Here is a 55,808-nt window from a genome sequence, read left to right as displayed (position 1 = left end):
CGGTATAATGGCCGGCCTGATACAGCGTTACAGGTCAGTAGCTCAATTGGCAGAGCGACGGTCTCCAAAACCGTAGGTTGGGGGTTCGATTCCCTCCTGACCTGCCATTTCACTTCGGTGTGATGGCTTTCTTCTTACAGGATCCTCCTCGATGACCCCCAAAACTGAAGCCCAAGAATCGCGTTTTGATCTGTTCAAGTGGCTGGCTGTAGTGGCTTTGGTGGTTGTTGGTGTTGTGGGTAATCAATATTACTCCGCCTCTCCAATCCTGTATCGCGTTCTCGCACTTCTCGTTCTGGCTGCTGTCGCGGGCTTTGTAGCTCTGCAGACTGCGAAGGGCAAGTCGTTCTTTGCGTTGGCGAAGGAAGCTCGTACCGAGATTCGTAAAGTCGTGTGGCCGACCCGCCAGGAAACCACCCAGACCACGCTGATTGTCGTGGCTGTCGTGCTGGTTATGGCACTGCTGCTGTGGGGGCTCGATTCCCTGCTCGGCTGGGCGGTCTCCTTGATCGTTGGCTAAAGGTGTCCCGTGGCTAAGCGTTGGTATGTTGTGCATGCTTACTCGGGTTACGAGAAGCATGTAATGCGCTCTCTGATCGAGCGCGTCAAGCTGGCTGGCATGGAAGACGGTTTCGGCGAGATCTTGGTCCCGACCGAAGAAGTCGTCGAAATGCGCAACGGCCAGAAGCGCAAGAGTGAGCGTAAGTTCTTCCCTGGCTATGTATTGGTCCAGATGGAGATGAACGAAGGGACTTGGCACTTGGTCAAGGATACCCCTCGCGTTATGGGCTTTATTGGCGGTACTGCTGACAAGCCTGCGCCGATTACCGATAAAGAAGCTGAGGCCATCCTGCGTCGCGTTGCCGACGGCAGCGATAAGCCGAAGCCCAAGACGCTGTTCGAGCCAGGTGAAGTGGTTCGAGTCATTGATGGTCCGTTCGCTGACTTCAATGGTAGTGTCGAAGAGGTTAACTACGAAAAGAGCCGCCTGCAGGTTGCAGTGCTCATTTTCGGTCGCTCTACTCCGGTGGAGCTCGAGTTCAGCCAGGTCGAGAAGGTCTAGGCGGACGAAGCATCCCATACCCCGCAGCCCTGTGTGCTGCGGGGTTTTGTCGTCACTGGGATAAAACGCAAGTCATCCGGGGAGCCATCAGGCGTTCGTACCCGATTTTGGAGTAGCTCATGGCTAAGAAGATTCAGGCTTACATCAAGCTGCAAGTTAAGGCCGGCCAGGCCAACCCAAGCCCACCCGTTGGTCCAGCTCTGGGTCAACATGGTGTGAACATCATGGAATTCTGCAAGGCCTTCAACGCCCGTACCCAGGGTCAAGAAGCCGGCCTGCCGACTCCAGTGATCATCACTGTCTACAGCGACCGTAGCTTCACCTTCGAGACCAAGAGCACCCCTGCCTCGGTTCTGCTGAAGAAAGCTGCTGGCCTGACCAGTGGTTCGGCTCGCCCGAACACCGTTAAAGTCGGTACCGTTACCCGTGCTCAGCTGGAAGACATCGCCAAAGCTAAACAGGCTGATCTGACTGCCGCTGACCTGGACGCTGCTGTACGCACCATCGCTGGCTCTGCCCGCAGCATGGGCCTGAACGTGGAGGGTGTGTAATGGCTAAGCTGACCAAACGTCAAAAGGCAATCGCCGAGAAAATCGAAGCAGGCAAGGCCTACAACTTCGAAGAAGCGGCAACTCTGCTGGCCTCGCTGCCCGCTGCCAAGTTCGTCGAGTCCTACGACATCGCCGTTAACCTCGGTGTTGATCCGCGTAAATCCGACCAGGTCGTACGTAGCGCTACCGTGCTGCCACACGGCACTGGCAAGACCGTTCGCGTTGCCGTCTTCACCCAGGGCCCAGCTGCTGAAGCTGCTCTGGCTGCCGGCGCTGATCGCGTAGGTATGGACGATCTGGCTGCTGAAATGAAAGGCGGCGACCTGAACTATGACGTCGTTATCGCATCGCCTGATGCCATGCGCGTTGTAGGTCAGCTGGGTCAGGTTCTGGGTCCTCGCGGCCTGATGCCTAACCCGAAAGTTGGTACCGTGACCCCGGACGTAGCCACTGCCGTGAAAAACGCCAAGGCTGGTCAGGTTCGCTACCGTACCGACAAAAACGGTATTATCCACACCTCCGTTGGCAAGATCGGCTTTGAAGCTGACAAGCTGAAGGAAAACGTTGAAGCCCTGATCGCTGACCTGAAGCGTATCAAGCCGGCTTCCTCGAAAGGTATCTACGTTAAGCGCGTTACCCTGAGCACCACCATGGGCCCAGGTCTGGTCATCGATCAGAGCTCGCTGAACGTGTAAGAACATGGCGGTGCGACCAGTCGCGCCGCCAGCAAAAATTGGGGTCCCTGCCTGGCGGGGGCTATCCAAGACCGTAGGCGGCGTAAGCCTTAAAATATCAGCCCACGCAGATGGTGCTCCCGATTCGTTACCGAATCAGACACCAAAACGACATCCGGCTTCGGCCAGATGAAACGGTAAAAACCAGGAGTAAACCCGTGGCAATTAAACTCGAAGACAAGAAGGCCATCGTCGCTGAAGTCAACGAGGCTGCCAAAGTCGCTCTGTCCGCTGTCGTGGCTGATGCCCGTGGTGTGACTGTAAGCGCAATGACCGGACTCCGTAAAGAGGCCCGCGAAGCTGGCGTATACGTGCGTGTAGTGCGTAACACCCTGCTCAAGCGCGCTGTTGAAGGCACCGAATTTTCGATCCTCAACGACGCGTTCAAAGGCCCGACCCTGATTGCTTTCTCTAACGAACACCCGGGCGCTGCTGCTCGCCTGTTCAAAGAGTTCGCCAAGGGTCAGGACAAGTTCGAGATCAAGGCAGCTGCGTTTGACGGCAATTTCATTGCAGCGAACCAGATCGACGTGTTGGCTACCCTGCCGACCCGCGACGAAGCTATCGCAAAACTGATGAGCGTTATTCAAGGCGCCACCAGCAAGCTGGCTCGTACTCTGGCAGCCATTCGCGACCAGAAAGAAGCTACCGCGGCCTAAGGCGCGCGAACTCTTTCAAAATCATACGTTTAATTTGATGGCTGCGTAGGCTGTCACCCCAATACAGGATTTAAGTCATGTCTCTGACTAACGAACAAATCATCGAAGCAATCGGCCAGAAAACCGTTCTGGAAGTTGTTGAGCTGATCAAAGCAATGGAAGAAACCTTCGGCGTTACCGCTGCTGTTGCCGCTGCTGGCCCAGCTGCTGCTGCTGCCGTTGTTGAAGAACAGACCGAGTTCAACGTTGTTCTGGTTGAAGCCGGCGACAAGAAAGTGAACGTGATCAAAGCCGTTCGCGAACTGACCGGTCTGGGCCTGAAAGAAGCCAAAGAGAAAGTCGATGGCGCTCCTCAGGTTGTAGCTGAAGGCGTTTCGAAAGAAGCCGCTGAAGACGCTAAGAAGAAGCTGGAAGAAGCAGGCGCTAAAGTCGAGCTGAAGTAATCTCGACCTTGCGATGCCAGCCTGAGCGTTGAGCGAAAGGCTGATGGCTGGTGGCTTATGCCACCGGCCTTTTTCCGTTATTGGTGGCCGGTCAGGCCGGTCCCGATAACGAGCTGCAAGACACCCATGTGGGTGGCGCAAACCAAGGGGTTTGCACGATTTTCTGGCTGCTCCCGCCGGGAGAAGCCAAACAAGCAGGTGACCAAGCTGGGGAACGCTGATGGCTTACTCATACACTGAGAAAAAACGTATCCGCAAGGACTTTAGCAAGTTGCCGGACGTCATGGATGTGCCTTACCTCCTGGCCATCCAGCTGGATTCGTATCGCGAATTCCTGCAAGCGGGAGCATCCAAGGATCACTTCCGCGACGTCGGCCTGCACGCGGCCTTCAAATCGGTATTCCCGATCATCAGCTACTCCGGCAATGCTGCCCTGGAGTACGTAGGCTATCGCCTGGGCGAACCCGCCTTCGATGTGAAGGAATGTGTCCTGCGTGGCGTGACCTTCGCGGTCCCACTGCGGGTCAAGGTGCGCCTGATCATCTTCGACAAGGAATCGTCGAACAAAGCGATCAAGGACATCAAAGAGCAAGAAGTCTACATGGGTGAAATCCCCCTGATGACTGAGAACGGTACCTTCGTTATCAATGGTACCGAGCGTGTGATCGTTTCCCAGCTGCACCGTTCGCCTGGTGTGTTCTTCGACCACGACCGTGGCAAGACCCACAGCTCGGGCAAGCTGCTGTACTCCGCTCGCATCATCCCTTACCGCGGTTCCTGGCTGGACTTCGAGTTCGACCCGAAGGACTGCGTGTTCGTGCGTATCGACCGTCGCCGCAAACTACCGGCCTCTGTGCTGTTGCGCGCCTTGGGTTACAGCACTGAAGAAGTGCTGAACACCTTCTACACCACCAACGTGTTCCACATTTCCGGCGAAAAACTCAGCCTGGAACTGGTACCGCAGCGTCTGCGTGGTGAAGTTGCAGTCATGGACATCCATGACGAAACCGGCAAAGTCATCGTCGAGCAAGGCCGCCGTATTACCGCGCGCCACATCAATCAGATCGAGAAGGCCGGCGTCAAGCAACTGGACGTTCCAATGGAATATGTCCTGGGCCGCACTACCGCCAAAGCAATCGTGCATCCGGCTACCGGCGAAATTCTTGCCGAATGCAATACCGAGATGACCACCGAGCTGTTGATCAAGGTCGCCAAGGCGCAGGTTGTCCGTATCGAGACCCTGTACACCAACGACATTGATTGCGGTCCGTTTATCTCTGACACCCTGAAGATCGACACCACCAGCAACCAACTGGAAGCTCTGGTCGAAATCTACCGCATGATGCGTCCAGGCGAGCCGCCAACCAAGGATGCAGCCGAGACACTGTTCAACAACCTGTTCTTCAGCGCCGAGCGTTACGATCTGTCCGCCGTCGGCCGCATGAAGTTCAACCGTCGTATCGGTCGTACCGAGATCGAGGGTTCGGGCGTGCTGAGCAAGGAAGACATCGTCGAGGTTCTGAAGACCCTGGTCGATATCCGTAACGGTAAAGGCATCGTCGACGACATCGACCACCTGGGTAACCGTCGCGTACGTTGCGTCGGCGAGATGGCCGAGAACCAGTTCCGTGTTGGCCTGGTGCGTGTCGAGCGCGCGGTCAAGGAACGCCTGTCGATGGCGGAAAGCGAAGGCCTGATGCCGCAAGATCTGATCAACGCCAAGCCGGTAGCGGCGGCGGTGAAAGAGTTCTTCGGTTCCAGCCAGCTGTCCCAGTTCATGGACCAGAACAACCCTCTCTCGGAGATTACCCACAAGCGTCGCGTCTCCGCACTCGGCCCTGGCGGTCTGACCCGTGAGCGTGCCGGCTTCGAAGTTCGTGACGTACACCCGACCCACTATGGCCGTGTGTGCCCGATCGAGACTCCTGAAGGTCCGAACATCGGTCTGATCAACTCCCTGGCGGCCTACGCCCGCACCAACCAGTACGGCTTCCTGGAAAGCCCGTACCGCGTTGTGAAGGAAGGCGTTGTCAGCGACGACATCGTGTTCCTGTCGGCAATCGAAGAGGCAGATCACGTCATCGCACAGGCTTCGGCCGCGATGAACGACAAGAAGCAACTGATCGATGAACTGGTAGCGGTTCGTCACCTGAACGAATTCACCGTCAAGGCGCCGGAAGACGTCACCCTGATGGACGTTTCGCCGAAGCAGGTTGTTTCCGTTGCAGCGTCGCTGATTCCGTTCCTCGAGCACGACGACGCCAACCGTGCGTTGATGGGTTCGAACATGCAGCGTCAGGCTGTACCGACTCTGCGTGCCGACAAGCCGCTGGTAGGTACCGGCATGGAGCGCAACGTTGCGCGTGACTCCGGTGTCTGCGTGGTTGCTCGCCGCGGTGGTGTGATCGACTCGGTCGACGCCAGCCGTATCGTTGTTCGCGTTGCCGACGACGAAGTGGAAACCGGCGAAGCGGGTGTGGATATCTACAACCTGACCAAGTACACCCGTTCGAACCAGAACACCTGCATCAACCAGCGTCCGCTGGTGAGCAAAGGTGACAAGGTTCAGCGTGGTGACATCATGGCCGACGGCCCGTCCACCGACATGGGTGAGCTGGCTCTGGGTCAGAACATGCGCATCGCGTTCATGGCGTGGAACGGCTTCAACTTCGAAGACTCCATCTGCCTGTCCGAACGTGTTGTTCAGGAAGATCGCTTCACCACCATCCACATTCAGGAACTGACCTGTGTGGCGCGTGACACCAAGCTTGGCCCAGAGGAAATCACTGCGGACATCCCGAACGTGGGTGAAGCTGCACTGAACAAGCTGGACGAAGCCGGTATCGTTTACGTAGGTGCTGAAGTTGGCGCTGGCGACATCCTGGTCGGCAAGGTCACGCCAAAAGGCGAAACCCAGCTGACTCCGGAAGAAAAGCTGCTGCGCGCAATCTTCGGTGAGAAGGCCAGCGACGTTAAGGACACCTCCCTGCGTGTGCCAACCGGCACCAAGGGTACTGTCATCGACGTACAGGTCTTCACCCGTGATGGCGTGGAGCGCGATAGCCGTGCACTGGCCATCGAGAAGATGCAACTCGACGAGATCCGCAAGGACCTCAACGAAGAGTTCCGCATTGTCGAAGGTGCAACCTTCGAGCGTCTGCGTTCGGCTCTGAACGGCCAGGTAGTTGACGGTGGTGCGGGCCTGAAGAAAGGCACCGTGATCACTGACGAAGTGCTGGACGGTCTGGAGCACGGCCAGTGGTTCAAACTGCGCATGGCTGAAGATGCACTGAACGAGCAGTTGGAAAAGGCTCAGCAGTACATCGTCGACCGTCGCCGTCTGCTGGACGACAAGTTCGAAGACAAGAAGCGCAAGCTGCAGCAGGGCGATGACCTGGCACCGGGCGTACTGAAGATCGTCAAGGTTTACCTGGCAATCCGCCGCCGCATCCAGCCGGGTGACAAGATGGCCGGTCGTCACGGTAACAAGGGTGTTGTCTCGGTCATCATGCCGGTTGAAGACATGCCGCACGATGCCAACGGTACTCCGGTTGACGTCGTACTGAACCCGCTGGGTGTACCTTCGCGTATGAACGTTGGTCAGATCCTTGAAACCCACCTGGGCCTCGCGGCCAAGGGCCTGGGCGAGAAGATCGACCGCATGCTCGAAGAGCAGCGCAAGGCCGCTGAACTGCGCGTGTTCCTGACCGAAGTCTACAACGAGATCGGCGGTCGTCAGGAAAACCTCGACGAGTTCACCGACGAAGAAATCCTGGCCCTGGCTAACAACCTGAAGAAAGGCGTGCCTATGGCTACCCCGGTCTTCGATGGTGCCAAGGAGCGCGAGATCAAGGCCATGCTGAAGCTGGCCGACCTGCCAGAGAGCGGCCAGATGGTGCTGTTCGATGGCCGTACCGGCAACAAGTTCGAGCGTCCTGTGACCGTTGGTTACATGTACATGCTCAAGCTGAACCACTTGGTGGACGACAAGATGCACGCGCGTTCCACTGGTTCCTACAGCCTGGTTACCCAGCAGCCGCTGGGTGGTAAGGCGCAGTTCGGTGGTCAGCGTTTCGGGGAGATGGAAGTGTGGGCGCTGGAAGCATACGGCGCGGCATACACCCTGCAAGAAATGCTCACAGTGAAGTCGGACGACGTGAACGGCCGTACCAAGATGTACAAGAACATCGTGGATGGCGATCACCGTATGGAGCCGGGCATGCCCGAGTCCTTCAACGTGTTGATCAAAGAGATCCGTTCGCTCGGTATCGATATCGATCTGGAAACCGAATAACACGTGACGCGAAGGGGAGTGGGGCAGGTAATGTCCGCTCCCTGCTCCGCCAGGAGGAAAGGCCTTGAAAGACCTACTGAATTTGCTGAAAAACCAGGGTCAAGTCGAAGAGTTCGACGCCATCCGCATCGGTCTGGCGTCGCCTGAAATGATCCGTTCGTGGTCGTTCGGTGAAGTTAAAAAGCCGGAAACCATCAACTACCGTACGTTCAAACCTGAGCGTGACGGCCTGTTCTGTGCCAAGATCTTTGGCCCAGTCAAGGACTACGAGTGCCTGTGCGGCAAGTACAAGCGCCTCAAGCACCGCGGTGTAATCTGCGAGAAGTGCGGCGTTGAAGTCGCCCTGGCCAAGGTTCGTCGTGAGCGCATGGCGCACATCGAACTGGCCTCGCCGGTTGCCCACATCTGGTTCCTGAAGTCGCTGCCGTCCCGTATCGGCCTGCTGATGGATATGACCCTGCGTGATATCGAGCGCGTGCTCTACTTCGAGAGCTATGTCGTTATCGACCCGGGCATGACCACCCTGGAAAAGGGCCAGCTGCTGAACGACGAGCAGTACTTCGAAGCACTGGAAGAGTTCGGTGACGACTTCGATGCCCGTATGGGTGCCGAGGCTGTTCGCGAGCTGCTGCATGCTATCGATCTGGAGCACGAGATCGGCCGCCTGCGCGAAGAGATTCCGCAGACCAACTCGGAAACCAAGATCAAGAAGCTTTCCAAGCGCCTGAAGCTGATGGAAGCTTTCCAGGGCTCGGGCAACTTGCCTGAGTGGATGGTCCTGACCGTTCTGCCAGTGCTGCCGCCGGACCTGCGTCCGCTGGTACCGCTGGATGGTGGCCGTTTTGCGACCTCCGACCTGAACGACCTGTATCGTCGGGTGATTAACCGTAACAACCGTCTGAAGCGCCTGCTGGATCTGTCCGCGCCTGACATCATCGTGCGCAACGAAAAGCGCATGCTGCAGGAAGCGGTCGACGCCCTGCTGGACAACGGGCGTCGTGGTCGCGCCATCACTGGCTCGAACAAGCGTCCGCTGAAGTCCCTGGCCGACATGATCAAAGGTAAGCAAGGTCGCTTCCGTCAGAACTTGCTCGGTAAGCGTGTTGACTACTCCGGCCGTTCGGTAATTACCGTAGGTCCGACCCTGCGTCTGCACCAGTGCGGTCTGCCGAAGAAGATGGCCCTTGAGCTGTTCAAGCCGTTCATTTTCGGCAAGCTGGAAATGCGTGGTCTGGCGACCACCATCAAGGCTGCCAAGAAGATGGTCGAGCGCGAGCTGCCAGAGGTGTGGGACGTTCTCGCCGAAGTAATTCGCGAACACCCCGTACTGCTCAACCGTGCACCGACTCTTCACCGTCTGGGGATCCAGGCTTTTGAACCGGTACTGATCGAAGGTAAGGCTATCCAGCTGCACCCGCTGGTCTGTGCTGCGTACAACGCCGACTTCGACGGTGACCAGATGGCCGTTCACGTGCCGCTGACCCTGGAAGCCCAGCTCGAAGCGCGTGCGCTGATGATGTCGACCAACAACATCCTGTCGCCAGCCAACGGTGAGCCAATCATCGTACCGTCGCAGGACGTTGTACTGGGTCTATACTACATGACCCGTGAAGCCATCAACGCCAAGGGCGAAGGTCGCGTGTTCGCCGACCTGCAGGAAGTCGACCGCGTATTCCGCGCCGGCGAAGCCGCCCTGCACGCGAAAATCAAGGTTCGTATCAACGAAACCGTGAAAGAGCGTGATGGTTCGGTGGTCAAGAACACCCGTATCGTCGACACCACCGTCGGCCGTGCGCTGCTGTTCCAGGTTGTGCCGGCAGGTCTGCCGTACGACGTGGTCAACCAGCCGATGAAGAAAAAGGCGATCTCCAAGCTGATCAACCAGTGCTACCGCGTGGTTGGTCTGAAAGAGACCGTTATCTTCGCCGACCAGTTGATGTACACCGGTTTCGCTTACTCGACCATTTCCGGCGTTTCCATCGGTGTTAACGACTTCGTTATCCCGGACGAGAAAGCCCGCATCATCGGTAACGCTACCGACGAAGTGAAGGAAATCGAGAGCCAGTACGCCTCCGGTCTGGTAACCCAGGGCGAGAAGTACAACAAGGTCATCGACTTGTGGTCGAAGGCGAACGACGAAGTGTCCAAGGCGATGATGGCCAACCTCTCGAAAGAGAAGGTCATCGACCGCGAAGGCAAGGAAGTCGAGCAAGAGTCCTTCAACTCGATGTACATGATGGCTGACTCGGGTGCACGGGGTTCCGCAGCCCAGATCCGTCAGCTGGCCGGTATGCGTGGTCTGATGGCCAAGCCGGACGGCTCCATCATCGAGACGCCGATCACTGCGAACTTCCGTGAAGGTCTGAGCGTACTTCAGTACTTCATCTCGACTCACGGTGCTCGTAAGGGTCTGGCGGATACCGCACTGAAAACCGCTAACTCCGGTTACCTGACTCGTCGTCTGGTGGACGTTGCCCAGGATCTGGTTGTGACCGAGATCGACTGCGGCACCGATCAGGGCCTGGTGATGACTCCACACATCGAAGGCGGCGACGTTGTAGAGCCGCTGGGTGAGCGTGTATTGGGTCGTGTCATCGCCCGTGACGTGTTCAAGCCAGGCACCGAGGACGTTATCGTTCCGGCCGGTACCTTGGTCGACGAGCAGTGGGTTGAGTTCATCGAGCTGAACAGCATCGACGAAGTGATCGTGCGTTCGCCGATCAACTGCGAAACCCGCTACGGCATCTGCGCCAAGTGCTACGGTCGTGACCTGGCTCGCGGTCACCAGGTGAACATCGGTGAAGCTGTCGGCGTTATCGCTGCACAGTCGATCGGTGAGCCAGGTACCCAGCTGACCATGCGTACGTTCCACATCGGTGGTGCTGCAAGCCGTACTTCGGCTGCCGACAGCGTCCAGGTGAAGAATGGCGGTATGGTGCGTCTGCACAACCTGAAGCAGGTTGAGCGTGCCGACGGTAACCTGGTTGCCGTATCGCGTTCGGGTGAGTTGGCGATTGCCGACGAGTTCGGTCGTGAGCGTGAGCGTTACAAGCTGCCTTACGGTGCGGTGATTTCGGTCAAGGAAGGTGAAAAGGTCGAAGCTGGCGCCATCGTCGCCAAGTGGGACCCGCACACCCACCCGATCGTTACCGAGCTGAAAGGTACCGTGACCTTCGTGGGCATGGAAGAAAACATCACCATCAAGCGTCAGACCGACGAACTGACCGGCTTGACCAACATTGAAGTGCTGGACGTCAAGGATCGCCCTGCCGCAGGCAAGGAAATCCGTCCGGCAATCAAGATGGTCGATGCCGCTGGCAAGGACCTGTACCTGCCAGGTACAGACGTACCTGCCCAGTACTTCCTGCCGGCCAACGCCCTTGTCGGTGTGGCTGACGGTGCGCAGATCGGTGTTGGTGACGTTATCGCGCGTATCCCGCAAGAGACGTCGAAGACCCGTGACATCACCGGTGGTCTGCCGCGCGTTGCTGACCTGTTCGAAGCGCGTCGTCCGAAAGAAGCCTCGATTCTGGCTGAAGTCAGCGGCACCATCGCATTCGGTAAAGAGACCAAGGGCAAGCGTCGCCTGGTGATCACTCCGACCGACGGTAGCGATCCGTACGAAGAGCTGATTCCGAAGTGGCGCCACCTGAACGTCTTCGAAGGTGAACAGGTAAACCGCGGCGAAGTTATCTCCGACGGCCCAAGCGATCCGCATGACATCCTGCGTCTGTTGGGTGTGAGCGCGCTGGCGAAGTACATCGTCAACGAGATCCAGGACGTTTACCGTCTGCAAGGCGTGAAGATCAACGACAAGCACATCGAGACCATCCTGCGTCAGATGCTGCGCAAGGTCGAGATCTCCGAGTCGGGCGATTCCAGCTTCATCAAGGGCGACCAGATGGAACTGACCCAGGTGCTGGTAGAGAACGAGCGTCTCGCTGGCGAGGACAAGTTCATCTCCAAGTTCACCCGCGTGCTGCTGGGTATCACCAAGGCCTCGCTGTCCACCGAGTCGTTCATCTCCGCGGCTTCCTTCCAGGAAACAACCCGCGTACTGACCGAAGCGGCGGTAACCGGCAAGCGCGACTACCTGCGCGGCCTGAAAGAGAACGTGGTCGTGGGTCGTCTGATCCCGGCTGGTACTGGTCTGGCCTACCATAGCGAGCGCAAGCGTCGCCGTGATGCCGACAAACCGCTGCGTGTAAGCGCCAGTGAAGTGGAAGCTGCACTGACCGAAGCGCTGAATTCCAGCGGTAACTAAGTACAGGGCAAGGCCCCGGCAAGCCTCGGGCGATCATCGGCGACATGAAATGTTGCCGATGATCGGGCGGGGAGGGCCGGGGCCTTGTCTTGACTGGGTGCAAGATCCTCTTTAGACTTTTGTACCCTTAAATTTGGTGAGGCTCCGTCTCGCCAATTTTTGGCTTTCTTGCAAGACAATAGAGTCGCAAGACAATCAGTGGAGCTAGTAGATGGCAACTATCAACCAGCTGGTACGTCAGCCGCGTAAGCGTTCGGTCGAGAAGTCCGACGTTCCTGCGCTGCAGAACTGCCCGCAGCGTCGTGGCGTGTGCACCCGTGTGTACACCACCACGCCGAAAAAACCTAACTCGGCACTGCGTAAAGTATGCCGTGTGCGTCTGACCAACGGTTTCGAGGTTTCCTCGTACATCGGTGGTGAAGGCCACAACCTGCAAGAGCACAGCGTCGTCCTGATTCGTGGCGGCCGTGTAAAAGACTTGCCAGGTGTTCGTTACCACACCGTTCGCGGCTCTCTGGATACTTCGGGCGTCAAAGGCCGTAACCAGGGTCGTTCGAAGTACGGTACCAAGCGTCCGAAGTAATCGGTCGTTTGCAGACATCCATTTTTTTGAGTCGATAAGAGTAAGGTCGGGCGTGGGTCGAATGACCTGGTCCCGGGCTAACCTGAAGACCGTTTGAGGGCTTATCATGCCAAGACGTCGTGTAGCAGCAAAACGTGAGATCCTTGACGATCCGAAGTACGGATCCCAGATTCTCGCCAAGTTCATGAACCACGTGATGGAAAGCGGCAAGAAGGCCGTAGCCGAGCGCATCGTTTACGGTGCCCTGGATACCGTCAAAGCACGCAAGAACAGCGACCCCCTGGAAATCTTCGAGAAAGCTCTCGACGCCATCGCTCCGCTGGTCGAAGTAAAGTCCCGTCGTGTCGGCGGTGCCACTTACCAGGTCCCGGTTGAAGTTCGTCCATCCCGTCGTAACGCTCTGGCAATGCGCTGGCTCGTAGACTACGCCCGCAAGCGCGGCGAGAAGTCGATGGCTCTGCGTCTGGCCGGCGAGCTGCTGGATGCTGCCGAAGGCAAGGGTGCTGCAGTCAAGAAGCGTGAAGACGTTCACCGTATGGCTGAAGCCAACAAAGCGTTCTCGCACTACCGCTTCTAATTCAAGCATCAATCTTTTTGCGAGGGCTTTATGGCTCGTACTACAGCAATTAACCGCTACCGTAACATTGGTATCTGTGCCCACGTTGACGCGGGCAAGACCACCACTACCGAGCGGATCCTGTTCTACACAGGTCTGAGCCACAAGATGGGCGAGGTGCATGACGGCGCCGCGACCACCGACTGGATGGTGCAGGAGCAGGAGCGCGGTATCACCATTACCTCCGCTGCCGTTACCACCTTCTGGAAAGGTTCCCGTGGTCAGTATGACAACTACCGCGTAAACGTCATCGATACCCCTGGCCACGTAGACTTCACCATTGAAGTTGAGCGTTCGCTGCGTGTACTCGACGGCGCGGTCGTTGTGTTCTGCGGCACCTCCGGCGTTGAGCCGCAGTCTGAAACCGTATGGCGTCAGGCCAACAAGTACGGCGTTCCGCGTGTTGTTTACGTGAACAAGATGGACCGTGCTGGTGCTAACTTCCTGCGCGTCGTAGGTCAGATCAAGAACCGTCTGGGTCACACCCCGGTTCCTGTTCAGTTGGCCATCGGTTCGGAAGATAACTTCCAGGGTCAGGTTGACCTGATCAAGATGAAGGCTATCTACTGGAACGAAGACGACAAGGGCACTACCTACCGTGAGGAAGAAATTCCTGCGGATATGGTCGAGCTGGCTAACGAATGGCGCAACAACATGGTTGAAGCCGCCGCCGAAGCCAACGAAGAGCTGATGAACAAGTACCTTGAAGAAGGTGAGCTGTCCGTCGAAGAGATCAAGGCAGGCCTGCGTGCGCGCACCCTGGCCAGCGAGATCGTTCCGGCTGTCTGCGGTTCGTCGTTCAAGAACAAGGGTGTTCCCCTGGTTCTGGATGCCGTCATCGACTTCCTGCCTGCTCCGACCGAGATTCCTGCTATCCAGGGTATCAACCCGGACGACAAGGATCTGGCAAAAGACGACCCGGCCGTTCGCAAGGACGAGCGTCATGCTGATGATGACGAGCCGTTCTCGGCACTGGCGTTCAAGATCGCGACCGACCCGTTCGTAGGTACCCTGACCTTCGTTCGCGTCTACTCGGGTGTTCTGAGCTCCGGCGACTCCGTGATCAACTCGGTCAAGGGCAAGAAAGAGCGCGTTGGTCGTATGGTGCAAATGCACGCCAACCAGCGTGAAGAGATCAAGGAAGTACGCGCTGGTGACATCGCGGCCCTGATCGGCATGAAGGACGTGACTACGGGTGAAACCCTGTGCAACGCCGACAAGCCAATCATCCTTGAGCGTATGGACTTCCCGGAGCCTGTAATCTCCCTGTCCGTCGAGCCGAAAACCAAGGCCGACCAGGAGAAGATGGGCATCGCACTGGGCAAGCTGGCTCAGGAAGACCCGTCGTTCCGCGTCAAGACCGATGAAGAAACCGGTCAGACCATCATCTCCGGTATGGGTGAGCTTCACCTGGACATCCTCGTTGACCGCATGAAGCGCGAGTTCAACGTCGAAGCCAACATCGGCAAACCGCAGGTTTCGTACCGCGAGAAGATCACCAAATCCAACGTCGAGATCGAAGGCAAGTTCGTTCGTCAGTCGGGTGGTCGTGGTCAGTTCGGTCACTGCTGGGTTCGTTTCTCCGAGCCGGACGTGGACGAGAAGGGCAACATCACTGAAGGTCTGGTGTTCTCCAACGAAGTCGTTGGTGGTGTGATTCCTAAGGAATACATCCCTGCGATCCAGAAGGGTATCGAAGAGCAGATGAAAAACGGCGTTGTTGCCGGTTATCCTCTGATCGGCCTGAAGGCCGCGGTATTTGACGGTTCGTACCACGACGTTGACTCCAACGAAATGGCGTTCAAGATCGCCGCTTCGATGGCGACCAAGCAACTGGCCCAGAAGGGCGGTGGCGTGGTTCTCGAGCCGATCATGAAGGTCGAAGTTGTAACCCCGGAAGACTACCTGGGTGACGTGATGGGTGACCTGAACCGTCGTCGTGGTCTGGTCCAGGGTATGGATGAGTCGGTCTCTGGCCGTGTCGTCCGTGCTGAAGTACCGCTCGGAGAGATGTTCGGTTACGCAACCGACGTTCGTTCCATGTCTCAGGGTCGCGCAAGCTACTCCATGGAATTCTCCAAATACGCCGAAGCTCCGTCGAACATCGTCGAAGCACTCGTTAAAAAACAAGGCTAATCCCCTTTAGGCAAGAGGTTCACTGTCGTGGCTAAAGAAAAATTTGATCGTTCCCTTCCCCACGTTAACGTCGGCACCATCGGCCACGTTGACCACGGTAAGACCACTCTGACCGCAGCTCTGACTCGCGTTTGCTCCGAAGTTTTCGGTTCGGCAATCGTTGAGTTCGACAAGATCGACTCGGCTCCGGAAGAAAAAGCGCGCGGTATCACCATCAACACCGCTCACGTTGAGTACAACTCGACCATTCGTCACTACGCTCACGTTGACTGCCCAGGTCACGCTGACTACGTGAAGAACATGATCACCGGTGCTGCCCAGATGGACGGCGCGATCCTGGTTTGCTCGGCCGCCGATGGTCCGATGCCACAAACCCGTGAGCACATCCTGCTGTCCCGTCAGGTAGGCGTTCCGTACATCGTGGTCTTCCTGAACAAGGCTGACCTGGTAGACGACGCTGAGCTGCTGGAACTGGTCGAGATGGAAGTTCGCGACCTGCTGTCCACCTATGACTTCCCAGGCGACGACACCCCGATCATCATCGGTTCGGCTCGTATGGCGCTGGAAGGCAAAGACGACAACGAAATGGGTACTACCGCTGTCAAGAAGCTGGTAGAAACTCTGGACAGCTACATTCCTGAGCCAGTTCGTGCCATCGACCAGCCGTTCCTGATGCCGATCGAAGACGTGTTCTCGATCTCGGGTCGTGGTACCGTTGTTACCGGTCGTATCGAGCGTGGTATCGTCCGCGTTCAGGATCCGCTGGAAATCGTTGGTCTGCGTGACACCACCACCACCACCTGCACCGGTGTTGAGATGTTCCGCAAGCTGCTGGACGAAGGTCGTGCTGGCGAGAACTGCGGCGTTCTGCTGCGTGGTACCAAGCGTGACGACGTTGAGCGTGGCCAGGTTCTGGTTAAGCCAGGTTCGGTCAAGCCGCACACCAAGTTCACCGCAGAAGTCTACGTCCTGTCGAAGGAAGAAGGCGGCCGTCACACTCCGTTCTTCAAAGGCTACCGTCCACAGTTCTACTTCCGTACCACTGACGTGACCGGTAACTGCGAACTGCCGGAAGGCGTTGAAATGGTAATGCCAGGTGACAACATTCAGATGACTGTTACCCTGATCAAGACCATCGCAATGGAAGACGGTCTGCGCTTCGCTATCCGTGAAGGCGGTCGTACCGTCGGCGCCGGCGTTGTGGCCAAAATCATCGAGTAATCACTCGACCGATTGAAAAAAACCCCCGCTCAGCGGGGGTTTTTTTTATTGGGTTGACACTAAATGGGGGCGTCTATAGAATCACGCCTCCTTTTAGCGGGCGTAGTGCGTCCGTTGGGAACAGCCTGGAGTCTGAAATCCAATGCAAAATCAGCAAATCCGTATCAGGTTGAAGGCTTTCGACCATCGCCTGATCGACCAATCCACCCAGGAAATCGTGGAAACCGCGAAACGTACTGGTGCACAAGTGCGTGGTCCTATTCCACTGCCTACCCGCAAAGAGCGTTTCACCGTTCTGGTTTCCCCGCACGTCAACAAAGACGCGCGTGACCAGTACGAGATTCGCACTCATAAGCGTGTTCTGGACATCGTCCAGCCAACGGATAAAACCGTTGACGCGCTGATGAAGCTTGATCTGGCGGCAGGTGTGGAAGTACAGATCAGCCTCGGCTAAGACTTCGGTCTAGTCGTGTAACGCTCTGAAATGGGCGGCCATAGCGGGTGAAAGCCCCGTACACTCATGAGGTTTACAACATGACTATTGGTGTAATCGGTCGCAAGTGCGGTATGACCCGCATTTTCACCGAAGAAGGTGTCTCCATTCCGGTCACGGTCATTGAGATCGAGCCGAATCGCGTCACCCAGTTCAAAACTGAAGAAACCGATGGCTACCGTGCAGTGCAAGTCACTGTCGGCGAGCGTCGTGCTTCGCGTGTGACTGCCGCTCAGGCAGGCCACTTCGCCAAGGCCAACGTTGCCGCTGGTCGCGGTGTTTGGGAGTTCCGTCTTGAAGAAGGCGATTTCCAGGCTGGCGATCTGATCAAAGCTGAACTCTTCACTGCAGGCCAGCTGGTTGACGTTACTGGTCAGTCCAAAGGTAAAGGCTTCGCCGGTACCATCAAGCGCTGGAACTTCCGTGGTCAGGACAACACCCACGGTAACTCCGTGTCGCACCGTGTTCCTGGTTCCATCGGCCAGTGCCAGACTCCTGGTCGTGTGTTCAAGGGCAAGAAAATGTCCGGTCACATGGGCGCCGAGCGCGTGACTGTTCAGTCCCTGGAAGTAGTTCGCGTAGACGCTGAACGCAACCTGCTGCTGATCAAGGGTGCCGTACCTGGCGCTACTGGCGGCGACGTGGTTGTACGTCCAGCTGTCAAGGCTCGCGGTTAAGGGGAAACTGACATGCAACTTAATGTAAATGACGCTCAGGCGATCGAAGTTTCCGAACTGACTTTCGGTGGCGAATTCAACGAGACGCTGGTTCACCAAGCAGTCGTGGCCTACATGGCTGGCGGCCGTCAGGGCACCAAGCAGCAGAAGACCCGTTCCGACGTGGCTGGTGGCGGTAAGCGCCCATGGCGTCAGAAGGGTACTGGCCGTGCTCGTGCTGGTACCACTCGTGGTCCGATCTGGCGTGGCGGTGGTGTAACCTTCGCAGCTCGCCCTCAAGATCACTCGCAAAAGCTCAACAAGAAGATGTATCGCGCAGCTCTGCGCTCCATCCTCGCTGAGCTGGTGCGTAGCGACCGTCTGGTCGTGGTTCAGGACTTCGCTGTTGAAGCACCGAAAACCAAAGATCTGCTGAACAAGCTGAACGGCATGGGTCTGAGCGATGTATTGATCGTTTCCGACGCTGTTGATCAGAACCTGTACCTGGCTGCTCGTAACCTGCCGCACGTCGATGTACGTGACGTACAAGGTTCCGACCCGGTCAGTCTGATCGCATACGAGAAAGTGTTGATCACTGTCTCGGCCGTGAAGAAATTCGAGGAGCTGCTGGGATGAACCAGGAACGCGTATTCAAAGTCCTCCTTGGCCCGCACGTTTCCGAGAAGGCTACCGTTCTGGCTGAGAAGAAAGGCCAGTTCGTATTCAAGGTTGCTACTGATGCAACCAAGCTGGAAATCAAGAAAGCTGTCGAAGGCCTGTTCAACGTAAAAGTTGAAAACGTGTCGACTGTTAACGTTCTGGGTAAAACCAAGCGTACCGCACGTGGTCTGGGCAAGCGTAATGACTGGAAGAAGGCGATCGTCTCCCTTCAGCCAGGCCAAGATCTCGATTTCAGCAGCAGTGCTGAGTAAGGAAGGGGTGCATCATGGCAATCGTTAAATGCAAACCGACTTCCCCTGGCCGCCGTTTCGTGGTCAAGGTGGTCAACAAGGAGCTGCACAAAGGCGCTCCTCACGCACCGCTGATCGAGAAAAAATCGAAGTCTGGTGGTCGTAACAACAATGGCCGCATTACCACTCGTCACGTTGGTGGTGGTCACAAGCAGCATTACCGTCTGGTCGACTTCCGTCGCAACGACAAAGATGGCATTCCAGCCACTGTCGAGCGTATCGAATACGATCCAAACCGTACTGCTCACATCGCCCTGCTGTGCTACGCAGACGGTGAGCGTCGCTACATCATCGCGCCTAAGGGCGTGAGCGCTGGCGACCAGCTGATCGCAGGTGCCCTGGCCCCAATCAAGGCCGGTAACTCCCTGCAGCTGCGCAACATTCCAGTAGGTAGCACCATTCACGGCATCGAACTGAAGCCGGGTAAAGGTGCTCAGATCGCTCGTTCCGCTGGTGCTTCGGCTCAGCTGATCGCTCGCGAAGGTGTCTACGTGACCCTGCGTCTGCGCTCTGGTGAAATGCGTAAAGTCCTGGCTGAGTGCCGTGCGACCCTGGGCGAAGTCTCGAACTCCGAGCACAGCCTGCGTTCGCTGGGTAAAGCTGGTGCCAAACGCTGGCGCGGCGTTCGCCCAACCGTTCGTGGTGTTGCCATGAACCCGGTTGACCACCCACACGGTGGTGGTGAAGGTCGTACCTCCGGTGGTCGTCATCCGGTATCGCCATGGGGCTTCCCAACCAAGGGTGCTAAAACCCGTGGTAATAAGCGTACCGACAACATGATCGTCCGTCGTCGCAAGTAACTAGAGGGATACGACAGTGCCACGTTCTCTGAAAAAAGGTCCTTTTATCGATCTTCACCTGTTGAAGAAGGTCGAAGTGGCGGTGGAGAAGAACGATCGCAAGCCAGTTAAAACCTGGTCGCGCCGTTCGATGATCCTGCCACAAATGGTCGGTCTGACCATCGCGGTTCACAACGGTCGCCAGCATGTTCCAGTTCTCGTGAACGAAGACATGGTCGGCCACAAACTGGGCGAGTTCGCCGGTACCCGCACCTATCGCGGGCACGTGGCTGACAAGAAAGCCAAGCGTTAAGGGGTAAGGAAATGGAAGTAGCCGCTAAGTTGTCGGGCGCTCGCATCTCCGCCCAGAAAGCCCGCTTGGTCGCCGACCAGATCCGCGGGAAGAAGGTGGGCGAAGCGCTCAACCTGTTGGCCTTCAGCAGCAAAAAAGCCGCTGAAATCATGAAGAAAGTCCTCGAGTCGGCCGTAGCCAACGCCGAACACAACGAAGGCGCAGACGTTGATGACCTGAAGGTCTCCACCGTCTTCGTCAACGAAGGGCGTTCGCTGAAGCGCATCATGCCACGTGCCAAAGGCCGTGCTGATCGCATCGTCAAGCGGTCTTGCCATATCACTGTCAAGGTTGCGGACAAGTAACGGAGTCGATCAGATGGGTCAGAAAGTACATCCCACTGGCATTCGCCTGGGAATCGTCAAGGAGCACACCTCCGTCTGGTACGCAGACGGTGCTACTTACGCAGATTACCTGTTGAAGGATCTGAAAACGCGTGAGTACCTCCAAGACAAACTAAAAAGCGCGTCCGTAAGCCGTATCGATATTCATCGTCCGGCTCAAACTGCACGCATCACCATCCACACCGCTCGTCCCGGTATCGTTATCGGTAAGAAAGGTGAAGATGTCGAGAAGCTGCGTCAGGACCTGACCAAGCAGATGGGTGTGCCTGTGCACATCAACATCGAAGAGATCCGCAAGCCGGAACTCGACGCTATGCTGGTTGCGCAGAGCGTAGCTCAGCAGCTGGAACGCCGTGTAATGTTCCGTCGCGCCATGAAGCGCGCGGTACAGAACGCCATGCGTATTGGTGCCAAGGGCATCAAGATCCAGGTGAGCGGTCGTCTCGGCGGTGCTGAGATTGCTCGTACCGAGTGGTATCGCGAAGGTCGTGTGCCTCTGCACACCCTGCGTGCCGATATCGACTACAACACCTACGAAGCTCACACCACTTACGGTGTGATCGGTGTGAAGGTTTGGATCTTCAAAGGCGAAGTTATTGGTGGTCGCCAAGAAGAACTGAAACCACAAGCACCAGCGCCTCGTAAAAAAGCTGCTAAGTAAGGGGTACGCCAAATGTTGCAACCAAAGCGTACAAAATTCCGCAAGCAGATGACTGGCCACAACCGTGGTCTGGCACTGCGCGGTAGCAAAGTCAGCTTCGGCGAATTCGCCCTGAAAGCTGTTGCTCGCGGTCGCCTCACCGCTCGCCAGATCGAGTCCGCACGTCGTGCGCTGACCCGTCACGTTAAGCGTGGCGGTAAGATCTGGATCCGTGTGTTCCCGGACAAGCCGATCTCCAAGAAACCTCTCGAGGTTCGTATGGGTAAAGGTAAGGGCTCCGTGGAGTACTGGGTTGCCCAGATTCAGCCAGGCAAAGTCCTGTACGAGATCGAGGGTGTTTCTGAAGAGCTGGCGCGCGAAGCTTTCGCCCTGGCTGCTGCAAAGCTGCCTCTCGCCACCTCCTTTGTTAAGCGGACGGTGATGTGATGAAAGCGAATGAACTTCGTGAAAAATCGGCACAGCAACTGAACGAGCAACTGCTCGGCTTGCTGCGCGACCAGTTCAATCTGCGTATGCAGAAAGCAACTGGCCAGTTGGGGCAGTCGCACCTGCTCTCGCAAGTTAAGCGTGACATCGCTCGCGTGAAAACTGTGCTCAACCAGCAGGCAGGTAAGTGATCATGGCTGAAGCTGAAAAAACCGTCCGTACGCTGACTGGCCGTGTCGTCAGCGACAAAATGGACAAGACCATCACCGTTCTGATCGAGCGTCGCGTAAAGCACCCGATCTACGGTAAATACGTTAAGCGTTCGACTAAGCTGCACGCGCACGACGAAGCCAACCAGTGCAAGATCGGCGACAAGGTTTCCATCCGTGAAACCCGTCCGCTGGCCAAGACCAAGTCCTGGGCACTGGTTGAAGTCCTCGAACGCGCTGTTGAAGTCTAAGGGCTAGGGGTCGGAGAAATTTTATGATTCAGACTCAATCCATGCTCGATGTGGCCGATAACAGCGGCGCTCGTCGCGTCATGTGCATCAAGGTGCTCGGCGGTTCGCACCGCCGTTACGCCGGCATCGGTGACATCATCAAAGTTACCGTCAAGGAAGCAATTCCGCGCGGTAAGGTCAAAAAAGGCCAAGTGATGACCGCTGTTGTCGTGCGTACCCGTCACGGTGTTCGTCGCGCTGACGGTTCCATCATTCGTTTCGACGGCAACGCTGCTGTTCTGCTGAACAACAAGCAAGAGCCGATCGGCACTCGCATCTTCGGGCCAGTGACCCGTGAGCTTCGTACTGAGAAGTTCATGAAGATCGTCTCGCTCGCCCCTGAAGTGCTGTAAGGAGATCCGACATGCAAAAGATTCGTCGTGACGACGAGATCATCGTGATCGCCGGCAAAGACAAAGGTAAGCGCGGTAAGGTGCTGAAGGTTCTGGCTGATGACCGTCTGGTTATCGGTGGCGTGAACCTGGTCAAGCGTCATACCAAGCCTAACCCGATGGCGGGCGTACAGGGCGGTATCGTCGAGAAAGAAGCGCCTCTGCACGCTTCCAACGTTGCCATCTTCAACGGTGAAACCAACAAGGCTGACCGCGTTGGTTTCAAAGTAGAAGACGGTAAAAAAATTCGTGTCTTCAAGTCGACCCAAAAAGCGGTTGATGCTTGAACACTGCTAGGTAGAAGACCATGGCACGACTGAAAGAGATTTACCGGAACGAAATCGCTCCTAAGCTTAAGGAAGAACTTAAGCTGTCGAACGTGATGGAAGTTCCGCGCGTTACCAAGATCACCCTGAACATGGGTCTGGGCGAAGCGATCGGCGACAAGAAAGTCATCGAGCACGCTGTTGCCGACCTGGAAAAGATCACCGGTCAAAAGCCGGTCGTGACTTTCGCTCGCAAATCCATCGCTGGCTTCAAAGTCCGCGAAGGCTGGCCGATCGGCGTCAAGGTGACCCTGCGTAGCGACAAGATGTACGAATTCCTGGACCGCCTGCTGGCGATCTCCCTGCCTCGGGTTCGCGACTTCCGCGGCCTGAATGCCAAGTCCTTCGATGGTCGTGGCAACTACAGCATGGGCGTGAAAGAGCAGATCATCTTCCCGGAAATCGACTACGACAAGATCGATGCTCTGCGCGGTTTGGACATCACCCTGACCACCACTGCTCGTTCGGACGACGAAGGCCGCGCTCTGCTGCGTGCTTTCAAGTTCCCGTTCCGCAACTGATTGGAGTAGGAAAATGGCCAAGAAGAGCATGAAAAACCGCGAGCTGAAGCGTCAGCTCACGGTAGCAAAGTTCGCTAAGAAGCGTGCTGAGCTGAAAGCGACCATCGTCAACCTGAACGCCTCTCCAGAAGAGCGTTTCGCTGCCGTTGTCGCTCTGCAGAAGCAGCCACGCGACGCTAGCGCCTCGCGCCTGCGCAACCGTTGCCGCCTGACCGGTCGTCCTCACGGTGTATACCGTAAGTTCGGCCTGGGCCGTAATATGCTGCGTCAAGCTGCAATGCGCGGTGACGTACCAGGTCTGGTCAAGGCCTCCTGGTAATCGCTGCAGGCAAGGCACGGGTGGAAGGGGAGTAATCTTCCGACCGCCGGTGACCTTGCCAACAAACAAGCCCCTATATGGGGCTTGTTTCGTTTCTGCCTTGTGTCTAGAATGACCGGCTCACCTGAGCCTGGGTTTTTGCCCAAACCGTTCGGGTGGTTGTCATAGCCGCAAGGCTAATAATTCTTGTATCAGGAGCATCTAGCCCATGAGTATGCAGGACCCGTTAGCGGACATGCTAACTCGCATCCGTAATGCCCAGATGGCTGAAAAGTCCGTCGTAAGCATGCCTTCCTCTACCCTGAAGGTCGCGGTTGCCAAAGTTCTGAAGGACGAAGGTTACATCGCTGGCTACCAGGTAACTGGTGAGGCCAAGCCTTCCCTGTCGATCGAACTGAAGTACTTCGAAGGCCGTCCGGTCATCGAGGAACTGAAGCGCTCCAGCCGTCCAGGCCTGCGCCAGTACAAGGCCGTCACCGATCTGCCGAAAGTACGTGGCGGTCTGGGCGTGTCTATCGTCTCCACCAACAAAGGTGTGATGACTGATCGCGCTGCGCGCGCTGCCGGTGTCGGCGGCGAAGTTCTGTGCACAGTGTTCTAAGGGGGGATAGACATGTCTCGCGTCGCTAAGAACCCCGTTAAGCTGCCATCCGGTGTCGAAGTCAAATTCGCCGGTCAGCAGCTTTCGGTGAAGGGTGCCAAAGGTACTCTCGAACTGAACGTTCACTCGTCTGTTGAAGTTACCGAAGAGTCTGGTGAGCTGCGTTTCGTCGCTCGCAATGGTGACCAGCAAGCTCGTGCCATGGCCGGTACCACCCGCGCTCTGGTCAACAACATGGTCCAAGGCGTAAGCCAAGGCTTCGAGCGCAAGCTCCAGCTGGTCGGTGTTGGTTACAAGGCACAGGCTAAAGGCACCGTCCTGAACCTGGCCCTGGGCTTCTCTCACCCAGTGGACTACGAACTGCCAGCCGGTATCACCGCTGAAACACCTAGCCAGACCGACATCCTGATCAAGGGTATCGACAAGCAGCTGGTAGGTCAGGTGGCCGCTGAAATCCGCGACTTCCGTCCGCCAGAGCCTTACAAAGGTAAAGGTGTGCGTTACGCGGACGAAGTAGTCCGTCGTAAAGAAGCCAAGAAGAAGTAGGGCCTAGTAAATGACCGACAAAAAAGTTATTCGACTGCGTCGCGCTCGCAAAGCACGTCTCAAGATGCACGAACTCGAAGTCGTGCGCCTGTGCGTGTTCCGCTCCTCGCAGCACATCTACGCCCAGGTCATTTCGGCCGACGGCAGCAAGGTTCTGGCAAGCGCCTCGACCTTGGACAAAGACCTGCGTGATGGCGCCACTGGCAACATCGACGCGGCCACTAAGGTTGGCAAGCTGGTAGCTGAGCGTGCGAAAGCCGCCGGTGTATCTCAAGTTGCCTTTGACCGTTCCGGCTTCAAGTACCATGGCCGCGTCAAAGCGCTGGCTGATGCTGCTCGTGAAGGCGGGCTGGAGTTCTAAGTTATGGCAAATAACGATCAAAAGCGCGACGAAGGCTACATCGAGAAGCTGGTTCAAGTTAACCGCGTTGCCAAAACCGTAAAAGGCGGCCGTATCTTCACCTTCACCGCGTTGACCGTGGTTGGTGATGGTAAAGGTCGTGTTGGCTTCGGCCGTGGCAAGTCGCGCGAAGTACCAGCCGCGATCCAGAAAGCCATGGAAGCTGCTCGCCGCAACATGATCCAGGTTGACCTGAAGGGCACCACCCTGCAGTACGCCACCAAGGCTGCCCACGGCGCCTCGAAGGTTTACATGCAGCCTGCCTCGGAAGGTACCGGTATCATCGCCGGTGGCGCAATGCGTGCTGTCCTGGAAGTTGCTGGTGTTCAGAACGTTCTGGCCAAGTGCTACGGTTCGACCAACCCAGTGAACGTGGTTTACGCCACCTTCAAGGGTCTGAAAGCCATGCAATCTCCTGAATCCATTGCCGCCAAGCGTGGCAAGAGCGTCGAGGAGATCTTCTGATCATGGCAACCGTAAAAGTAACGCTGATCAAGAGCGTCTCGGGCCGTCTGCCTAACCACAAGCTGTGTGTTAAAGGGCTGGGTCTGCGTCGCATCGGTCACACTGTAGAAGTCCAGGATACTCCCGAGAACCGCGGGATGATCAACAAGGCTTACTACATGCTGAAGGTCGAGGGTTAATCGATGAAACTCAATGATCTGAGTCCAGCGCCGGGTTCCCGTCGCGAGAAGCATCGTCCAGGTCGTGGTATCGGTAGCGGTCTGGGTAAGACCGGCGGCCGTGGCCACAAAGGTCAGACTTCCCGTTCGGGTGGTTCGATCGCTCCTGGCTTCGAAGGCGGTCAACAGCCGCTGCACCGTCGCCTGCCGAAGTTCGGCTTCGTTTCCCTGAAAGCCATGGACCGCGCTGAAGTGCGTCTGTCCGAGCTGGCCAAAGTGGAAGGCGACGTGATCTCCGTGCAATCCCTGAAGGATGCCAACGTGATCAACCAGCACATTCAGCGTGTGAAAATCATGCTGTCTGGCGAAGTTACTCGCGCAGTCACCATCAAGGGTATCGCAGCCACCAAGGGTGCGCGTGCGGCTATCGAAGCAGCTGGCGGCAAATTCGAGGAATAAATGGCTAAGCAAGGTGCTCTCTCTTCGCTCGGTAAGGGCGGGATGTCGGAACTCTGGGCTCGTCTGCGCTTTCTGTTCATGGCGATCATCGTCTATCGGATAGGTGCGCATATCCCGGTTCCCGGCATCAATCCGGACCGTCTGGCGGATCTGTTTCGGCAGAATGAGGGGACCATTCTTAGCTTGTTCAACATGTTTTCCGGTGGTGCGCTTGAGCGCATGAGCATCTTTGCACTGGGGATCATGCCGTACATTTCGGCATCGATCATCATGCAGTTGATGACGGCGGTCAGCCCGCAACTGGAGCAGTTGAAGAAGGAAGGTGAAGCTGGCCGTCGCAAGATCAGCCAGTACACCCGCTACGGCACCGTTATCCTGGCACTGGTCCAAGCCATTGGCATGTCCATTGGCCTGGCCAACCAGGGCGTGGCGTTTTCTGCAGGCCTGGGCTTCCACGTCGTCGCTGTTTCCACTTTCGTGGCAGGCGCGATGTTCATGATGTGGCTGGGCGAGCAGATCACCGAGCGCGGTGTGGGCAACGGTATCTCGATGTTGATCTTCGCAGGTATCGTTGCCGGTCTTCCGAGAGCAATCGGGCAGTCTTTCGAGTCTGCACGCACAGGCGATATCAACATTTTCGCCCTGGTCGCTATCGGTCTGCTGGCAGTAGCGATTATCGGTTTTGTGGTGTTCATTGAGCGTGGTCAGCGTCGTATCGCCGTTCATTACGCCAAGCGTCAGCAGGGCCGCAAGGTCTTCGCTGCGCAGACCAGCCACTTGCCGCTGAAGGTGAACATGGCAGGGGTTATCCCGGCCATTTTCGCGAGCAGCATTCTGCTGTTCCCGGCTTCGCTGGGTGCCTGGTTTGGTCAGTCTGAAGGTATGGGCTGGCTGCAGGACATCTCGCAGTCGATCGCTCCTGGTCAGCCGTTGAACATTCTGCTGTTTAGTGCAGGGATCATTTTCTTCTGCTTCTTCTACACAGCGTTGATGTTCAACCCGAAAGACGTAGCGGAAAACCTGAAGAAGTCCGGTGCCTTTATTCCGGGTATCCGTCCTGGTGAGCAGTCGGCGCGCTACATTGATGGCGTTCTGACCCGTTTGACCATGTTCGGTGCTCTTTACATGATGGCCGTCTGCCTTCTGCCCCAGTTCCTGGTGGTGGCAGCAAATGTGCCGTTCTACCTTGGCGGGACCTCGTTGCTGATTGTGGTAGTGGTTGTGATGGACTTCATGTCCCAAGTACAATCGCACCTCGTTTCGCACCAGTACGAATCCCTGATGAAGAAAGCCAACCTGAAAGGCTACGGTGGCAGCGGTCTGCTGCGCTGATACGCCCCTAAGGTTCGAGGAGTCGGTAATGAAAGTTCGTGCATCGGTGAAAAAGCTGTGCCGTAACTGCAAGATCATCCGTCGCGAAGGCGTCGTACGAGTGATCTGCAGCGCGGAACCGCGTCACAAACAGCGCCAAGGCTGAGTGTGATCTGCGCTTCAAACCCAGCAGCTAGTGTGCTGCTGGGTTGATTATTCGTTTCTACAGCGATATTATCTCGCGCCCTATTTCTTGGCTTCCGGGGCGTAGGTAGCTGTCAATTGGAGTCCCACTGAATGGCCCGTATTGCAGGCGTCAACATTCCAGATAACAAGCATACTGTTATCTCGCTGACCTACATCTATGGTGTCGGTCGCACAACTGCACAGAAGATTTGTGCAGACGCTGGTGTAAACCCAGCCGCTAAGATCAAGGATCTGAGCGACGAGCAAATCGAAACCCTGCGTGGCGAAGTCGCGAAGTTCACCACCGAAGGTGACCTGCGTCGTGACGTCAACATGAAGATCAAGCGCTTGATGGACCTGGGTTGCTACCGCGGCCTGCGTCATCGTAAAGGTCTGCCGGTTCGCGGTCAGCGCACCAAGACCAACGCACGCACCCGTAAGGGCCCGCGTAAGCCGATCCGCAAGTAATCGCCCAGGAATATAGACATGGCAAAACCTGCTGCTCGTCCTCGTAAGAAAGTCAAAAAGACAGTGGTTGATGGCATCGCCCACATCCATGCTTCTTTCAACAACACCATCGTGACCATCACCGACCGTCAGGGCAATGCTTTGTCCTGGGCGACCTCCGGTGGTTCGGGTTTCCGTGGTTCGCGCAAATCCACCCCGTTCGCAGCCCAGATCGCTGCTGAGCGTGCTGGTCAAGCTGCGCTGGAATACGGTCTGAAGAACCTCGACGTTAACGTCAAGGGTCCAGGTCCAGGTCGTGAGTCCGCCGTTCGTGCATTGAACAGCTGCGGCTACAAGATCGCCAGCATCACCGACGTGACGCCAATCCCGCACAACGGGTGCCGTCCGCCGAAGAAGCGTCGCGTGTAATCAGGAGACAGAAGAATGGCACGTTACATTGGTCCAAAATGCAAACTGTCTCGTCGTGAAGGCACTGATCTGTTCCTGAAGAGCGGCGTTCGCGCTCTGGAATCGAAGTGCAATATCGAAGCAGCCCCAGGTATCCACGGCCAGCGCCGTGGCCGTCAGTCCGACTACGGCACCCAGCTGCGTGAGAAACAAAAAGTCCGTCGTATCTACGGTGTTCTGGAGCGTCAGTTCCGCGGTTACTACCAAGCTGCTGCCTCGAAAAAAGGCGCAACCGGTGAGAACCTGCTGCAACTGCTCGAGTGCCGTCTGGATAACGTCGTTTACCGTATGGGCTTCGGCTCGACTCGTTCCGAGTCCCGTCAGCTGGTTTCGCACAAAGCGATCAGCGTCAACGGTAAAACTGTAAACATTCCATCCTACCAAGTTCGTCCGGGTGACGTGGTCGCAGTCCGCGAGAAATCGCTGGGCCAGTTGCGCATTGTTCAAGCCCTTGAACTGTGCGCCCAGCGTGGCCGCGTTGAGTGGGTTGACGTGGATGCTGCTAAAAAGTCGGGCGTTTTCAAGAACGTTCCTGCTCGCAGCGACCTGTCTGCCGACATCAACGAAAACCTGATTGTCGAGCTCTACTCCAAGTAAGGGCTAGAAAATAGGTGCATCCATGCAGATTTCGGTAAATGAGTTCCTGACTCCCCGCCATATTGATGTGCAGGTAGTCAGTCCGACCCGCGCCAAGATTACGCTCGAGCCTCTCGAGCGTGGTTTCGGCCATACCCTGGGCAACGCGCTGCGCCGCATCCTGTTGTCCTCCATGCCTGGCTGTGCAGTAGTCGAGGCCGAGATCGATGGCGTACTCCATGAGTACTCCGCGATCGAAGGTGTTCAGGAAGACGTAATTGAAATCCTGTTGAACCTGAAAGGCCTGGCTATCAAACTGCATGGTCGTGACGAAGTTACGCTGACCTTGTCGAAAAAGGGTTCGGGGGTGGTTACCGCTGCCGATATTCAGCTGGATCACGATGTCGAGATCGTCAACCCCGATCACGTAATCGCGAACCTGGCGTCGAACGGCGCTCTGAACATGAAGCTCACTGTAGCTCGTGGTCGTGGTTACGAGCCGGCCGACTCCCGTCAAACCGACGAAGACGAAAGCCGTAGCATTGGCCGTCTGCAGTTGGACGCTTCGTTCAGCCCGGTGCGTCGTATCGCCTATGTGGTCGAGAACGCCCGTGTTGAACAGCGTACCAACTTGGACAAACTGGTCATTGATCTGGAAACCAACGGCACCCTGGATCCTGAAGAGGCTATCCGCCGCGCTGCGACCATTCTGCAACAGCAGCTGGCCGCGTTCGTCGACCTCAAGGGTGACAGCGAGCCTGTCGTAGTCGAGCAGGAAGACGAGATCGATCCGATCCTGCTGCGTCCGGTTGACGACCTGGAACTGACTGTACGTTCGGCCAACTGCCTCAAGGCGGAGAACATCTACTACATCGGCGACCTGATTCAGCGTACCGAAGTAGAGCTGTTGAAGACTCCTAACCTGGGTAAGAAGTCCCTGACTGAAATCAAGGACGTTCTGGCCTCTCGTGGTCTGTCTCTCGGCATGCGCCTCGACAACTGGCCGCCTGCAAGTCTTAAGAAAGACGACAAGGCGACCGCCTGATCGTCGTAATCACCGAACGTAGTGTTTGGTAAGGAATGAATCATGCGTCATCGTAAAAGTGGACGTCACCTGAGCCGTACCAGCTCTCACCGCAAGGCTATGTTCCAGAACATGGCAGTGTCGCTGATCGAGCACGAGCTGATCAAAACCACCCTGCCGAAAGCCAAGGAACTGCGCCGCGTTGCCGAGCCGCTGATCACCCTGGCCAAGGAAGACAGCGTTGCTAACCGTCGTCTGGCCTTCGACCGTACCCGTTCGAAGTCCGCTGTTGGCAAACTGTTCAACGACCTGGGCAAGCGTTACGCCACCCGTCAGGGCGGCTACCTGCGCATCCTGAAGTGCGGTTTCCGCGCTGGCGACAACGCGCCTATGGCGTATGTCGAGCTGGTTGATCGTCCGGTCGGCGGTGCTGTAGAAGCTGCTGAGTAAGACGTTCTGTCTGCTACAAAAAACCGGGCCTAGTGCCCGGTTTTTTGTTTGCACATCAATTGTTTAATTCTATTGATGTAAGTCAGGTAATAAATTTGTGCCTGTAATCTCGCTCGGCAATACTCTCTTTACAGCCGATAAGCCGGCGCTTGAAGACCGATAAGGAGAGCCCATGAGCAAGATTCTCACCACCGCTAGCGGTGCACCTGTAGCCGATAACCAGAACTCCCGCTCCGCCGGCCCGCGCGGTCCGCTGCTGCTCGACGACTTCCACCTGATCGAGAAGCTCGCCCATTTCAACCGCGAGAACATTCCAGAGCGCCGTGTCCATGCCAAAGGTTCGGGTGCCTATGGCACCTTTACCGTTACTCACGATATTACCGGCTATACCAGCGCCAAACTGTTCGAAGAGATCGGTAAACAAACTGAGACTTTCTTGCGTTTCTCCACCGTTGGTGGCGAGCGCGGTTCGGCTGATACCGAGCGTGACCCGCGCGGCTTCGCGGTGAAGTTCTACACCGAGGAAGGCAACTGGGACATTGTCGGTAACAACACGCCAGTATTCTTCATTCGCGACCCACTGAAGTTCCCGGACTTTATCCACACCCAGAAGCGCCACCCGCAGTCCAACCTGAAGAACGCCCAGATGATGTGGGATTTCTGGTCGCACTCCCCTGAAGCGCTGCACCAGGTCACCATCCTCTTTTCCGACCGTGGCATTCCGGACGGCTACCGCCATATGCATGGTTTTGGCAGCCACACCTACAGCCTGATCAATGCAAAGGGTGAGCGTACCTGGGTCAAGTGGCACTTCAAGACTCAACAAGGCATCAAGAACCTCACCCCGGCAGACGCTGCACGCCTGGCAGGTACCGAGCCGGATTACGCTCAGCGAGATCTGTTTGAGGCTATCGAGCGTGGCGACTACCCGCGCTGGACGGTCTGCATTCAGGTGATGAGCGAAGCCGAGGCTGCCAGCCGTGACGAGAACCCATTCGACGTGACCAAGACGTGGTCGCAGAAGGACTATCCGCTCATCGAGGTGGGTGTGCTGGAGCTCAACCGTAACCCGCTCAACTATTTCGCAGAGGTCGAGCAGGCCGCGTTCGGGCCGAGCAATATGGTGCCCGGCGTCGGTCTTTCGCCAGACCGGATGCTTCAAGGCCGCGTATTCGCCTACGCCGACGCGCACCGCTATCGCGTGGGTACCAATCACCAGCAATTGCCAGTCAATGCGCCACGCTGCCCGGTAAACAGCTATCAGCGCGACGGCTCCATGGCTACCGGCGGCTACGGTAGTGCACCGAACTATGAACCAAACAGCTACAGCGACGCCCCGAAACAGTCCCCACGCCATGCTGAGCCAGCATTGGCCATGAATGGTTCGGCTGATCGCTACGATCACCGCGAGGACACTGACTATTTCAGCCACGCCGGCGCTTTGTTCCGTTTGATGAGCGATGAGCAGAAGGCCCTGCTGATCAGCAACATCGCCGGTACCATGGCGGGCGTCAGCGAAGACGTGATCCAGCGTCAGTTACAGTACTTCTTCAAGGCGGATCCGGCCTACGGCGAAGGGGTTGCGAAGGCTCTGGGCATCAATTTCGCCTAAGTCGAAGTGATAAGTAGAACCGCCCTCATTTGGGCGGTTTTTCAATGAATATCACTACTGTTTAACCGATTTTTTGCGTCTGATTGCGCGTTTTTCAGTGACCGTAGACAAAAGCTGGTTCACACTATGTGGCATAGACGTTTTCACATGGAGAATCAGGGCGATGCAAGGCCACCCCGACGTAATCAACTATCTCGTCACGTTGCTGAAGGGCGAACTGGCGGCACGCGACCAGTACTTCATTCATTCGCGCATGTACGAAGACTGGGGCCTGTCCAAGCTCTACGAGCGCATCAACCACGAGATGGAGGAAGAGACGCAGCACGCCGATGCCCTGATGCGTCGTATCCTCATGCTCGAAGGTACCCCTGACATGCGTGCGGATGACCTGGAGGTCGGCAGCACTGTGCCGGAAATGATCGAGGCGGACCTCAAGCTCGAATACAAGGTGCGCGGTGCGCTTTGCAAAGGTATCGAGCTGTGCGAACTGCACAAGGACTACGTCAGTCGTGACATCCTGCGTGCTCAGCTGGCCGACACCGAAGAAGATCACACCTACTGGCTTGAGAAGCAGCAGGGCCTGATCAAGGCCATCGGGCTGGAAAACTACCTGCAGTCGCAGATGTAAGTTACCCACAGGCTCAAGTAAAAGCCCCTGGCACCAATGGTACCAGGGGCTTTTTTCATTGCGCTGACAACACTCAGGCCCGATCCCGCTCCAGCAATGGTTTCAGGTAATGGCCGGTATATGACTGCTTCATCTCGCTCAGCTCTTCTGGCGTACCGCAGGCAATGATCTGCCCACCCTTGGAGCCACCTTCTGGCCCCAGGTCAACCAGCCAGTCGGCAGTCTTGATCACATCCAGATTATGCTCGATCACCACCACGGTATTGCCGTGGTCGCGCAGGCGATGCAATACGTCGAGCAGTTGCTGGATATCGGCAAAGTGCAGGCCGGTGGTAGGTTCGTCGAGGATGTACAAAGTCTTGCCGGTATCGCGCTTGGACAGTTCGCGTGACAGCTTCACTCGCTGTGCCTCACCCCCTGACAGCGTGGTCGCTGACTGCCCCAGTTTGATGTACGACAGGCCCACATCCATCAACGTTTGCAGCTTGCGCGCCAGCGCCGGCACCGCATCGAAGAATTCTCGGGCATCCTCGATGGTCATTTCCAGCACCTCGTGGATGTTCTTGCCCTTGTACTTGATCTCCAGGGTTTCGCGGTTGTAGCGCTTGCTCTTGCACACGTCACACGGCACGTAGATGTCCGGCAGGAAGTGCATTTCCACCTTGATCAGGCCATCGCCCTGGCAGGCCTCGCAACGGCCACCCTTGACGTTGAACGAGAAACGCCCCGGGCCATAACCACGCGAGCGTGACTCCGGTACACCAGAGAAAAGTTCGCGGATCGGCGTGAAGATGCCGGTGTAGGTCGCCGGGTTGGAGCGTGGGGTGCGGCCGATCGGGCTCTGGTCGATATCCACCACCTTGTCCAGGTGCTGCAGGCCGTCCATGCTGCTGTGTGGCGCGGCTTCCAGGCTGCTTGCGCCATTGAGGGCGGTGGCGGCCAAGGGGTAAAGGGTGTTGTTGATCAGCGTCGACTTACCCGAACCGGATACACCGGTCACGCAGGTCAGCAGGCCGATCGGCACTTCCAGGTCGACGTTCTGCAGGTTGTTGCCACGTGCGCCCTTGAGCTTGAGTTGCAGCTTCTTGTTGCGCGGCGTGCGCTTGGCCGGCACAACGATCTTCTTGCGCCCGGACAGGTACTTGCCAGTCAGCGAATCGGGGTGGTCCATGACCTCCTGAGGCGAGCCCTCGGCGACGATCTGCCCGCCGTGCACACCAGCGCCAGGGCCGATGTCGACCACGTAGTCGGCCAGCCGGATGGCGTCCTCGTCGTGCTCCACCACGATCACCGTGTTGCCCAGGTCGCGCAAATGGTTGAGGGTGGCCAACAGGCGGTCGTTGTCGCGTTGATGAAGGCCGATGGACGGTTCATCGAGGATGTACATCACCCCCACAAGACCGGCGCCGATCTGGCTGGCCAGGCGGATACGTTGCGCTTCACCACCGGACAGGGTGTCGGCACTACGATCCAGGGTCAGGTAGTCGAGGCCGACGTTGACCAAGAACTGAAGTCGTTCGCAGATTTCCTTGAGGATTTTTGCCGCGATTTCGCCACGGCGGCCAGTAAGGGTCAGTTCGCCAAAGTAGTTGCTGGCTTCACCGATCGGCATATTGGTTACTGCGGGCAGGGTCTTCTCGCCCACCCACACATGGCGCGCCTCGCGGCGCAGGCGCGTACCCCGGCAATCCGGGCATGGTTGCGTGCCAAGGAATTTGGCCAGTTCTTCACGTACCGTGGCCGATTCGGTTTCGCGGTAGCGGCGCTCAAGGTTCGGCACAATGCCCTCGAACGGGTGCGATCGCTTGACGATGTCGCCTCGGTCGTTGAGGTACTTGAAGTCGACACTCTGCTTGCCGCTGCCCTGCAGGATCACCTTCTGGTGTTCGGCCGACAGCTCGCCGAAAGGCTCTTCCAGGCTGAAGCCATAGTGCGCGGCTAACGAACCAAGCATCTGGAAGTAGTACACGTTACGGCGGTCCCAGCCGCGGATCGCGCCTTCGGCCAAGGTGAGCTCGGTGTTGACCAGGCGTTTGGTGTCGAAGAACTGTTTGACCCCCAGGCCGTCGCAGGTCGGGCAGGCGCCAGCCGGGTTGTTGAAGGAGAACAGCTTCGGTTCCAGCTCACTGATCGCGTGGCCGCACACCGGGCAGGCGAAGCGCGCGGAGAAGATCGTCTCTTCGCCTTGTTCGCCGTCCATCGGTGCCACCAAGGCAATACCATCGGCCAGTTTCAACGCGGTCTCGAACGATTCGGCCAGGCGCTGTTGCAGGTCGGCGCGGACTTTGAAACGGTCCACCACCACATCGATGCTGTGCTTCTTCTGCTTATCCAGCTTGGGCAACTCATCGAGTTCGTAGAGTTTGCCGTTGACCCTGGCCCGCACGAAGCCCTGGGCGCGCAGCTCGTCAAACACTGCCAGATGCTCACCTTTGCGCTCGCGCACTACCGGCGCGAGCAGCATCAGCTTGCTGCCTTCCGGGTTTTCCAGCACCAGGTCGACCATTTGGCTGATCGTTTGCGCCTCCAGCGGAATATCGTGGTCCGGGCAGCGTGGCGTACCGACGCGGGCGTACAGCAGGCGCAGGTAGTCATAGATTTCGGTGATGGTGCCGACCGTGGAACGCGGGTTGTGCGAGGTCGATTTCTGCTCGATCGAAATCGCCGGCGACAGGCCTTCGATGGTGTCGACGTCGGGTTTTTCCATCATCGACAGGAACTGCCGGGCGTAGGCCGACAGCGACTCCACGTAGCGGCGCTGGCCTTCGGCGTACAAGGTATCGAACGCCAGGGACGACTTGCCGGAACCGGACAGGCCGGTGATCACGATCAACTTGTCCCGGGGCAGGGTCAGGTCGATGTTCTTCAGGTTGTGGGTACGTGCCCCACGAATCAGGATCTTGTCCACTACGGCCTCGCTCGGCGGGCATAAACAAGGAAGTATACGGCGCCCTGCCAGTACGCGGCAAAGCGTCGCGTAGATGCCGTCAAGCTGTCGGACTGATAGAATCGCCGCCGGTTCACACGAGGTTAATCCATGCACGACACCCACAACGAGCGCATGAGTGGCGGCGAAACCCGCGCCGCTGGCGGCCTTGCCCTGGTCTTTGCCTTTCGTATGCTGGGCATGTTCATGGTCTTGCCGGTACTGGCCACCTACGGCATGGACCTGGCTGGCGCCACGCCTGCGCTGATCGGCCTGGCCATTGGTGCCTATGGTCTTACACAGGCGGTATTTCAGATCCCGTTCGGGATGATTTCTGACCGCATCGGTCGCCGGCCGGTGATTTATCTGGGGTTGGTGATCTTTGCCCTTGGTAGCGTGTTGGCGGCCCAGGCCGACTCTATCTGGGGCGTGATTGCCGGGCGCATCCTGCAGGGCGCCGGGGCAATTTCTGCTGCGGTCATGGCGCTGCTGTCCGACCTCACCCGCGAACAACACCGGACCAAGGCCATGGCCATGATCGGCATGAGCATCGGCCTGTCGTTCGCTGTCGCCATGGTCGTTGGTCCACTGCTGACAAGTGCCTTTGGTTTGTCAGGTTTGTTCCTGGTCACGGCTGGGCTTGCCCTGGTAGGCATCCTGTTGATCGCCTTTGTCGTGCCCAATACCCACAGCATCCTGCAGCACCGCGAGTCGGGTGTGGCGCGCCAGGCCATCGGCCCGACCCTGCGCCATCCGGACCTTCTGCGCCTGGATGTAAGCATTTTCATCCTGCATGCCATCCTTATGGCCAGCTTCGTTGCGCTGCCGCTGGCGTTCGTCGAGCGTGGCGGCCTGCCCAAGGAGCAGCACTGGTGGGTGTACCTGACCGCGCTGTTCATCTCATTTTTTGCAATGGTCCCGTTCATCATCTACGGCGAAAAAAAGCGCAAGATGAAACGTGTGTTGGCCGGCGCGGTCAGTGTCCTGCTGCTGACAGAGATATACTTCTGGGAGTGGGCTGACGGTTTGCGCGGACTGGTGATTGGCACCGTGGTATTCTTTACCGCATTCAACCTGCTGGAGGCTTCGCTGCCTTCTCTGGTGAGCAAGGTGTCGCCTGCCGGTGGCAAGGGGACGGCAATGGGGGTGTATTCCACGAGCCAGTTCCTCGGTGCAGCGTTAGGCGGGATTCTTGGTGGCTGGCTGTTCCAGCACGGTGGGCTGGACACGGTGTTCCTCGGTAGCGCGGCGCTGTGTGCTATCTGGCTGATCGTTGCCTTGCGCATGAACGAGCCGCCATATGTGACCAGCCTGCGCATGCCCCTGACGCCTGAGGCGGTCCGGGAAGCCGGCCTGACCGAGCGCCTGATGGCCGTGCCGGGTGTGACCGACGCTGTGGTGGTGGCAGAAGAAGCCGCCATCTATATCAAACTGGATACGAAAATTTTGGACCGTGCGACCCTGGAGCAACTGGTGAATCCAGCCTCTTCGGCGTGCGAAGCCTAGGAGAACGTTATGGCCCGTGGGGTTAACAAAGTCATTCTGGTCGGTACCTGTGGCCAGGATCCCGAAGTCCGCTACCTGCCCAACGGTAACGCCGTGACCAACCTGAGCCTGGCCACCAGTGAGCAGTGGACTGACAAGCAGTCGGGCCAGAAGGTCGAGCGTACTGAGTGGCACCGTGTGTCGCTGTTCGGCAAGGTTGCCGAAATCGCTGGCGAATACCTGCGCAAGGGTTCGCAGTGCTACATCGAAGGCAAGCTGCAGACCCGCGAGTGGGAAAAAGACGGCATCAAGCGTTACACCACCGAGATCATCGTCGACATCAACGGCACCATGCAGCTGCTCGGCGGTCGTCCGCAGGGCCAGCAGCAGGGCGGTGACCCGTACAACCAGGGTGGCGGCAATTACGGTGGCGGCCAGCAGCAGCAATACAACCAGGCACCGCCACGCCAGCAGGCCCAGCGCCCGCAACAGGCCCCTCAGCGCCCAGCGCCGCAACAGCCTGCGCCGCAACCGGCTGCTGATTTCGACAGCTTCGATGACGATATTCCGTTCTGATCAGAGCGGTAAGGCGTTCAGCAAGACCAGAAACCCGGGGCAGTTGCCCCGGGTTTTTTTATGGGCCGCACCGCGTATCTGACATCGCTTTCAATAAAACAACCGCGGCTCAGGCGAATCCAGCAGGCTTGCCAGCTTGGTCAGGGCAAAGGCCAGTTCCTGGCGGCTGGGTGCCATCAGGGCGATGCGCACACCGCTGGTGGCGTGGCTGCGTTCTGGCAGAAACTGGCTGCCGCTGACCACCGTTACGCCGTTGTCACGCGCCAGGTTGGCAAACTCGTCGCTGGTCCACGGTTCTGGCAGCTCCAGCCAGATATGGAAGCTATGGGGCTGAATGCGGATCTTGTATTGGCCAAGAATCTCCCTGGCCATGTGCTGGCGCGCGGCCGCCTCTTCCTGCTGCATACGCACCAACTGGTCGGCCTTGCCGCTGTTGATCAGGTTACTGGCCAGTTGCGCCATCAATGGCGATGGCATCCACACGCTGCTGCGTACCATCGATGATAACCGTGACAGGGTTTGCGGCGGGGCGTACAGGTAGCCGATGCGCAGCGCCGGCAGCACGCTTTTGGACAGGCTGGTGAGGTATACCGAGCGCTCTGGCGCATACGCTGCAAGCGGCTTGTAGTCTGGGCTGGGCTCGAGAAAACCGTAGATATCGTCATCCACGATGAACAGGTCGAACTCACGGGCGATCTCGGCAATAGCCTGACGCCTTGCAGGGGGCATGATCGAGTTGGTCGGGTTTTGGTGCGTGGTGACGCACACCAGCAGGGAAGGGCGGTGTTCCAGGCAGGCCGCGCGTAATGCTTCCGGGATGAGCCCGTGTTCGTCCACGGCGACGCCGCGCAGGCGTCGGCCCATGCTGTGGGCCAGGGATATGATGCCCGGGTAGCAGAGCGACTCGCACAGCACCACATCGTCACTCTTCGACAGGCTGCTGATGGCCACCAGCAGCCCATGCTGGGCGCCAGCGGTCAGTACTACCTGTTGCCAGCGCGCATCAGGCAGCCAGCGCTGTAGCCAGGTCGCACCGGCTTGTTTGTGGGACGTGTGGCCACCCTCTGTCACATAGTCGAGTACCTGCCCCAAGTCCGAGGAGGCGGCCAGTTCGCTGATAGCCGTGCCTAGCCATTCGCTCATGTGAGCGTCGTTGGGTTTGATGATCGAGAGATCAATCTGGCTGCTCTCTCCGGCCACAGGGGCGGGCACCGACGGGGCGGTTAATGGCTGTCGCAATTGCCTGACAAATGTGCCTCGGCCTACCTCGCCCGCCACCAAGCCGCGCTTGGCTGCTTCGTCGTAGGCCCTGCCAACAGTGCCGGGGGTTACGTTCAGCGCCTCGGCGAGGTCCTTGAGTGTGGGTAAGCGATCGCCTTCTGCAAGCCGACCACTTTCGATGTCCTGTTCAAGGGCATCAGCGATCATCAGGTAAACCGGCTGTGTTTGATGGCTGTATTGAGGGACCCACATGGAGATGGCACCAGACGCTGCAAGAGCGCGAAAGCCTAGCATGAAAGCTCTGATGCAGGTAATGATAGTAATTGGTTGGATTGAGTTGGTTTTATTTTAGATTGAATCGATTCAATTTTTGAAATTACAATCATCGCACCGATCAGGCCAGCCGCACTCGGGCTGTGCCTGGCTTAAACGCTCCACTGGATGGACATTGCTATGGAAATTTTGGGTTCTTACTGGGCGGAGCACTGGTTGCTGGCCATCCTCATGCTTGGCGCGATCGCCTTTGTTGCAGGTTTCGTCGACAGCATTGCCGGTGGTGGTGGTTTGTTCCTGGTACCGGGCTTTCTGTTGGTTGGCATGCCGCCGCAGGTGGCACTGGGTCAGGAAAAACTGGTCAGTACCCTCGGCACACTGGCGGCTATACGAAACTTCCTGGCCAACAGCAAGATGGTCTGGCAGGTAGCGTTGGTCGGGGTGCCGTTTTCGCTGCTAGGCGCCTATCTGGGGGCTCACCTGATCGTATCGATCTCGCAGGAAACTGTGGGCAAGATCATCCTGGCACTGATCCCGCTCGGTATTCTCATTTTCCTTACTCCCAAGGACCGCCCGGTCGAGGAGCGCGAACTGTCATCGCGCATGCTGTTCACCGTGGTCCCGCTGACCTGCCTGGCCATCGGCTTCTATGACGGCTTCTTCGGCCCCGGCACCGGCAGCATGTTCATCATCGCTTTCCATTACCTGTTGCGCATGGACCTGGTCTCCAGTTCGGCCAACTCCAAAACCTTCAACTTCGCTTCCAACATCGGCGCGTTGGTCGCCTTCGTCAGCGCAGGCAAGGTCGTTTACCTGCTGGCATTGCCACTTGTGGCCTGCAACATCCTCGGTAACCACCTGGGCAGTTCCCTGGCCTTGCGTAAAGGTAACGACGTGGTGCGCAAGGTGTTGGTGTTCTCGATGCTCTGCCTGTTCACCAGCCTGGGCGTGAAGTACCTGACCTGACCCATTGATAGGAGATAACGAATGAAAACCGCATTTGTAACCGGTGCTTCCTCAGGCTTTGGCCGCGCCATCTGCTGCACCCTGATCGGCAAAGGCTACCGCGTGGTCGGTGGGGCCAGGCGCATGGACAAACTGAAAGCACTGGAGGCTGAACTGGGCGCCAATTTCATTCCGCTGGCGCTGGATGTCACTGATTCAGTATCGCTCGAGAAGGCGGTCGAGCAGATGCGTGAGGCGTCGCTGCAGATCGATCTGCTGGTCAACAACGCGGGGCTGGCGCTGGGCGTGGACCGTGCCCAAGCCAGCAGTGCCGCAAACTGGCAGCAGATGATCGACACCAACATCACCGGCCTGGCCATGGTCACCCACAAGATTCTGCCGCAGATGGTGGAAGCCGATAGCGGCATGATCATCAACATCGGCTCGATCGCCGGCACTTACCCCTATCCCGGCGGTAACGTGTATGGCGCCAGCAAGGCGTTCGTCCGCCAGTTCAGCCTCAACCTGCGTGCCGACCTGGCCGGCACCCGCGTGCGGGTGAGCAACATCGAGCCGGGGCTGTGCTCAGGCACTGACTTCTCGATGGTGCGCCTGAATGGCGACGTAGACGCCGTGCAGGCCCTGTATCGGGATGTTGAGGCCCTCCTGCCGGAGGACATTGCAGCAACAGTAGCCTGGGTTGCCGAGCAGCCGGCGCATGTAAACATCAACACCATCGAGATCATGCCTGTGGCGCAGAGCAGTGCGGCGCTGAATGTGGTGCGCAACCTGCCACGTACCTGATCGGTGCTGTACCACTGACTCAGGTCATCGCACCTTCTGGATTCTTGACTAGTCTTATCCTTTGGCGGCTATCAATTGGCCGCCACCGTGACTACCAAGAGGCGCCGGCAATGTTCCGTGCGTCCACCACCTGATCAGGAGTGCACGATGGACCTGAACCGTCGGCAGTTCTTCAAGGTCGCCGCCGTCGGCCTTGGAGGCTCGAGCCTTGCAGCGTTGGGCATGGCCCCGACGCCGGCATTCGCCGAGCAGGTGCGTCACTTCAAGCTGGCGCATACCAAAGAAACCCGTAACACCTGCCCCTACTGTTCGGTCGGCTGCGGCCTGATCATGTACAGCCAGGGTGATGCGGGAAAAAACGTAAAACAGAACATCATTCATATCGAAGGGGACGCCGACCACCCGGTCAACCGCGGCACCCTCTGCCCGAAAGGCGCCGGCCTGCTGGACTTTATCCACAGCTCGAGCCGCCTGCAGTACCCCGAGGTTCGCAAGCCGGGCAGCAAAGAATGGGTGCGGGTCAGCTGGGACGAGGCGCTCGACCGCGTCGCCGACCTGATGAAGCAGGACCGCGATGCCAACTTCATCGAAAAGAACGCCCAAGGACAAACAGTCAACCGCTGGCTCTCCACCGGTTTTCTTGCCGCTTCCGCCGCTTCCAGCGAGGCTGGCTACCTGACCCACAAGGTCATCCGCGCAACAGGCATGCTGGGGTTCGATAACCAGGCACGTGTCTGACATGGCCCGACGGTGGCAAGTCTTGCCCCGACGTACGGCCGTGGCGCCATGACCAACCACTGGTCCGATATCGCCAACGCGAATCTGGTCCTGGTGATGGGTGGCAACGCAGCAGAAGCGCACCCGTGCGGCTTCAAGTGGGTGACCGAGGCCAAGGCGCACAACAAGGCGCGGCTGATTGTGGTCGACCCGCGGTTTACCCGTACCGCTTCGGTGGCGGATTACTATGCACCGATCCGTACTGGTACCGACATCGCCTTCATGGGCGGGCTGATCAACTATCTGCTTAGCACAGACAAGATCCAGCACGAGTACGTGCGCAACTACACTGACGTGTCGTTCATCGTCAAAGAGAACTACGGCTTCGAGGACGGGCTGTTCAGCGGCTACGACGAGGCCAAGCGTGTGTACGCCGACAAGTCCGGCTGGGGTTACGAGCTGGGCGAGGACGGCTATGCCAAGGTCGACCCGACACTGCAGCACCCTCGCTGTGTGTTCCAGCTGATGAAGCAGCATTACAGCCGCTATACCCCGGAACTGGCGAGCATGACCTGTGGCATGCCGCAGGACGCCATGATGAAGGTCTGGGAAGAGATCGCCTCCTGCTCGGTACCGGGCAAGACCATGACGATCCTCTATGCGCTCGGCTGGACGCAGCATTCGATCGGCGCGCAGATCATTCGTAGCGCGGCCATGGTTCAGTTGCTGCTGGGCAACGTCGGCATGCCGGGGGGCGGGGTCAACGCGTTGCGTGGACACTCCAACATCCAGGGCCTGACCGACCTCGGCCTGTTGTCCAACTTGCTGCCGGGTTACCTGACCTTGCCCGGCGATGCCGAGCAGGATTACGCCGCCTACATCGACAAGCGCGCCTCCAAGCCACTGCGCCCGGGCCAGCTGTCGTACTGGCAGAACTACGGCAAGTTCCACGTCAGCCTGATGAAAGCCTGGTACGGGGCCAACGCCACGGTAGAAAACAACTGGGGCTACGAGTGGCTACCCAAGCTCGACGTGCCGGGCTACGACGTGCTGCGCATGTTCGAGATGATGGACCAGGGCAAGGTCAACGGCTATATGTGCCAAGGTTTCAATCCGATTGCAGCGCTGCCGGACAAGAACCGTGTCACCGCGGCGCTGAGTAAGCTCAAGTGGCTGGTGGTCATGGACCCGCTAGCTACCGAGACATCGGAGTTCTGGCGCAATGCCGGGCCGTTCAACGACGTCGACACGGCCAATATCCAGACCGAAGTGATCCGCTTGCCCACTACCTGCTTCGCCGAGGAAGACGGGTCGCTGGTCAACAGCAGCCGCTGGCTGCAATGGCACTGGAAGGGCGCAGACGGCCCGGGCGAGACCCGTACCGACGTGCACATCATGAGCGAGTTGTTCCTGCGCCTGCGCCAACGCTACCAGGCCGAGGGCGGCACCTACCCCGACCCGATAATGAACATCAGTTGGCCGTACAAGGTACCTGAGGAGCCATCCCCGGAGGAGTTGGCCAAGGAGATGAACGGCTGGGCGGTGGCCGATGTCACCGACCCGACTGGCGCGGTGATCAAGGCGGGCCAGCAACTGGCGGGCTTCGGCCAGCTCAAGGACGATGGCAGCACCGCGTCTGGCTGCTGGATCTTCGCCGGCTGCTGGACCGAACAGGGCAACCAGATGGCTCGCCGCGACAACAGCGACCCGTATGGCATGCACCAGGTACAGAACTGGGCCTGGGCCTGGCCGGCCAACCGCCGCATCCTCTACAACCGTGCCTCCAGCGACCCGCAAGGCAAGCCTTGGGACCCGGAGAAAAAGCGCCTGGTGTGGTGGAGCGGCAAGGCGTGGACCGGCACCGACGTACCGGACTTCAAGGTCGACTCGCCGCCCGAGGCTGGGATGAATCCGTTCATCATGAACCCTGAAGGCGTGGCGCGTTTCTTTGCCATCGACAAGATGGCCGAAGGCCCGTTCCCCGAGCACTATGAGCCATTCGAAACACCGATCGGCATCAACCCGCTGCACCCGCAGAACAAGAAGGCCACCAGCAACCCGGCCGGGCGCATCTTCGATTCCGTGTGGGACACCCTCGGCACGCACGACGAGTTCCCCTATGCGGCGACCACCTACCGGCTGACCGAGCACTTCCACTTCTGGAGCAAGCATTGCCGGCTCAACGCCATTGCCCAGCCCGAGCAGTTCGTCGAGATCGGCGAGGTGCTGGCCAACGAGAAAGGCATCAAGGCCGGCGACCGGGTACGGGTATCGAGCAAGCGTGGGCATATCGATGCGGTGGCGGTGGTGACCAAGCGGATTCGCCCGCTGCAGGTCAACAATCAGACCGTGCACCAGATCGGCATCCCGCTGCACTGGGGCTTCACCGGCGTTACCCGGCATGGCTACCTGACCAATACCTTGGTGCCGTTCCTCGGTGATGGCAACACGCAGACGCCAGAGTCCAAGTCGTTCCTCGTCAAAGTGGAGAAACTCTGATGGCCAGCCAAGACATCATCGCCCGCTCGGCCACCACTACCGTCCCGCCCTCGGTGCGTCAACAGCAGGAAGTCGCCAAGCTGATTGACACTACCAAGTGCATCGGTTGCAAGGCCTGCCAGGTGGCGTGCTCGGAGTGGAATGAACTGCGTGACGAGGTTGGCCACAACCACGGCACCTACGACAACCCCCAGGACCTCACTGCCGAGACCTGGACCCTGATGCGCTTTACCGAGCATGAGCGCGACGACGGTAACCTGGAGTGGCTGATCCGCAAGGATGGTTGCATGCACTGTGCCGACCCAGGTTGCCTGAAGGCCTGCCCAAGCCCTGGTGCGATCATCAAACACGCCAACGGTATCGTCGACTTCAACCAGGACCACTGCATCGGCTGCGGCTACTGCATCACCGGCTGCCCGTTCAACATCCCGCGCATCTCGCAGAAAGACCACAAGGCGTACAAGTGCACCCTGTGTTCCGATCGCGTGAGCGTGGGGCTGGAGCCGGCGTGCGTGAAAACCTGCCCGACCGGTGCGATCGTGTTCGGCAGCAAGGACGAGATGAAAGTGCATGCGGCCGAGCGCATCGTCGATCTGAAGTCGCGGGGCTACGACAACGCCGGGTTGTACGACCCGGACGGCGTCGGTGGCACCCACGTGATGTACGTGCTGCACCATGCCGACACGCCGAAGCTGTATGCCGGCCTGCCGGACCAGCCAGTGATCAGCCCGTTGGTGGGGTTGTGGAAGGGCTTCACCAAGCCGCTGGCGCTGCTGGCCATGGGCGCTGCGGTGCTGGCGGGGTTCTTCCACTATGTGCGGATCGGCCCTCAGCGTGTCGAGGAGGATGAGCACCCGACACCGCCGGACGAAAGCGTGCATCAAGTGGACCCGTCGGTCCATGTCTATGATCCGAAGCAGCCCGGTGGGCAAGGGGAGCAGCGGCCATGAACGACAACAAACCCATCCTGCGCTACAACGCCAACGAGCGTAGCAACCACTGGGTGGTGGCGATCCTGTTCATCCTGGCTGGGCTGTCGGGGCTTGCGCTGTTCCATCCGGCGCTATTCTGGCTCAGCAACCTGTTCGGCGGCGGGCCGTGGACGCGCATTCTGCATCCCTTCATCGGGGTAGCGATGTTCGTGTTCTTCCTCGGCCTGGTATTGCGCTTCTGGCGGGCCAACTTCATCACCGCCAACGACCGCCTGTGGCTGCGCCGGGTGGACCGGGTAATGCGCAACGAGGAGGAGGGTGTGCCGCCGGTCGGCAAGTACAATGCCGGGCAGAAGCTGCTGTTCTGGACCCTGCTGGTGTGCATGCTGGTGCTGCTGGTCAGTGGTGTGGTGATCTGGCGGGCATACTTCAGCCATTGGTTTGGCATCGATGCCATTCGTTTGTCTGCGCTGTTGCATGCGCTGGCGGCCTTCGTGCTGATTCTCGGCATCATCGTGCACATCTACGCCGGCATCTGGATCAAGGGCTCGATCAGCGCCATGCTGCATGGCTGGGTCAGCCGCGCCTGGGCACGCAAGCATCATGAGTTGTGGTACCGCGAAGTGACCGGCGAAAAGACGCCGGGTGATCACGGACGAAAAAAAGGATGAGCGCTTGAGCATCATACTTGAACCCGGGCAGATCGAAGCGTCGGCGGTCACGCCGCCATTTCTGCACCTGCCTGCTGGCAATCTGTTTGAACTGCGCGCCGCGCGCCTGGAGCATCTGGCTGAAGGCAACGCGCTTGCCGACTACCTGGCGCTGATCGCGCGTTTATGCCGCATCCAGCAGCAGCTTGTGGATAACCCACCCGGCGGCATGCCGGTGGCCGAGGAACGTCAGCGCCTGTGCATGGATCATGGTTTGCCGCCGCTGGCGGCTGACAGCCTGGTGCGTGAAGGGCCGTGGCTGGTCTGGTTGCAGGCACTGCTTGAGCAGCTCAAGGGCGAAAGCAGTGGCCCGCTGGGTGAGGCGCTGCGGCTGCTACGAGGCAGTGATGACCATCAGCGCAAGGGCTGGGGCATTGCTTTGTTGGCAGGCCAGTACGATGGTGTGCCCGCAGCACTGGTGCCGTTCCTCGGGGCCGCGTTGCAGGCGGCCTGGTCCAGCTGGTTGCTGTCGCTGCCCGCACACCAGCTCAAGCCAGCCGGCAGCCTGGCCCAATGCCCGGCTTGCGGTTCGCCGGCGATGGCCGGGGTGGTGCGCAACCGTGGAAAGCACAACGGCTTGCGTTACCTAGCCTGTTCGTTGTGTGCCTGTGAGTGGCATGTGGTGCGGGTCAAGTGTGTGTACTGCGAGTCGAGCAAGGACTTGCGTTACACCAGCCTTGAGGATGATCGCCATGCACCAGGCAAAGCGCCGCTGCGCGCCGAGTGCTGCCCTGGTTGCGACAGCTATCTGAAGCAGAACTACCTGGAGAACGATGCGGCGGCCGAGCCGCTGGCCGACGACCTGGCCAGCTTGGCCTTGGATATACGCCTGGACGGGGAGGGTTTCCATCGCCTGGCGCCCAACCTGATGCTCGCCCCGGGTAGCGGGTGAGGGTCTACACTGAAACACCGACTTGCCTTCGTACCTACAGGTAATTGCGCCAACCTTCAGGATGACGCTGTACTTGTAGGAGCGGGTTCACCCGCGAATGGGCCAGTACAGACAACGGATCAGTCCAAGGTAGTACCGCATGTCCAACAGCCTAGCCAGCGACACCCCACGCCTGCCGTCCATCGATACCCTCCTGCGCCACCCGGCTTGCCTCCCGCTGATCGACCGCCACGGTCGCGAAGCCGTCCTGACCACCCTGCGCCAGTTGCTCGACGACCTGCGCGAGCCCGCCCGTAATGGCGAACTCGGCAGCGCCGAGCTGGCCCCGGAAATCCTCCTTGGCCGCAGCGGCGAACGCCTCGCCCTCCAGCAACGCAGCCAGGTTCGCCGCGTGTTCAATCTCACCGGGACCGTGCTGCACACCAACCTGGGTCGCGCCTTGCTACCGGAAGAAGCCATCGAGGCCATGCAGACTGCGGCTCGTTACCCGCTCAACCTGGAATTCGACCTGGCCACCGGCAAACGTGGCGACCGTGATGACCTGATCGAAGGCTTGATCCGCGAGCTGACCGGCGCCGAAGCCGTCACCGTGGTCAACAACAATGCCGCCGCCGTGCTGCTAGCGCTCAACAGCTTGGGCGCGCGCAAGGAAGGCATCATCTCTCGCGGCGAGCTAATCGAGATCGGTGGCGCCTTCCGGATTCCCGACATCATGGCCCGTGCCGGCGTCAAGCTGCATGAGGTCGGCACCACCAACCGTACTCACGCCCGCGACTACGAGGCCGCCATCGGCCCGCGCACTGGCCTGCTGATGCGGGTGCATTGCAGCAATTACAGCATCCAGGGCTTCACCACCCAGGTGCCTACTGCCGAGCTGGCACGTATCGCCCACCAACATCAACTGCCACTGCTTGAAGACCTGGGCAGCGGTAGCCTGCTCGACCTTACCCGCTGGGGCCTGCCCGCCGAACCCACGGTACGCCAGGCCCTGGCCGATGGTGCCGATATCGTCACCTTCAGTGGCGACAAACTGCTGGGTGGTCCGCAGGCCGGGATCATCGTCGGCCATAAGGACTTGATCACCAGGATCAAGAAAAATCCGCTCAAGCGTGCGCTGCGCGTCGACAAGATCACCCTTGCTGCACTCGAAGCGGTGCTGGCGCTGTACCGCAACCCCGATCGCCTGGCCGAGCGCCTGCCCAGCCTGCGCCTGCTGACCCGCAGCCAGGCCGAGATTCAGGCCCAGGCCGAGCGCCTGGCGCCTGAACTCAAGGCGCGCCTCGGTGAGCAATGGGCAATCAGCGTAGAGCCTGCGTTGGGCATGATCGGCAGCGGCAGCCAGCCGGTTGCGCGCTTGCCCAGTGCCGCGCTGTGCCTGCGCCCGCAAGTGTCGAAGAAGCTGCGCGGGCGCAGCCTGCATGTGCTGGAGCGAACCCTGCGCGACCTGCCGGTGCCGGTGCTGGGCCGGATTGACGACGATGCCCTGTGGCTGGACCTGCGCCAACTGGATGACGAAGCCCAGTGGTTGGCCCAGTTGCCAGCCCTGCAACTGGGGCCAGTGCAGTGATCGTTGGAACCGCAGGCCACATCGACCACGGCAAGACCGCACTGCTACAGGCGCTAACCGGCCAAGCCGGCGACCAGCGGCAGGAGGAGCGTTCCCGTGGCATGACCATCGACCTTGGTTACCGCTATGCGGCGCTGAGCGAAGGCGCGCCGCTGACCGGATTCATCGATGTGCCGGGCCACGAGCGTTTTATCCACAACATGCTGGCCGGCGCCCATGGTATCGACCTGGTGCTGTTGGTAGTGGCTGCCGACGACGGGGTCATGCCGCAGACCCGTGAGCACCTGGCGATCATTGAGCTGCTGGGCATTCCCCAAGCCTTGGTGGCGATCAGCAAATGCGACCGGGTCGAGCCGTCGCGCCTGGCCGAGGTGCAGATGCAAGTCAGTGAACTGCTGGCGCCTGGGCCGTATGCCGGTGCGCGGCAGTTTCCGCTGTCGAGCATCAGCGGAGAGGGCGTGAAAGCGTTGCGCCAGGCCCTGCTGGAGGCCGAAGCAGGTACGCGGCAACGCAGTGTGCACGGTGGCTTTCGCCTGGCCGTCGACCGTGCCTTTGCGGTTACCGGCGCGGGTGTGGTGGTCACCGGCACGGCACTGGCAGGGCGGGTCAGTGCGGGTGATACGTTGCTGCTGGGCAAGGCTGGCAAAGTGGTGCGCGTGCGTGGCTTGCATGCTCAGAACCAGGCCGCGTTGGTGGCAGAAGCAGGCCAACGGGTGGCGCTGAACATCGCTGCCGAACGCCTGGCCGTGGAGCAGGTGCGCCGGGGCGACTGGCTGGTGCCCGAATGGTTGCATGCGCCCAGTGTTCGGGTGGATATCGAGCTGAACCTGTTACCTGACGAGACGCGTACTTTCGAACATTTCAGCGCCGTGCATGTGCACCTTGGCACCCAGGATGTCACGGCCCGGGTCGCCTTGCTCGAAGGCGAAAGCCTGGCCGCCGGCCAACGCATGTTTGCCCAGTTGTTGCTCAACGCGCCGTTGCAGGCCGTGCACGGCGACCGCCTGGTGCTGCGCGATCAGCGCGCCCAGCGCACATTGGGCGGCGGCAAGGTGCTCGACCCGTTCGCACCAAGCCGCCAACGCCGCAGCGATGCCCGTCTGCAGCAGTTGCAGGTGCTGCGCGATGCAGCGGATCTGGAGCAGGCATTGCCAGCACTGCTCGGCAGTGCACCGGGCGGCATTAGCCCGCAGCGGCTCGAGCGGCAGTTCAACCGCCTGCGGGAAACCTGGCAGTTACCGGACAATGTGCGGGTGGTGGCCACCCGGCAGGGCCAACTGCTGTTCGCCAACGCTCAATGGCAGGCGCTCAAGCAGCAGGTCCTGGAGCAGCTGGCACGCTTTCACGAGCAAGAGCCCGACCAGCTTGGCCCTGACCGTGATCGCTTGCGGCGCTTTGTAGCCTTGCCTCTGGAACGGCCGGCATTCGTCAGTTTGCTGGATGAACTGCTCGACGACAGCGCCATCGCCAGCAGCGGGCCATGGCTGCATCTGCCCGATCACAAGGTACAGTTGAGCGAAGCCGACAGTGCATTGTGGGCACGTCTACAGCCGAAGTTGATCGCAGGGCAATTTGACCCACCCTGGGTCAGGACGCTGGCGAGTGAGGAGAATCGTGCCGAAGCCGATGTGCGCCTGTTACTGCGCAAGTTGGCGCGGCTGGGCCTGGTGCATCAGGTAGTGCGCGACCTGTTCTACCCAGAGGCGACGCTACAGCGCATGGCAGCGTTGATGTTGGGGCAGGCCAGCGAAACGACGATAGTGCAGGTTTCCGCGTTTCGCGATATGTTGGGCATCGGTCGCAAGCGCAGTGTGCAGATTCTGGAATACTTCGACCGCATCGGCCTGACCCGGAGGGTGGCCGACCAGCGTCACATCCGCGCCGACAGCGCCCTGGCTCAACAGCAGGCCAGGCACTGAGTTCAAGGAAGGCAATCGCGCCCGGTGGCGCGGCCGGGCTTCAAACCCGGTTGGGGACGGCAGCCGTTCCCGGGCAGGTTCGACTCCCGCTGCCTTCCGCCATTTTTTCATCCTTTAGGGCCTCTTCGCGGGTGAACCCGCTCCTACACAGGAAACGCTATCGTCGTAGGAGCGGGTTTACCCGCGAAGAGGCCCTAAAGGGCGCTGATCAAGCCCGCTCGCCACACAAATCCAGGACAAACCAGCGGTCTGCTGCGTCAGCATCCAACCCTGCGCCCAGCAGTGCCACCATCTTGCCCAGTGCCGCTTCACGGGTCATGCCACCGCCACTGACCAGCCCGGCCCCGCGCAAGCGGTTGCCCGCTGCATAGGTGTCGAACACCACCGAGCCTTCCGGGCACTGGCTGATCGCTGCCAGCATCACGCCGCGCTGGCGCGCTGCGCTCAGCACATTCAGCAGCGCCTGGTCATCCGACGGCCCGGTACCGCTGCCGTAGCACTCCAGCAACAAACCCTGCACACCACTGTCGATCAAGGCCTGCAAATGCCCGGCCTGCAGCCCCGGGAAAACCGGCACGATCGCCAGATTGACCGGCTTGCGCGGCTGCTTGTAGCCCAGCTCGGCAGGGATCGTATCGGCCCGCTCAGCGTCACGATGGCGCGGCAGCGCCGCAAAGGCATCGAACGCTTCGCTGCGCAGCTTCGACGCCCGACAGCCATGCAGCAGCTGACCGTGGAAGTACAGCTGCACGCCCTCTTCCAGGCCTTGTTCGAACTGGCGCAATGCGCCGCACAGGTTGTCCCAGGCATCGCTGTCCGGGGAACCTGCCGGCAGCATCGAGCCGGTCAGCAACACTGGTACGGGCAAGCCAAGCAACAGGAACGACAACGCTGCAGCGCTGTAGGCCATGCTGTCGGTACCGTGCAGCACCAGCACGCCATCGTGGCCCGCTACATCCACCGCCTCGACGATGGCATCGCGCATCGCCAGCCAGTTGTGCTGTTGCATGTTGGCGCTGTCGAGCAACGGGTCCAGCTCTTGCAGCGTCCATTGCACCCGCGGTGCATTGGCCATCTGGGCAAAGTGTTCACGCATCCGCGCTTCAAAACCACCGGCCGGTGCCAGGCCTTCGGGGGTTTCGAGCATGCCGATGGTGCCACCGGTATAGAGAACGAGAAGATTCTTTACTGCGCGCATGGAAAGCATCCGTAGCGGTGAGCGGAGAAAGAAAAGCCGCCCGCGGAAGGGGCGGCTGGGCAGGGGAGGATATCAGCGCTGCGGCTGAACTTGGCCGACTGCTTTGTCAGTGGCTGTTTCCACCTGAGGATTGGCAGGCCAGGCATTGCGGTCCAGGTCCAGGTCGGCAAACTTGGACGAGTCGAACACAGGCTGCTTTACACCGGCCTTGCGCTGGTCGTCGTAGTCGCGCATGACTCGCAGGCCGACCTTGAACAGCAGGGCGAGGGCCACCAGGTTGACGAAGGCCAGGCAGGTCATGGTGATGTCGGCGAAGGCGAACACGGTCGACAGGTCTTGCATCGAACCCCACACGACCAGTGCCAGCACCAGGCCACGGAACACCATCAACACTACGCGGTTACGGCTGAGGAACTGCAGGCTGTTCTCGCCGAGGTAGTAGTTGTAGAGGATGCAGGTGAAGACGAACAGCGACAGCGCCACGCTGACGAACACCCGACCCCAGTCACCGACTACGGCGGCCAGCGAGTTCTGGGTCAGGACAATGCCGTCGCCCTCGAAGCCCGGGGTGTAGAAGCCCGAAAGCAGGATCAGCAGTGCGGTGCAGGTGCAGATCAGGAAGGTGTCGAGGAACACGCTGAAGGCCTGGACCACGCCCTGCGCGCCCGGGTGTTTCACGGCAGCCACGGCAGCGACGTTCGGCGCACTGCCCAGGCCTGCTTCGTTGGCGAACACGCCACGCTTCACACCCATGACGATGGCACTGCCGAGCAGGCCGCCGAAAGCAGGGTCGAGGCCGAAGGCGCTCTTGAAGATGGTTTCCAGCATGGCTGGCACGTGTTCGATCTGGGTGCCGATCACGTACAGGGTTACGCCGATGTAGGCCAGGGTCTTGACGGGTACCAGCAGGTCCGACACCGCCGCGATGCGCTTGATACCGCCGATGAAGGTGATGGCCAGCAGCACGGCCAGGACAATACCGCTGTGGCTTGGGTCGAAGGCAAAGGCGTTCTGCAGCGAATGGGTCATGGTGTACGACTGCAGGCCGATGAAGGCGAAGCCGTAGGTGACCAGCAGCAAGACCGAGAACACGATGGCCATGTTCTTGCGCTTCAGCCCGTGCTGGATGTAATAGGCCGGGCCGCCACGGTACAGGCCATCGCCATCAGCGCGCTTATACACCTGGGCGAGGGTGCATTCGAAGAAGCTGCTGGACATGCCCACCAGTGCGGTGACCCACATCCAGAACACCGCACCTGGGCCACCCAGGGTGACTGCGATACCGACACCGGCGATGTTACCGGCGCCCACGCGGCCGGCCAGGCTCAGCATCAGGGCCTGGAAGGAGCTCAGCTGGCCTGCCTGGCCACGCAGCGATTCCTTGAACACGCTGAACATATGGGTGAAGTGGCGGAACTGGACGAACCGGGAGCGGATGGTGAAGTAGCTACCCAGCCCTACGATCAGCACGATGAGGAGTTTCCCCGAAAGGAAATCGTTGATTACTTCGAGCATTGGAAAATGACCTCGATTCTTATTCTTCGTGTGGAAAGACCAGCGGACGGCAGGCGCACCGCTATTCGTTGGGGCGCATGGTTGGCTATGACAAGACTGGTTACAATTTCGCGGATTGCTCTGACTTGATGCGACTTGATGCTACAATGGCGTCATTCGCGTCACCTGGATTCCGCATATGAGCGATCACTTCGCTACCAACCTCAAACTCGCCTGCAGCCACTACCGCTCTATTTCAGAAGTTTGCCGCCAGCTCTCGATCAACCGCGCGCAGTTCAACAAGTACCTGAGCGGGCAAAGCCGTCCGACGGCTTTCAACCTGAAGCGCATCGGCGACTTCTTCGGTGTCGAGGATTACGAACTGAACCTGCCTGCCGAGCAGTTCGCCCGTCTGATCGGTGCGCGGGTATCGACCCTGGCCGAGCAGCCCAGTGACCCGATCAGCGAGTTGTTCCGCCCGCTGCACGAACATGCGGGCAACCTGTCGCGCTATTGCGGCTACTACTTCGAGTATTCCAACTGCATGTCGGTACCGGGCACGATCCTCGTGTCGCTGGTGCACCTGTGGGAAGAGCGCGGCCGTTTTCTGTTCGAGCGCCAGGAGCGTCAGGAACGCTCCAGCGCCAGCGATCAGCATGCCGAAGTACGCTGTCGCTACCTGGGTGCGGCGTTCCAGTTGCAGGACCGGATGTTCCTCATCGACTACGAGTCGCTGACGTTCAACGAAATGAGCCAGACCATCCTCATCCCCAGCTTCAAAAGCCGCATCACCCGGCTGAATGGCTTGAAGGCCGGCGTATCCAGCGGCGACCGGCGCAACCCGGCCTGTACCCGGGTGGTATGGGAATACCTGGGCGAGGAGATCAATCGCATCAATGCGTATCGACAGGTGAAACTGTACCGGCCGGATGATCCACGCATAGACGACGATGTGCGTAAGCGGCTGAGTGTGGCGCCGTTGCGCAACGGTCTGTTCGAGATCGAGTAATGCTCAACGCCTTAAGCATTGTCGAGGATGAACGTTGCTACTGCGTCCGCAACCTGGTCCGCTATCGCTGGAGCCCTGCGCAAATGTGCCGCGATGCCATGGTCGCAGTCGGTAAGAAACAGGCATTGCAAGCGCGACGCTGAAACTGCTCGCATCAAGGCGAGGGTAACTTCTTCAGGAATCGGGCTATAGCGTTCAGTGCCGGCAATCCACAGGTTGCCAGCGCTGGTGCCAGGGCCTTTGCCGAATCTCTGGGAGTTGAGCCCGTCGTACTCGCCGATCACCATCAATACTCTTCCACGAAACTGGTTGAGGAAGGTGTAGCTATCGCTCTCCAGAAAACCGAAAGGCTTGTTGATGGCAGCAGTGAATGCTGGGCCGAACGGCGCCTGGTAGGCGTGGTCTGGATAAACTGCTGGGCAGATTAATACGATGTTGTCCACTTGTGGCAACTGTGCTGCAAGCTTGAGCGTAATTGCCGCGCCAAGGCTGTGGCCTATGAGCGTTCGGCATCGAGGCGCGATATGCGCGTGGAAACGCTGTGCTTCATCAAGGTTCGTAGCCAGTGACGGCGACATTGCGCCTGGTTCGCTGGCGAGGCTATGGCCTGACAGATTGCCAGTGAGTGAACCAATGCCTGCGGCTTGCAGGCGATAAAGCAGGGGGTTGAGCCGGGTAAAGTCGGAACGCGCGCCCCCCAAAACGAATGCTGGAGCTGCGCGCTCGATATCAGGTACCAGCAATCGCGCCTGTTGCTGGTAGTTTCCAAAGACTTCATTGATGAACAGCTCTTTGCCTGGGGCGGGCTCGTCAAACTGCCACTTCACGCGCTGCGGGGAAGTCTTTTGAATGTGCATGGTGCTCTCTAGAAGAACTGGTTGAGCCATTCGCCGAGCGGGTTGCCCGTATCGAGCAGCAGTTTGAGTGCCATGATGCAGCAGACGCTGACCAGCAGCGGCTTTATGAGGCGCGAGCCGAAGCGAACTGCGCAGCGTGCCCCCAATTGCGCGCCCAGAAAGGCGGCGAGCGCCATTGCCAGCGCCAGCGGCCAGATGATCGCCCCGCTGAGAGAAAAGACTGACAATGCGCCCAGGTTACAGGCTGCGTTCAAAAGCTTGCTGGTGCATACGGCTTGAATGAGGTGCTGGCCCAAGAGGACCACGCAAGCCAGCATGAAGAACGAGCCGACTCCAGGGCCAAAGATGCCGTCATAAAAGCCAATGATTGGTGCAGCCGTCACGCAGAATAGGCTAGTCGATACCTTTGCCTTGCGCGCTTGTTCATTCGGCTTTGGACTGAAGGCAAAGTAGGCGGCGATCAGGATCAGCAGTGGTGGGACGCACGCCTGCAAAACGCTTTTGGGGACGTAAGTTATCGACAAGGCTCCCAACGCCCCACCGATGAACGACATGACAGCCATGGGACTGCCTCGTCTCCAGTCGATCATGCCTTTGCGGGCGAAGGCGCACGTAGCCGAAACCGTAGCCGAAGCTGCCTGGAACTTGTTAGTGGCAATAGCTGCCAAGGGTTCTACACCGGCAATAAACAGCACCGGGAGCGTGATAAGGCCACCGCCGCCGGCGATAGCATCAAAAAAGCCGGCCATCAGTGCAACCAGTGCGAGTAGCAGAACAAACGTCAAGTCGATTTCGATCATGGGGTATTTTCCTGTGCTCAACCACGGACCAGCAGCGGGTCTTCAGCGAGCACCAACGGTACGGCGAAGGGGGAGTATCCGAATTGACGGATAAGCAGGCGCCGGTTGTCCTTGACCTTGTCGCGGCCGTGCAAGGCTCGGCTGTTGTTGATCAACAATGCGCTGTCAGGTTGCAGGGCAAACGTCAGCGGTTGTGCAGTGCTCAGTGCTTTTTGAAAGGCGTTGAACGCGCGCGCCGCAGCGTTGCAGGCACGTTCATTCAGACTGAAGCGATAGCTGTTGTATCGAACAGAGAAACCACCATTGGGCTCGAACTGCAGCATTGAAACTGCTTTGCCGGCATTGCCCTG

At 58.8% G+C, this 55,808-nt stretch carries 60 protein-coding genes and 2 tRNA genes (1 of these 62 only partly in view); 55 read left to right on the top strand and 7 right to left on the bottom strand.

What is annotated here, in order from left to right:
- Window positions 1-31 precede the first annotated feature (31 nt).
- The 43 genes from INQ47_RS15095 to bfr all read left to right on the top strand — a co-directional run bounded on the left by INQ47_RS15095 (window position 32) and on the right by bfr (window position 32,634).
- Window positions 32-107 (top strand) — tRNA-Trp (locus INQ47_RS15095).
- 44 nt (window positions 108-151) lie between these two features.
- Window positions 152-520: a preprotein translocase subunit SecE gene (gene secE, locus INQ47_RS15090; RefSeq protein WP_003257081.1), complete on the top strand. Its 369-nt coding sequence runs from the start codon at window positions 152-154 to the stop codon at window positions 518-520.
- A gap of 9 nt (window positions 521-529) precedes the next feature.
- The gene (gene nusG / locus INQ47_RS15085; protein ID WP_003255501.1) at window positions 530-1,063 is read left to right on the top strand and encodes a transcription termination/antitermination protein NusG; all 534 of its coding nucleotides are present in this window, start codon (window positions 530-532) and stop codon (window positions 1,061-1,063) included.
- Window positions 1,064-1,182: 119 nt separating this feature from the next.
- On the top strand, window positions 1,183-1,614 hold the full coding sequence (gene rplK / locus INQ47_RS15080) for a 50S ribosomal protein L11 (protein ID WP_003255500.1): 432 nt from the start codon (window positions 1,183-1,185) through the stop codon (window positions 1,612-1,614).
- On the top strand, window positions 1,614-2,309 hold the full coding sequence (gene rplA, locus INQ47_RS15075) for a 50S ribosomal protein L1 (RefSeq protein ID WP_003255499.1): 696 nt from the start codon (window positions 1,614-1,616) through the stop codon (window positions 2,307-2,309). The genes rplK and rplA overlap by 1 nt, the downstream gene beginning before the upstream one ends.
- A gap of 197 nt (window positions 2,310-2,506) precedes the next feature.
- Window positions 2,507-3,007 (top strand): 50S ribosomal protein L10, encoded by a 501-nt coding sequence (rplJ, locus tag INQ47_RS15070; RefSeq protein WP_016715872.1) that lies wholly within the window; start codon window positions 2,507-2,509, stop codon window positions 3,005-3,007.
- Window positions 3,008-3,084: 77 nt separating this feature from the next.
- Window positions 3,085-3,450, top strand: coding sequence for a 50S ribosomal protein L7/L12 (rplL, locus tag INQ47_RS15065; protein WP_003255496.1), 366 nt, complete (start codon window positions 3,085-3,087; stop codon window positions 3,448-3,450).
- A gap of 220 nt (window positions 3,451-3,670) precedes the next feature.
- Window positions 3,671-7,744 (top strand): DNA-directed RNA polymerase subunit beta, encoded by a 4,074-nt coding sequence (gene rpoB, locus INQ47_RS15060; protein WP_252460308.1) that lies wholly within the window; start codon window positions 3,671-3,673, stop codon window positions 7,742-7,744.
- Window positions 7,745-7,808: 64 nt separating this feature from the next.
- Window positions 7,809-12,008 carry a DNA-directed RNA polymerase subunit beta' gene (gene rpoC / locus INQ47_RS15055; RefSeq protein WP_021784866.1) on the top strand — a complete coding sequence of 1,400 codons (4,200 nt, stop codon included), beginning with the start codon at window positions 7,809-7,811 and terminating at the stop codon, window positions 12,006-12,008.
- Between the two features lie 211 nt (window positions 12,009-12,219).
- Window positions 12,220-12,591 (top strand): 30S ribosomal protein S12, encoded by a 372-nt coding sequence (gene rpsL / locus INQ47_RS15050; RefSeq protein ID WP_003255492.1) that lies wholly within the window; start codon window positions 12,220-12,222, stop codon window positions 12,589-12,591.
- A gap of 106 nt (window positions 12,592-12,697) precedes the next feature.
- Complete coding sequence (gene rpsG / locus INQ47_RS15045) at window positions 12,698-13,168, top strand: 30S ribosomal protein S7 (RefSeq protein ID WP_003246741.1); 471 nt, start codon at window positions 12,698-12,700, stop codon at window positions 13,166-13,168.
- A 30-nt stretch (window positions 13,169-13,198) separates the two neighbouring features.
- Window positions 13,199-15,343, top strand: a complete 2,145-nt coding sequence (gene fusA / locus INQ47_RS15040) for an elongation factor G (RefSeq protein ID WP_252460309.1) — start codon at window positions 13,199-13,201, stop codon at window positions 15,341-15,343.
- A 27-nt stretch (window positions 15,344-15,370) separates the two neighbouring features.
- Entirely contained in the window at window positions 15,371-16,564 is a 1,194-nt protein-coding gene (gene tuf / locus INQ47_RS15035; RefSeq protein WP_003255489.1) for an elongation factor Tu, read from the top strand.
- Between the two features lie 142 nt (window positions 16,565-16,706).
- A complete protein-coding gene (gene rpsJ / locus INQ47_RS15030; protein WP_003186070.1) occupies window positions 16,707-17,018 on the top strand; it encodes a 30S ribosomal protein S10 in 312 nt (103 codons plus the stop codon).
- 80 nt (window positions 17,019-17,098) lie between these two features.
- A complete protein-coding gene (gene rplC, locus INQ47_RS15025) occupies window positions 17,099-17,734 on the top strand; it encodes a 50S ribosomal protein L3 (RefSeq protein ID WP_003255486.1) in 636 nt (211 codons plus the stop codon).
- A gap of 12 nt (window positions 17,735-17,746) precedes the next feature.
- Window positions 17,747-18,349, top strand: coding sequence for a 50S ribosomal protein L4 (rplD, locus tag INQ47_RS15020; protein ID WP_003255485.1), 603 nt, complete (start codon window positions 17,747-17,749; stop codon window positions 18,347-18,349).
- Complete coding sequence (gene rplW / locus INQ47_RS15015; protein WP_003255484.1) at window positions 18,346-18,645, top strand: 50S ribosomal protein L23; 300 nt, start codon at window positions 18,346-18,348, stop codon at window positions 18,643-18,645. Before rplD ends, rplW begins: the two co-directional genes overlap by 4 nt.
- Before the next feature lie 14 nt (window positions 18,646-18,659).
- Entirely contained in the window at window positions 18,660-19,484 is an 825-nt protein-coding gene (gene rplB, locus INQ47_RS15010; protein ID WP_003255483.1) for a 50S ribosomal protein L2, read from the top strand.
- 16 nt (window positions 19,485-19,500) lie between these two features.
- Window positions 19,501-19,776: a 30S ribosomal protein S19 gene (rpsS, locus tag INQ47_RS15005; RefSeq protein ID WP_003255482.1), complete on the top strand. Its 276-nt coding sequence runs from the start codon at window positions 19,501-19,503 to the stop codon at window positions 19,774-19,776.
- Between the two features lie 11 nt (window positions 19,777-19,787).
- Complete coding sequence (rplV, locus tag INQ47_RS15000; protein ID WP_003103908.1) at window positions 19,788-20,120, top strand: 50S ribosomal protein L22; 333 nt, start codon at window positions 19,788-19,790, stop codon at window positions 20,118-20,120.
- 13 nt (window positions 20,121-20,133) lie between these two features.
- A complete protein-coding gene (gene rpsC / locus INQ47_RS14995) occupies window positions 20,134-20,820 on the top strand; it encodes a 30S ribosomal protein S3 (protein ID WP_003255481.1) in 687 nt (228 codons plus the stop codon).
- Window positions 20,821-20,832: 12 nt separating this feature from the next.
- Window positions 20,833-21,246, top strand: a complete 414-nt coding sequence (gene rplP / locus INQ47_RS14990; protein WP_003255479.1) for a 50S ribosomal protein L16 — start codon at window positions 20,833-20,835, stop codon at window positions 21,244-21,246.
- Window positions 21,246-21,437 carry a 50S ribosomal protein L29 gene (rpmC, locus tag INQ47_RS14985; protein WP_002555481.1) on the top strand — a complete coding sequence of 64 codons (192 nt, stop codon included), beginning with the start codon at window positions 21,246-21,248 and terminating at the stop codon, window positions 21,435-21,437. Before rplP ends, rpmC begins: the two co-directional genes overlap by 1 nt.
- A 2-nt stretch (window positions 21,438-21,439) precedes the next feature.
- Window positions 21,440-21,706: a 30S ribosomal protein S17 gene (gene rpsQ / locus INQ47_RS14980; protein WP_003255478.1), complete on the top strand. Its 267-nt coding sequence runs from the start codon at window positions 21,440-21,442 to the stop codon at window positions 21,704-21,706.
- A 23-nt stretch (window positions 21,707-21,729) separates the two neighbouring features.
- Complete coding sequence (rplN, locus tag INQ47_RS14975; RefSeq protein WP_002555479.1) at window positions 21,730-22,098, top strand: 50S ribosomal protein L14; 369 nt, start codon at window positions 21,730-21,732, stop codon at window positions 22,096-22,098.
- A gap of 11 nt (window positions 22,099-22,109) precedes the next feature.
- On the top strand, window positions 22,110-22,424 hold the full coding sequence (gene rplX, locus INQ47_RS14970) for a 50S ribosomal protein L24 (RefSeq protein ID WP_003255476.1): 315 nt from the start codon (window positions 22,110-22,112) through the stop codon (window positions 22,422-22,424).
- A gap of 20 nt (window positions 22,425-22,444) precedes the next feature.
- Complete coding sequence (rplE, locus tag INQ47_RS14965; RefSeq protein ID WP_003255474.1) at window positions 22,445-22,984, top strand: 50S ribosomal protein L5; 540 nt, start codon at window positions 22,445-22,447, stop codon at window positions 22,982-22,984.
- Between the two features lie 13 nt (window positions 22,985-22,997).
- Window positions 22,998-23,303: a 30S ribosomal protein S14 gene (gene rpsN, locus INQ47_RS14960; RefSeq protein ID WP_003255472.1), complete on the top strand. Its 306-nt coding sequence runs from the start codon at window positions 22,998-23,000 to the stop codon at window positions 23,301-23,303.
- A 208-nt stretch (window positions 23,304-23,511) separates the two neighbouring features.
- A complete protein-coding gene (gene rpsH / locus INQ47_RS14955) occupies window positions 23,512-23,904 on the top strand; it encodes a 30S ribosomal protein S8 (protein ID WP_003255471.1) in 393 nt (130 codons plus the stop codon).
- Between the two features lie 12 nt (window positions 23,905-23,916).
- Window positions 23,917-24,450: a 50S ribosomal protein L6 gene (gene rplF / locus INQ47_RS14950; RefSeq protein WP_003255469.1), complete on the top strand. Its 534-nt coding sequence runs from the start codon at window positions 23,917-23,919 to the stop codon at window positions 24,448-24,450.
- A gap of 10 nt (window positions 24,451-24,460) precedes the next feature.
- Window positions 24,461-24,811: a 50S ribosomal protein L18 gene (gene rplR, locus INQ47_RS14945; protein WP_003255467.1), complete on the top strand. Its 351-nt coding sequence runs from the start codon at window positions 24,461-24,463 to the stop codon at window positions 24,809-24,811.
- A 3-nt stretch (window positions 24,812-24,814) separates the two neighbouring features.
- Window positions 24,815-25,315, top strand: coding sequence for a 30S ribosomal protein S5 (gene rpsE, locus INQ47_RS14940; protein ID WP_003255465.1), 501 nt, complete (start codon window positions 24,815-24,817; stop codon window positions 25,313-25,315).
- A gap of 2 nt (window positions 25,316-25,317) precedes the next feature.
- Window positions 25,318-25,494: a 50S ribosomal protein L30 gene (gene rpmD, locus INQ47_RS14935; protein WP_003255463.1), complete on the top strand. Its 177-nt coding sequence runs from the start codon at window positions 25,318-25,320 to the stop codon at window positions 25,492-25,494.
- A 3-nt stretch (window positions 25,495-25,497) separates the two neighbouring features.
- The gene (gene rplO / locus INQ47_RS14930; RefSeq protein ID WP_003255461.1) at window positions 25,498-25,932 is read left to right on the top strand and encodes a 50S ribosomal protein L15; all 435 of its coding nucleotides are present in this window, start codon (window positions 25,498-25,500) and stop codon (window positions 25,930-25,932) included.
- A complete protein-coding gene (secY, locus tag INQ47_RS14925) occupies window positions 25,933-27,264 on the top strand; it encodes a preprotein translocase subunit SecY (protein ID WP_003255459.1) in 1,332 nt (443 codons plus the stop codon).
- 28 nt (window positions 27,265-27,292) lie between these two features.
- Window positions 27,293-27,409 (top strand): 50S ribosomal protein L36, encoded by a 117-nt coding sequence (rpmJ, locus tag INQ47_RS14920; RefSeq protein ID WP_002555468.1) that lies wholly within the window; start codon window positions 27,293-27,295, stop codon window positions 27,407-27,409.
- A gap of 131 nt (window positions 27,410-27,540) precedes the next feature.
- Complete coding sequence (gene rpsM / locus INQ47_RS14915; RefSeq protein WP_012316515.1) at window positions 27,541-27,897, top strand: 30S ribosomal protein S13; 357 nt, start codon at window positions 27,541-27,543, stop codon at window positions 27,895-27,897.
- An 18-nt stretch (window positions 27,898-27,915) separates the two neighbouring features.
- Window positions 27,916-28,305, top strand: a complete 390-nt coding sequence (rpsK, locus tag INQ47_RS14910) for a 30S ribosomal protein S11 (protein WP_003255454.1) — start codon at window positions 27,916-27,918, stop codon at window positions 28,303-28,305.
- A 15-nt stretch (window positions 28,306-28,320) separates the two neighbouring features.
- Complete coding sequence (rpsD, locus tag INQ47_RS14905) at window positions 28,321-28,941, top strand: 30S ribosomal protein S4 (protein ID WP_003255453.1); 621 nt, start codon at window positions 28,321-28,323, stop codon at window positions 28,939-28,941.
- Between the two features lie 22 nt (window positions 28,942-28,963).
- Window positions 28,964-29,965, top strand: coding sequence for a DNA-directed RNA polymerase subunit alpha (locus tag INQ47_RS14900; protein ID WP_003255452.1), 1,002 nt, complete (start codon window positions 28,964-28,966; stop codon window positions 29,963-29,965).
- Between the two features lie 42 nt (window positions 29,966-30,007).
- Entirely contained in the window at window positions 30,008-30,394 is a 387-nt protein-coding gene (gene rplQ / locus INQ47_RS14895; RefSeq protein WP_003255451.1) for a 50S ribosomal protein L17, read from the top strand.
- A gap of 172 nt (window positions 30,395-30,566) precedes the next feature.
- On the top strand, window positions 30,567-32,006 hold the full coding sequence (locus tag INQ47_RS14890; protein ID WP_404702006.1) for a catalase: 1,440 nt from the start codon (window positions 30,567-30,569) through the stop codon (window positions 32,004-32,006).
- A 163-nt stretch (window positions 32,007-32,169) separates the two neighbouring features.
- Complete coding sequence (bfr, locus tag INQ47_RS14885; protein ID WP_003255449.1) at window positions 32,170-32,634, top strand: bacterioferritin; 465 nt, start codon at window positions 32,170-32,172, stop codon at window positions 32,632-32,634.
- Between the two features lie 73 nt (window positions 32,635-32,707).
- Here bfr and uvrA read toward each other — a convergent pair whose 3' ends face one another.
- The gene (gene uvrA, locus INQ47_RS14880) at window positions 32,708-35,542 is read right to left on the bottom strand and encodes an excinuclease ABC subunit UvrA (RefSeq protein WP_252460332.1); all 2,835 of its coding nucleotides are present in this window, start codon (window positions 35,540-35,542) and stop codon (window positions 32,708-32,710) included.
- A 129-nt stretch (window positions 35,543-35,671) separates the two neighbouring features.
- Here uvrA and INQ47_RS14875 point away from each other — a divergent pair, with 129 nt between their 5' ends.
- Window positions 35,672-37,066, top strand: coding sequence for an MFS transporter (locus tag INQ47_RS14875; RefSeq protein ID WP_252460333.1), 1,395 nt, complete (start codon window positions 35,672-35,674; stop codon window positions 37,064-37,066).
- 9 nt (window positions 37,067-37,075) lie between these two features.
- Window positions 37,076-37,621 (top strand): single-stranded DNA-binding protein, encoded by a 546-nt coding sequence (locus INQ47_RS14870; RefSeq protein ID WP_003255446.1) that lies wholly within the window; start codon window positions 37,076-37,078, stop codon window positions 37,619-37,621.
- A gap of 90 nt (window positions 37,622-37,711) precedes the next feature.
- Here INQ47_RS14870 and INQ47_RS14865 read toward each other — a convergent pair whose 3' ends face one another.
- Window positions 37,712-39,094 (bottom strand): PLP-dependent aminotransferase family protein, encoded by a 1,383-nt coding sequence (locus INQ47_RS14865; protein ID WP_176684328.1) that lies wholly within the window; start codon window positions 39,092-39,094, stop codon window positions 37,712-37,714.
- A 201-nt stretch (window positions 39,095-39,295) separates the two neighbouring features.
- Here INQ47_RS14865 and INQ47_RS14860 point away from each other — a divergent pair, with 201 nt between their 5' ends.
- The 9 genes from INQ47_RS14860 (at window position 39,296) to INQ47_RS14820 (ending at window position 50,202) form a co-directional block, all read left to right on the top strand.
- A complete protein-coding gene (locus INQ47_RS14860) occupies window positions 39,296-40,081 on the top strand; it encodes a TSUP family transporter (RefSeq protein ID WP_021783899.1) in 786 nt (261 codons plus the stop codon).
- 21 nt (window positions 40,082-40,102) lie between these two features.
- A complete protein-coding gene (locus INQ47_RS14855; protein WP_021783900.1) occupies window positions 40,103-40,864 on the top strand; it encodes an SDR family NAD(P)-dependent oxidoreductase in 762 nt (253 codons plus the stop codon).
- A 147-nt stretch (window positions 40,865-41,011) separates the two neighbouring features.
- A complete protein-coding gene (gene fdnG / locus INQ47_RS14850) occupies window positions 41,012-44,080 on the top strand; it encodes a formate dehydrogenase-N subunit alpha (protein WP_392521023.1) in 3,069 nt (1,022 codons plus the stop codon).
- Window positions 44,080-45,030, top strand: a complete 951-nt coding sequence (fdxH, locus tag INQ47_RS14845) for a formate dehydrogenase subunit beta (protein WP_021783903.1) — start codon at window positions 44,080-44,082, stop codon at window positions 45,028-45,030. The genes fdnG and fdxH overlap by 1 nt, the downstream gene beginning before the upstream one ends.
- Entirely contained in the window at window positions 45,027-45,683 is a 657-nt protein-coding gene (locus INQ47_RS14840) for a formate dehydrogenase subunit gamma (RefSeq protein ID WP_404702005.1), read from the top strand. Before fdxH ends, INQ47_RS14840 begins: the two co-directional genes overlap by 4 nt.
- 4 nt (window positions 45,684-45,687) lie before the next feature.
- Entirely contained in the window at window positions 45,688-46,614 is a 927-nt protein-coding gene (gene fdhE, locus INQ47_RS14835; protein WP_404702004.1) for a formate dehydrogenase accessory protein FdhE, read from the top strand.
- Window positions 46,615-46,753: 139 nt separating this feature from the next.
- Window positions 46,754-48,181, top strand: a complete 1,428-nt coding sequence (selA, locus tag INQ47_RS14830; RefSeq protein WP_252460338.1) for an L-seryl-tRNA(Sec) selenium transferase — start codon at window positions 46,754-46,756, stop codon at window positions 48,179-48,181.
- Complete coding sequence (gene selB, locus INQ47_RS14825; protein WP_404702003.1) at window positions 48,178-50,100, top strand: selenocysteine-specific translation elongation factor; 1,923 nt, start codon at window positions 48,178-48,180, stop codon at window positions 50,098-50,100. Before selA ends, selB begins: the two co-directional genes overlap by 4 nt.
- A 6-nt stretch (window positions 50,101-50,106) precedes the next feature.
- A tRNA-Sec gene (locus tag INQ47_RS14820) sits at window positions 50,107-50,202 on the top strand.
- A gap of 106 nt (window positions 50,203-50,308) precedes the next feature.
- On the opposite strand, the gene INQ47_RS14815 is transcribed toward INQ47_RS14820, so the two are convergent.
- Both INQ47_RS14815 and INQ47_RS14810 read right to left on the bottom strand, forming a co-directional pair.
- The gene (locus INQ47_RS14815; RefSeq protein ID WP_404702002.1) at window positions 50,309-51,307 is read right to left on the bottom strand and encodes an asparaginase; all 999 of its coding nucleotides are present in this window, start codon (window positions 51,305-51,307) and stop codon (window positions 50,309-50,311) included.
- A gap of 63 nt (window positions 51,308-51,370) precedes the next feature.
- Complete coding sequence (locus INQ47_RS14810) at window positions 51,371-52,813, bottom strand: alanine/glycine:cation symporter family protein (protein WP_404702001.1); 1,443 nt, start codon at window positions 52,811-52,813, stop codon at window positions 51,371-51,373.
- 178 nt (window positions 52,814-52,991) lie between these two features.
- On the opposite strand from INQ47_RS14810, the gene INQ47_RS14805 reads away from it, so the two are divergent.
- Window positions 52,992-53,801 carry a helix-turn-helix domain-containing protein gene (locus tag INQ47_RS14805; protein ID WP_404702000.1) on the top strand — a complete coding sequence of 270 codons (810 nt, stop codon included), beginning with the start codon at window positions 52,992-52,994 and terminating at the stop codon, window positions 53,799-53,801.
- An 11-nt stretch (window positions 53,802-53,812) separates the two neighbouring features.
- Here INQ47_RS14805 and INQ47_RS14800 read toward each other — a convergent pair whose 3' ends face one another.
- The 3 genes in view from INQ47_RS14800 to INQ47_RS14790 are tightly spaced (at most 17 nt apart) and all read right to left on the bottom strand, a layout consistent with a single transcriptional unit that may run on beyond the window.
- On the bottom strand, window positions 53,813-54,658 hold the full coding sequence (locus INQ47_RS14800) for an alpha/beta fold hydrolase (RefSeq protein WP_339443329.1): 846 nt from the start codon (window positions 54,656-54,658) through the stop codon (window positions 53,813-53,815).
- Window positions 54,659-54,666: 8 nt separating this feature from the next.
- A complete protein-coding gene (locus INQ47_RS14795; RefSeq protein WP_021783912.1) occupies window positions 54,667-55,458 on the bottom strand; it encodes a TSUP family transporter in 792 nt (263 codons plus the stop codon).
- Between the two features lie 17 nt (window positions 55,459-55,475).
- On the bottom strand, window positions 55,476-55,808 hold the end of the coding sequence (locus tag INQ47_RS14790; RefSeq protein WP_404701999.1) for a hypothetical protein. It continues 708 nt past the right edge of the window; 333 of the gene's 1,041 nt are visible here — the last part of the coding sequence; its start codon lies off the right edge, out of view — the gene reads right to left on this strand; it ends in the stop codon at window positions 55,476-55,478.

Source organism: Pseudomonas sp. 3HC3 (genome assembly GCF_044904505.1).
Classification (GTDB): domain Bacteria; phylum Pseudomonadota; class Gammaproteobacteria; order Pseudomonadales; family Pseudomonadaceae; genus Aquipseudomonas; species Aquipseudomonas putida_Y.
The sequence above is the reverse complement of the archived record's forward strand: the minus strand, read 5'-3'. Positions and strand labels throughout refer to the sequence as shown.

Excerpts from the sequence above, each read along its gene's own strand:
- secE (WP_003257081.1), top strand. The coding sequence starts at position 152 with ATGACCCCCAAAACTGAAGCCCAAGAATCGCGTTTTGATCTGTTCAAG.
- rplK (WP_003255500.1), top strand. The coding sequence starts at position 1,183 with ATGGCTAAGAAGATTCAGGCTTACATCAAGCTGCAAGTTAAGGCCGGC.
- rplA (WP_003255499.1), top strand. The coding sequence starts at position 1,614 with ATGGCTAAGCTGACCAAACGTCAAAAGGCAATCGCCGAGAAAATCGAA.
- rplL (WP_003255496.1), top strand. The coding sequence starts at position 3,085 with ATGTCTCTGACTAACGAACAAATCATCGAAGCAATCGGCCAGAAAACC.
- rpoB (WP_252460308.1), top strand. The coding sequence starts at position 3,671 with ATGGCTTACTCATACACTGAGAAAAAACGTATCCGCAAGGACTTTAGC.
- rpsL (WP_003255492.1), top strand. The coding sequence starts at position 12,220 with ATGGCAACTATCAACCAGCTGGTACGTCAGCCGCGTAAGCGTTCGGTC.
- rpsG (WP_003246741.1), top strand. The coding sequence starts at position 12,698 with ATGCCAAGACGTCGTGTAGCAGCAAAACGTGAGATCCTTGACGATCCG.
- fusA (WP_252460309.1), top strand. The coding sequence starts at position 13,199 with ATGGCTCGTACTACAGCAATTAACCGCTACCGTAACATTGGTATCTGT.
- rpsJ (WP_003186070.1), top strand. The coding sequence starts at position 16,707 with ATGCAAAATCAGCAAATCCGTATCAGGTTGAAGGCTTTCGACCATCGC.
- rplC (WP_003255486.1), top strand. The coding sequence starts at position 17,099 with ATGACTATTGGTGTAATCGGTCGCAAGTGCGGTATGACCCGCATTTTC.
- rplD (WP_003255485.1), top strand. The coding sequence starts at position 17,747 with ATGCAACTTAATGTAAATGACGCTCAGGCGATCGAAGTTTCCGAACTG.
- rplW (WP_003255484.1), top strand. The coding sequence starts at position 18,346 with ATGAACCAGGAACGCGTATTCAAAGTCCTCCTTGGCCCGCACGTTTCC.
- rplB (WP_003255483.1), top strand. The coding sequence starts at position 18,660 with ATGGCAATCGTTAAATGCAAACCGACTTCCCCTGGCCGCCGTTTCGTG.
- rplV (WP_003103908.1), top strand. The coding sequence starts at position 19,788 with ATGGAAGTAGCCGCTAAGTTGTCGGGCGCTCGCATCTCCGCCCAGAAA.
- rpsC (WP_003255481.1), top strand. The coding sequence starts at position 20,134 with ATGGGTCAGAAAGTACATCCCACTGGCATTCGCCTGGGAATCGTCAAG.
- rplP (WP_003255479.1), top strand. The coding sequence starts at position 20,833 with ATGTTGCAACCAAAGCGTACAAAATTCCGCAAGCAGATGACTGGCCAC.
- rpmC (WP_002555481.1), top strand. The coding sequence starts at position 21,246 with ATGAAAGCGAATGAACTTCGTGAAAAATCGGCACAGCAACTGAACGAG.
- rpsQ (WP_003255478.1), top strand. The coding sequence starts at position 21,440 with ATGGCTGAAGCTGAAAAAACCGTCCGTACGCTGACTGGCCGTGTCGTC.
- rplN (WP_002555479.1), top strand. The coding sequence starts at position 21,730 with ATGATTCAGACTCAATCCATGCTCGATGTGGCCGATAACAGCGGCGCT.
- rplX (WP_003255476.1), top strand. The coding sequence starts at position 22,110 with ATGCAAAAGATTCGTCGTGACGACGAGATCATCGTGATCGCCGGCAAA.
- rplE (WP_003255474.1), top strand. The coding sequence starts at position 22,445 with ATGGCACGACTGAAAGAGATTTACCGGAACGAAATCGCTCCTAAGCTT.
- rpsN (WP_003255472.1), top strand. The coding sequence starts at position 22,998 with ATGGCCAAGAAGAGCATGAAAAACCGCGAGCTGAAGCGTCAGCTCACG.
- rpsH (WP_003255471.1), top strand. The coding sequence starts at position 23,512 with ATGAGTATGCAGGACCCGTTAGCGGACATGCTAACTCGCATCCGTAAT.
- rplF (WP_003255469.1), top strand. The coding sequence starts at position 23,917 with ATGTCTCGCGTCGCTAAGAACCCCGTTAAGCTGCCATCCGGTGTCGAA.
- rplR (WP_003255467.1), top strand. The coding sequence starts at position 24,461 with ATGACCGACAAAAAAGTTATTCGACTGCGTCGCGCTCGCAAAGCACGT.
- rpsE (WP_003255465.1), top strand. The coding sequence starts at position 24,815 with ATGGCAAATAACGATCAAAAGCGCGACGAAGGCTACATCGAGAAGCTG.
- rpmD (WP_003255463.1), top strand. The coding sequence starts at position 25,318 with ATGGCAACCGTAAAAGTAACGCTGATCAAGAGCGTCTCGGGCCGTCTG.
- rplO (WP_003255461.1), top strand. The coding sequence starts at position 25,498 with ATGAAACTCAATGATCTGAGTCCAGCGCCGGGTTCCCGTCGCGAGAAG.
- secY (WP_003255459.1), top strand. The coding sequence starts at position 25,933 with ATGGCTAAGCAAGGTGCTCTCTCTTCGCTCGGTAAGGGCGGGATGTCG.
- rpmJ (WP_002555468.1), top strand. The coding sequence starts at position 27,293 with ATGAAAGTTCGTGCATCGGTGAAAAAGCTGTGCCGTAACTGCAAGATC.
- rpsM (WP_012316515.1), top strand. The coding sequence starts at position 27,541 with ATGGCCCGTATTGCAGGCGTCAACATTCCAGATAACAAGCATACTGTT.
- rpsK (WP_003255454.1), top strand. The coding sequence starts at position 27,916 with ATGGCAAAACCTGCTGCTCGTCCTCGTAAGAAAGTCAAAAAGACAGTG.
- rpsD (WP_003255453.1), top strand. The coding sequence starts at position 28,321 with ATGGCACGTTACATTGGTCCAAAATGCAAACTGTCTCGTCGTGAAGGC.
- INQ47_RS14900 (WP_003255452.1), top strand. The coding sequence starts at position 28,964 with ATGCAGATTTCGGTAAATGAGTTCCTGACTCCCCGCCATATTGATGTG.
- rplQ (WP_003255451.1), top strand. The coding sequence starts at position 30,008 with ATGCGTCATCGTAAAAGTGGACGTCACCTGAGCCGTACCAGCTCTCAC.
- INQ47_RS14890 (WP_404702006.1), top strand. The coding sequence starts at position 30,567 with ATGAGCAAGATTCTCACCACCGCTAGCGGTGCACCTGTAGCCGATAAC.
- bfr (WP_003255449.1), top strand. The coding sequence starts at position 32,170 with ATGCAAGGCCACCCCGACGTAATCAACTATCTCGTCACGTTGCTGAAG.
- INQ47_RS14875 (WP_252460333.1), top strand. The coding sequence starts at position 35,672 with ATGCACGACACCCACAACGAGCGCATGAGTGGCGGCGAAACCCGCGCC.
- INQ47_RS14870 (WP_003255446.1), top strand. The coding sequence starts at position 37,076 with ATGGCCCGTGGGGTTAACAAAGTCATTCTGGTCGGTACCTGTGGCCAG.
- INQ47_RS14865 (WP_176684328.1), bottom strand. The coding sequence starts at position 39,094 with ATGTGGGTCCCTCAATACAGCCATCAAACACAGCCGGTTTACCTGATG.
- INQ47_RS14860 (WP_021783899.1), top strand. The coding sequence starts at position 39,296 with ATGGAAATTTTGGGTTCTTACTGGGCGGAGCACTGGTTGCTGGCCATC.
- INQ47_RS14855 (WP_021783900.1), top strand. The coding sequence starts at position 40,103 with ATGAAAACCGCATTTGTAACCGGTGCTTCCTCAGGCTTTGGCCGCGCC.
- fdxH (WP_021783903.1), top strand. The coding sequence starts at position 44,080 with ATGGCCAGCCAAGACATCATCGCCCGCTCGGCCACCACTACCGTCCCG.
- INQ47_RS14840 (WP_404702005.1), top strand. The coding sequence starts at position 45,027 with ATGAACGACAACAAACCCATCCTGCGCTACAACGCCAACGAGCGTAGC.
- selA (WP_252460338.1), top strand. The coding sequence starts at position 46,754 with ATGTCCAACAGCCTAGCCAGCGACACCCCACGCCTGCCGTCCATCGAT.
- INQ47_RS14815 (WP_404702002.1), bottom strand. The coding sequence starts at position 51,307 with ATGCTTTCCATGCGCGCAGTAAAGAATCTTCTCGTTCTCTATACCGGT.
- INQ47_RS14810 (WP_404702001.1), bottom strand. The coding sequence starts at position 52,813 with ATGCTCGAAGTAATCAACGATTTCCTTTCGGGGAAACTCCTCATCGTG.
- INQ47_RS14805 (WP_404702000.1), top strand. The coding sequence starts at position 52,992 with ATGAGCGATCACTTCGCTACCAACCTCAAACTCGCCTGCAGCCACTAC.
- INQ47_RS14800 (WP_339443329.1), bottom strand. The coding sequence starts at position 54,658 with ATGCACATTCAAAAGACTTCCCCGCAGCGCGTGAAGTGGCAGTTTGAC.
- INQ47_RS14795 (WP_021783912.1), bottom strand. The coding sequence starts at position 55,458 with ATGATCGAAATCGACTTGACGTTTGTTCTGCTACTCGCACTGGTTGCA.